Below are 42,369 nucleotides of genomic sequence, written 5' to 3' on the forward strand. Positions count from 1 at the left end.
CCTTGATACTCTCAGTCTACCACCGAACGCCCCGCCCTACGCAGCCCATCCCGATAAGCCGATCCGCGGCCCGTCTTCCCAAAAAGCCCTCACGGCCCGGGATGACCCGCCGGCCGCGGGCGTAGTAGAATAGAAGGAACGAGGAGGTACGGACGATATGGCTGAACGGATTTTGATCGTGGAAGATGAGGAGAATATTGCGCGGGTGCTGCAGCTCGAACTCGAGTTCGAGGGGTATGAGGCCGGCGTCGCGCATGCGGGGGATGAGGGGCTCATCCGGTTCCGCGAGGGCGGATGGGATCTCGTGCTGCTCGATCTCATGCTGCCGGGGCTGTCGGGGCTCGATGTGCTGCGGCGCATCCGGGCGACGGATCCGGCGGCGCCGGTCATTTTGCTGACGGCGAAGAACGATGTGGAGGATAAGGTGGCGGGGCTCGATCTCGGGGCGAATGATTATGTGACGAAGCCATTCGAGATCGAGGAGCTGCTCGCCCGGATCCGCGCGGTGCTGCGGACGGCGAAGGCGCTGTCCGGAAACGGCGCGGCGGCCGGCGGCAACGGGCAGCCGGATCACGTCCATTCGTTCGGCGGGGTGACGCTTGATGAGCATACCCGCGAGGTCATGCGCGATGGCCGGGAGATCGAGCTGACGCCGCGGGAGTTTGACTTGCTGCTGCATTTCCTCAAGTACCCGAACCAGGTGTTCGAGCGTGCGCAGTTGCTCGATGCGGTTTGGGGATTTGACTATTACGGCGACACGAACGTCGTCGATGTATACGTCCGGTACGTGCGCAAGAAAATCGGCGACGGGCTCATTCACACGGTGCGCGGCGTCGGCTACGTCATGAAGGAAAGCGCGAAATGAAGCTGAAGACCCGGATCCACGTGTTCACGACGCTGCTCATGTTCATCATCCTGGCGCTCGTGAGCACGGGTGTTTATTTCCTGTTTGCGCATATGACGTACGACCGGCAGGCGGAACAGCTGCTGGCGCGGGGGGAGGAGCTGGCGGTCGCGTTGCACAAGCTGGATCCGACAGATGACTCCAAGAGTGTCATCTTGGCGTATATGCCGCCGAGCGGGGCGGTCTGGGTGACCGGAGCCGACGAGAAAAAGGCTTCGGTCAGCCAGCTCAAGAAATTCAAGCCGGAGACAGATCCCGACAAGCCGTACACGATCACAAAAGTCGACGGAACAAAAGCGCTCACCGTATCGCTTCCTTATATTGACCGGGCGGGCGGCGTCGCGGCGATCCACGTCACGCAGCTGTCGGGAGACATCGTACACAATCTGTCGACGCTGCGCTGGATCCTGATCGGCATCACGGCAGCGGCGATGATCCCGGTGTTCGCCTCGAGCGTCGCGCTCGGCCGGATCGTCACCCAGCCGATCGGCCGGCTCACCCGGACGATGCGCGCCAATCGCGAAGGCGCGACATACGAAAAGATCGACGAGCCGGACGGCCGGGACGAACTGTACGAAATGACGCTCGCCTACAACGACATGATGGAGCGGCTCGGCCGCAACTACGAAAAGCAGGAACGCTTCGTCTCCGACGCCTCCCACGAATTAAAAACGCCGATCACCGTCCTCGAAAGCTACGCGCGCCTACTTAAGCGCCGCGGTTTCGGTGACGAGGCGGTGGCGAATGAAGCGGTTGAGACAATGCTCGGCGAAGCGGTCCGCATGAAAATGCTCACCCAGCAGCTGCTCGACCTTGCGCGATCGGACAAGCCGGACTTGTATAAATTCGAGCAGGCCGACGTGCGAGTGCTCGCCGAGGAAGCCGTCCGGCCGATGCGGCAGGCGTACGGCCGGGAGTTTGCCGTGGAAGGGCCGGAGCATGTGCTCGCCGAGACGGACCCCGAAAAGCTGAAGCAGCTGCTGTTCATCCTGCTGGACAACGCCCGCAAATACAGCGACGGACCGGTGAAAGTGACGCTCGACGACGGGGCCGGGCGCGCGTGCATCTCCGTCGCCGACTATGGCCCCGGCATCCCGGAAGAAGCACGGCCGCATCTGTTCGACCGGTTTTACCGCGTCGGCACCGACCGCAACCGGAAAACCGGCGGCACCGGCCTCGGCCTCGCCCTGGCGAAAGAAATTTCAATCGGACTCGGCGCGGACCTCACCGTCGAAAGCGTCGTCGGCATGGGCACCGTCTTCCGCGTGGACTTGCCGAAGGAGCGGGAAGGTGCGTGACGGGTGCAGCCTTCCGCGTGCGGGCCGAGTCGCTTTCTTAACATTCAGGCTCGCTTTCTTAACATTCAGCGCGGTTTGCTTAACATTCGGGAGCCCTTTCTTAACATTCAGTCCGGTTTGCTTAACATTCGGCGGCCCCGTCCTTCCCGGCACTCAGCAATTTCTAATCTTCCCCCTGTATCATGGATGGTAAGAAGGAGGAGATCGGCATGGCGAAACCGAAATGGTTGCTGCCGGCGGGGCTAGGAGCAGCCGCCGCCATCATTCTCATCATCGTGGCGCTCACCGCATTTCGCGGCGGGGAAGAAGCGCTCGCAGCGGAAGACGTTGAGCAGAAGATCATCAGCATGTACGGCGGCGAGGTGAAGGACATCCAGCAGGACGGCAATGTCTACCGGGTTCAGCTGTCGCGCATCGACGGCGAATTCCTCGCCATCGTCGACTCCGACGGCGGTGCCATCATTTCGCTGGAAAAAACCGGGGACACCGAATTGATCCCCGAAGGAGACATCAAAGCGAAGCTCGCGGAACGCTACGGCGCCGAACCGGCCGGGCTCACATTGAAAGACGGCATTTATTCCGGCAAAGTAGAGAAGGACACGCATATTACGGATGTGGAGATCGACGCATCCACCGGCGACATCATGAACGAAGAAGTCACCGACAAAGCGCCGGCCGAACAGGCGGAAGAACCGGCAGCCGCCGAAAAGCCGGCCGCGCCAAAACCGGACACGAACCAAAATCAAAGCAAGCAGAACCAGAATCAGAACGCCGGCAATCCAGGCGGCCAGACGGGCAACCGCGGCAATCAAAACAGCAACAGCCAGCCCGCCAAAACCGTCCGGCTCACCGAAAACGAAGCCGCTGTCATCGCACTCCGCGAAGTCCGCGGCGAACTCGATGACGTCGACTACGAAGAATCCGACGACGGCGGCTACTACATCGTCGAAATCGAAGCCGGCGACATGGACGCCGAAGTCCAAATCCACGCCATCACCGGCCGCGTGATGTCCGTGCTGTGGGATGACTGACTGAAGAAGGGGCGCGGGGGCGTCCCTCTTGATTAGGGGGAAATCAATCATGAACGTGGAACTGACGAGATTCCGGGTGAAGCCAGGCAAGTCGTCGGTCGTCGACGAATGGCTCCGATTCCTGAATGAGCATATGAGCGACGTGCTCATCACGCTTGAGGGGGAGAAAATGTGGGTGGAGACAATCTTCCGCGAAGAGCTGAATGGGGACGAATATTTGTACTGGTACTCCGTTCAAGGAGAAGGGGGCCAGGAAGTGGAACAATCCGACCACTGGATCGACAAGAAACACCTGGAGTACTGGGACGCCTGCATTGACCCCGACTTTAGGCCGGTCGACTTGAGAACCGAAGTCGTCATGATTCCGGAGAAGATCCGGGGAGCGATGAAGTAAGGAAGGGGCGCATCCGGCGCTCCTTTTTCGTCCCTCTCATCAATTTCTAACCTTCCCCTCACCACCGTCTCACCTCAGCCGGATATAGTAGAATCAACACCGATCAGGAGGAGATTCAAATGAGGAAGAGATGGATCGCGGTACCGGTTGCGGCGGGCGCGCTTGCCATCGGCGGCGTGGCGTTCGCGGCGAACAACGGGGAGCCGGGAGAACTGACGCTCGTCGATACGGCGCAGTCAAAAGTCATGCAGACAGCCGCCGACTGGATTTCCGCCGACGAAGCCAAGGACATCGCGATCGAGGCAGCGGGCGGCGGGGACATCCGCGAGCTCGAATTCGACCGCGGCGACCGGATGTACGAAATCGAACTGCTCATGGATCAAGGCGAAGCCGACATCGACATCGACGCCATCACCGGCGAAGTGCTGAAGCTGGAGTGGGATGACGACGGGGGCCAGGATGATTGGGACGATGACTACGACAGTCATGAGGAACACAACCATCATTTCAATGAAGGTGAAGCCCCGGTCGCCAACCTGATCACACAGGAAGAAGCGACCAACATCGCCCTCGGCAAAGCCAGCGAGAACGCACGCGTGATCGAAATCGAACTTGACGATGACGACCGCTACCCGGTCTACGAGATGGAACTCCACGACGGCATGTTCGAATACGACATCGACATCGATGCGCGCACCGGGAACATCGTGGAATTTGAAAAGGAAGAGGACGACTGAGTCTTTATGAAATAAGCTCCGCATCCGCGGAGCTTTTTCAATTCCGGCGGGTCGCATCCGGGCGAAGAATCCGCGGATTTTCTTCCCTGAAATCAAAAAGGGCCCTCGGCGAAATGCCGTGGGCCAAATACCTGCATTCTCTAAAAGGGGGAAATAGAGAAGTGGGGTTGCTGTTATGTTACCCGGCTGTCCGAAATCTAATCATCTTTCGGAGAATTTTTTTTGCCGGTCCGTTAAACTAAGGGGAAAAGGGGGCGGCGGATGTGGAGATGACGGTGTTTCTGGTGGAGGATGATGTGTCGATTTTCCGGTCGGTGGAGGAGAAGCTCGGACAGTGGGGGCTGCGGGTGGCCGGGCCTCCGGATTTCCGCGAGGTGATGGCGGCGTTCGCGGAGGCGCAGCCGCATCTCGTGATCCTCGATATCGGGCTGCCGGCATTCGACGGGTTTCACTGGTGCCGGGAGATCCGCGCGGTGTCGAACGTGCCGATCGTGTTCCTGTCGTCTCGCGACCACCCGATGGACCAGGTGATGGCGATGAACATGGGCGCGGACGATTTCATCCAGAAGCCGTTCAACGCCGACGTGCTGCTCGCCAAAATCCAGGCGATCCTCCGCCGGACGTACTCCTACGGGGAAGAAAAGCCGGATGTCGTGGAATGGAGCGGAGCCGTTCTGGACTTGAAACGCGGCGCCATCCGCTCCGGCGGCACCGAGATCGAGCTCACCAAAAATGAGTTTTTCATCCTCGCCGTCCTCGTGGAATCGAAGAACGAAATCGTCTCGCGCGACGAGCTCATCCGCCGCCTGTGGGACGACGAGCGGTTCGTGAACGACAATACGCTGACGGTGAACATCAACCGACTGCGTGCGAAACTCGGGGAAATCGGGCTTGGCGATGCGATTGTGACGAAGAAGGGCATGGGCTACATGGCGGTCTCGGAGTAGCCGCGGCGTGCGCGGCGGATTGCTACCGACTCGTGAGGGATTGCCACCCACTCGAGTTGAATTGCCATCCACTCGGCCCGGATTGCTACCGACTCGCAAGGAAAAGCTACCCACTCACGCCAAAAAGGTAACCACTCGTACAGACAGGCAGCTTGCCTGTACCCGAAAGCGGCTCACTCACGGTGAATTGCGGCTTGCTCGCACCCGAAAGCGGCTTACTCGCGACGAAATGCGGCTCACTCGCGGTGAGAAGCGGCTTACTCGCGTCCAAAAGCGGCTCACTCGCCCGACTCCACCCCGACGCCAACCCAAAACGCCCCACGGAAAGGAGGCCTTCCCATGCTGATTCCCTACCTGACATCCCGTTTCCCCTGGATCCTGTTCTTTCTCGCCGCGCTGCTGCTCGCGGATCTCGTCATTTTCCTCGACAGCGGCATTCCGGCGGAGCTGGCGTCGGTCGTTTATTTCAATATGCTGCTCGTCGCCCTGTTCGCGCTCTTTCTGATTTGGCGGTTCCTGCGGGAGACGCGGCTGCTGCGGGAGGTCCGCCGGCTTTCCGGGGAGCCGCTCGGGGATTGGGAGGATTTGCTGCCTTCCGGGGCGCCCGGCTTGGACGGGCTCCTGACCGATCAGCTCGTGGAGATATCCCGGGCGCATCGCCGCGAGCTCGCCGCCGTGAAGGAGGCGCAAATGCTGGAAGCGGATTACACGGCGTCGTGGGTGCATGAGGTGAAGACGCCGCTGACGGCGATGAAGCTGATTCTCGATGAGCACCGGAAAGAGCCGGCGATGCGGGCGCTCTCGGCGGAGTGGCTGCGGCTTCATTTGCTGATCGACCGGCAGCTGTACATGTCCCGGATGCCGTCGCTTGCGTCGGATTTCCTTCCGGAGACGGCGGGCGTCCGGTCGCTCGTCGCACCGGAAGTCCGGGAACTGGCGGCCTGGTGCATGGAGAAGGATCTCGCCGTGGAAATCGAAGGAGAGGACGCACAAATCCGGACCGACGTGAAGTGGGCGCGGTTTGTCGTCCGCCAGATTCTCACGAACGCGGTGAAGTACAGCCCTGCAGGCGGCCAGATCCGCATCGGGACCGGCCGTGATGAAGACGGCCATGCATTCATCCGGATCGAGGATGAGGGACCGGGCATCCCGGCCCATGACCTTCCCCGCATTTTCGAGAAAGGCTTCACGGGCGGCGCCGGCCGGATCCACAACGCGGCGACCGGTCTCGGCCTGTATCTCGCGGACACCGTCGGCAGCCGGATCGGCATCGCATTCGGCATCCTGTCAGAGGAGGGCGGGGGCACTGCGGTGTTCTTGAGATTTGCCCGGGAGAATGAATTCGATGAGATATTAAAAAGTTGAGGAAATTATCCATATAATCGTTTTAAAAAAGGGGCAGTCCCAGAAAATGCAGGATGCCCCTTGAAATATTTAAAAGCAAATGAATGAAAATGACTTCTCGGGAAAGCCGGGAGAGCGGTTCGCTGTTGTGTTTGCACGCAGCACCGGTCTCCGTATCGGCGTTAGCGCCAGCAGAAACCGGACGTCATTTTTTTCTTTTGGATGAATCGGCTATTCCAGCCTCTTTTCAAACAGGATCTGTCAGCCCTTGACTACTTCCTGCCCCCGGACGTTCCAGGTGAAGGCGAACAGGATGACTGCCAGCACACAGGAAATTGCAATAAGCATAAATCCGGCATTCCAGCCGCTGGCTTCCACAACGTAGCCCAAGACCGCATTTGCTGCCACGGAGCCGCCGAGATAACCGAACAAGCCGGTCAGACCGGCAGCAGTTCCAGCCGCTTTTTTCGGCACAAAGTCCAATGCCTGCAGTCCAACCAGCATCACTGGTCCGTAGATCAGAAAGCCGATTGCAATCAATGCAATGTTGTCAATCAACGGATTTCCTGCCGGGTTGAACCAATAAACGAGAACGGCGACGAGAACACCCAGCATGAAGACTACCCCCGCCGGTCCACGACGACCTTTAAAGACTTTATCGGAAATCCATCCGGCAAGAAGAGTGCCGGGTATTCCCGCCCATTCATATAAAAAGTATGCAATGCCGGTCTCGTTCATGTTGAAGCCTTTTTCTTCACTTAAATACACAGGAGCCCAGTCCAGTACACCGTAGCGTACAAAGTAAACGAAGATGTTGGCGATGGCAATTGCCCATACCCACTTGTTGTTCAACACGTACTTGAAGAGAATTTCTTTTGTCGTAAATTCTTTCTCATATGTCTTTTTCGATTTGTTCGGATAGTCATTCCGATACTCTTCAATAGGCGGCAGCCCGACAGACTGCGGAGTATCCCGGATGAGGACGTAAGCTCCGACCGCAACTAAAATGGCGACAAGCGCGGGAAGGATGAAGACGCCTTCGTATCCAATGAAACGAGATCCGAAATAGGTGCCGGCAATGGAAACACCGGCGATCGCCAATGGTGCCATGAGGCCTCCGCCGACGTTGTGGGCCACGTTCCAGATGGCTGTTTTACTTCCCCGCTCGCTCACGCTGAACCAGTGGACGAGAACGCGGCCGGACGGCGGCCAGCCCATTCCCTGGACCCATCCGTTCAGGAATAGCATCACAAACATAATTGCAACCGTAGATGTAAAGAAGGGTACAAACCCCATCAACAAGTTGATGATCGCTGATAAGATCAGTCCGACTGTAAGGAAAACCCTTGCATTACTTCGATCTGAAACGGTTCCCATGACAAACTTGCTGATACCATAAGCAATTGAAATGGCTGACAATGCGAGGCCCAGCTCGCCCTTTGAAAAACCTTGCTCCTGCAAGTATGGCATCGCTAGTGAAAAGTTCTTTCGGATCAGGTAGTAAGCTGCATAACCGATGAAGATTCCAATGAACACCTGCAGCCGTAACTTCTTGTATTCCGAGTCTACCTTTTCATCCGGCAGTCTTTCTACTGCGGGCGCAGGTTTAAATAACTTTAACATTTGATCCTCCCTATTTATGTCTTAGTTAAGTAAGAGGGAGTCCCATCCAAGCCGTTCTTTTATAGCTGCTATTGATCTTTTTAATGCTTATGCAGACGCATTGATGCTTTCTCGTTAGAGCGTTGGACAAAACAAAAAGATCCGGACTAAAGTCGCCATCCTGGATGCAACAGGGACAGCATTCATTAGTCGGATCTCCAAATCTCCACCATACTTAACTTGTTTCACTATTTTAAACGTTCATACCTGGGCTGTCAATCTCATCTGATAAAGAACCGGGGGAGTCGCCATTCGGGATTCGAAAGAGGGGGTATACCGACGAAGCACAGTCAATACAAACGTAAGCCATATGCCTCAGTTCTATTTGATCAGGGAGGAGCCTTGAAGGAGCTTCCTGACTCTTCCCCCTGACTTTCTCCCCGCGCCCAAATGCCCGGCGGACGCTCTGCAAATGATTACTTTGGAATATTTACATAATTCAATCAACCGGTATAGGCTTGGGGTAACGAGAGGCCGTTTTAGGGATAGTTAGTTAGTAAGGATTACTAACCAAACTGCCTCTTGAAATCAAATCCCGAAAGGAGAGAGTCGATTGAAGAGGTTTTGGTATGGGATTTTGTCCGTGCTCCTCATCCTGTCCGTCCTTCCGCATGCCATTTTTGCGGAAGGAGCCAAGGAGCTGGATAAGGAACTGTGGAATGTCGTGAAGCCGCTCGGCACGACGGTCACGTTTTTGAATACGGGGGCCCATCCGGATGATGAGCGGAGTGATTTTCTCGCTTATTTGTCGCGGGGTCTGGGCGTGAAGACTGCGAGCCTGATCGCCAATAGGGGAGAGGGCGGGCAGAACGCGATCGGCGGCGAGCTCGGGAACGGTCTTGGGATCATCCGTTCGAATGAAATGATCGAAGCCGCCAAAGTCAACGGCGTGAAGGCGTATCATCTCAGCGAAACGACATCGGATCCGATCTATGATTTCGGGTTCTCCAAATCTCCTGAAGAAACGCTCCAAAAGTGGGACGAGGACGTGACGTATTCGCGGATGATCGAGTTCATCCGGACGTACCGGCCGGATGTCGTCATGCCGTCGTTCCTCGACGTGGACAGCCAGCACGGCCACCACCGTGCGATCAACGTCCTCACGATGCGGGCGTTCGAAGATGCAGCGGATCCGTCGGTCTTCCCCGAACAGCTGAAGGAAGGCCTCGAGCCGTGGCAGATCAAGAAGCTCTATCTGCCGGTTTCGGCCGATGACGCCACGGTGTCCATCGAAATCGGGGACTATGATCCGATTTACAAGATGAGCTATCCGCAGCTCGGCGAAGCATCCCGTTACTTGCATAAAAGCCAGGGGATGGGACGCGACGTTCCGGTCGAGCCGCGGCAGACCCATCTCCAGCTCGCCAAATCCGCAGTGACATCGGAATCCGCGGATCTGTTCGCGGGAGTTCCGTACGACTTCAAAGGGTGGGCGAAGTCCGTTTCCGACAAAGGGCTCGGCAAGAAACTCGCAGACCTGCAGAACCGGCTGAACCGGATCATTGATCTGTACCCGGACCGGACCGCGATTCTGCCCGAATCCCAGAAAGCGCTCGGTGACGTGGAGAAGCTGCTGAAGCACGTTGGGAAGTCAAAACTGGACAGCGCGGTAAAAAACGACCTGCGCCACAAGCTCGAGCTGAAAGAAGAACAGCTGCGGGCGGTCAGCCTGACGTCTTCCGGTCTTGAGACGGATATCGAAATCGGTTCGTATGTGCTGACGCCGGGCGAGAAAACCGAAGTCACGGTGACCGTGACGAATAAAGGCGCGGAGAAAATCAACCACGTCGAAGCGGCGCTCCTGACCGACCCGGACTGGAAGCATGAAGGAACCGTCCGGCTCAAGCACCTGAAGCCGGGTGAATCGAAGACGGCCAAGTTCCGGGTGACCGTCCCGGACAATGCGGAATATTTCCGGCCCTACGGCGATCCCGCCATCCGGGCGGAGCTGATGTTCACGGAAAAAGGCGTGGAGACGGAGAGCGTCCTTGATCTGGACAATACGGTCAGCGTGCTGCCGGAGCTGAGCGTGACGCCGGACCCGGTGAACATCACCGTCAACGCGGCGGATGTCCAGGATGAGATTCCGGTCCGCGTGAACGTGAAAAACTACCGGGACGGGGCAGGCAGTGCTTCGGTCTCCCTGAACCTGCCGGACGGATGGACGAGCGATCCGGAAATGGCTGAACTCGGTTTCGGAGAACGGTTCGAAGAAAAGACGGCCGCCTTCACGTTGATCCCGCCTGCAGCCGTCGAGGAAGGCGACTTCACGGTCGAGGCGGTCGCCGAGATGGACGGCCACGCCTACAACACGACCGTCCAGGAGATCAAATATGAACATATCAACGATTCCTACTATCTGTATCCGTCCGAAATCAACGGAGTGGCGTTTGAGCTGCTGAAGCCGGACGGTCTGAAAGTCGGCTACATCGACAGCGGCTTCGACCAGATCGCCGACTCGTTCACAAATGCCGGGTTCAATATGACGAAGCTGACGGAAGAGGACCTCGCGTCCGCGGATCTCTCGCAATACGACACGATCGTGACGGGGATCCGCGCGACGCTCGGCAGGCCGGATCTTCTGGAGAACAACGACCGAATCAAGGAATACGTGAAAAACGGCGGCCACTTCGTCATGCAATACGTGACGGCCGCAGACCCGTGGGATGCAGACCTGACGCCGCCGTACCGGCTGAAGATCGGCACCCCGTCCATCCGCTGGCGCGTGACGGACGAAAATGCGGAAGTGACGATGACGAAGCCGGACCATCCGCTGTTCAATTATCCGAACAACATCACCGCCGGCGACTGGGCCGGCTGGGTGCAGGAGCGCGGCCTGTACTTCCCGATGGAATGGGACGACCGCTATGAGACATTCGTCTCGATGGCCGATCCGGGAGAGGATCCGTTCACGAGCGGCATCCTCATGGCCGAATACGGGGAAGGGACCTACCTTTATACGAACCTCGTGTTCTACAGGCAGATCGCCGCACAAGTTCCGGGTGGCTACCGCATCTTCGCCAACCTCATCAGCTACGGGGCGGAGCGGTAACTCTTCATGGAGACCATCGGGGCGAGTGTCAACTTTAGGGCGACGAGTGTCAATTTTGGCAGGTTAGGTGTCAACTTTCGCGAAGCGGGTATGAACGTTCAGCGGACGAGTGTCAACTTGCGTGAATGTGAGGGAGGAGCGCAGCCACATTCGCTCCGATGACACTCGAGGCCTCTCTGCTAACACTCACGTGCCCTGCGATGACACTCCCCATGCGCGAACACTCGCCGCCTCTCTAATTCATCGACCCGGCCGCAGAAAAATCCGCGGCCGGGTTTTATTCGGGCGGAATATTGAAAAATTAATCTGAAAGCGCTTTACATTATTATCTGAATCCTCTACACTATTCTCAGATAGTTGGTAAGTAAATCTAACAAACTAACACAAGAAGCACCCGCAAGATGGGAGGGGAAGCCGGAAACGGGAAACCCGGCAAGCACTGAACAAGGTCTGCGGATTGACCGGCAGAAGGTAGGGGCAATTTCATGCAGAGTCAGAATGAAGAACGGAACAGAAACCGCAATGCGCGGCAAGTGCTGCAGTGCGTAAAGGAGTCGGGATGCACGACGAGGACGGAGATCGCCCGGAAGCTGTCCCTCTCGAAGCCGACCGTTTCGGCGGCCGTCTCCGGTCTGATCGAGGAAGGCTGGATCGTCGAGACGGGAAGCGGCGAGGCATCGGCGAGCGGCGGGCGGAAGCCGGTCAACTTGAAGTTCAACCCGAAAAATGCGCATTGCATCGGCATCGATATCGGCGGGACGAAAGTGGCGGTCGGCATCACGGATCTCGACGGGGAACTGGAGTGTTACCGGACATTCCCAACGCAGGAGCACCTGGACCGCGACCTGTTCGAAACGATCCGCGGCAAAGTCGACGAGATGAAGAAAGAGCGAGCCATCCAGGACGACCGGATCATCGGAATCGGAGCGGGCGTGCCGGGCGTGACGAACGTCGAGACGGGGATCGTCGAAGAGGCGCCGGCACTGAAATGGCGCGACTTCCCGGTCCGCGATCGGCTCCGGGAAGTGTTCCCTTATCCGGTGTACGTGGACAATGACGTGAACATCGGCGTGCTTGGCGAACACTGGAAAGGCCGCGGCCGGGACAGGCGCAATCTGATCTACATCGCGATCGGCACGGGGATCGGCAGCGGGATCATCCTCAACGGGCAGTTGTTCCGCGGCAGCCATTACAGCGCCGGCGAGATCGGCTACACGGTGACGGACCGCGATCTCGCCGGCTCGTACGAACCTTCCTTTGAAGGATATGGATTCCTCGAGAGCATCGCCGGCGGCACGTCGGTCGGACGGTCGCTGTCAAAGCGGCTCGGCCGCCCGGTGTCCGCCGAGGAGGCATTCAGCCTGTACCGGTCGGGGGACCCCGAAGCGGCGGAAACGATCGGTGCGGCCATCGGTCACCTCGGCATTGCGGTCGCGAACTACGTGTCGCTCCTCGATCCCGAACTGATCATTTTAGGGGGTGGTCTGTCGCAGTCGTTCGATGTCATCCATCCGATCGTTTCGGATTACGTGGAGCAGTATGCGCCGAAAGAATGCGAGATCGTCCAAACTGCATTCGGCAAGGAAGCGGGCATCATCGGTGCGGTTGCACTGTTGCTCAAAGAGCATAAAGGATTGTACAACATTTAAAAGAGAGGGGTAATGATCTTGGGAAAACGGTTTAAGAAAAGCTGGCTGCTCGTTCTGACCGCGCTGTTCGCACTCGCACTGGCCGGCTGCATGGCCGGTTCGGGCGGAGACGGCGCCGCGGAAGAAGACAAAGGGAAAGACACGGGCGGGGACTCGGCGGACAAGCCGGCCGCCGATGAACTCGAAGACAAAGTCGTCATTTATTCGCCGCACGGCAGCGACATCCTCGGGGACTTCAAACAGCAGTTCGAGGACGAATACGGCATCAAGATGGAGTTCCTCGACATGGGCTCCCAGGAGATCCTGGACCGGGTCCGCTCCGAGAAAAACAACACCCAGGCGGACGTCTGGTGGGGCGCGCCGCAGGTGAACTTCGACCAGGCGAAGGATGAAGGCCTGCTTGCCGAATACAAGCCGTCCTATGCCGATGCGCTCGATGACATGTACCATGACGCAGACTGGATGTGGAGCGGCACGTCGATGACCCCTGAAGTCATCATGTACAACAACAAGGAAATTTCCGAAGAAGACGCACCGCAGGACTGGGACGACCTCATCGACCCGAAGTGGCAGGATGAGCTCATCATCCGCTACCCGCTCGCGTCCGGAACGATGCGCACGATTTATTCCGCGATGATCTACCGCACTTACAAAGACACGGAAGACACCGAGGAAGGCTACGAGTGGCTCAAGAAGCTCGACCAGAACACGAAGGAATACTCGGCCAACCCGGAGCTCATGTACAACCAGCTCGCGAAGGGCGTCGGCACGGTGACCGTCTGGAACATGCCGGACACCGTCATGCTGGCGGAAGAGAAGGGTTACCCGTTCGGCTACGTGCTTCCGAAGAGCGGCACGCCGGTCTTGACGGAAGGAATCGCCATCATCAAGGATGCCCCGCACCCGAAAGCGGCGGAAGCGTTCTACGAATTCGTCAACACGCCGGAAGCGGCCAAGCTCCTCGCTGAAAAATATTACCGCATCCCGACACGCGACGATGTGACGGATCTCCCGGAATGGATCACCGAAGCGGAAGAAGACATCAAGCCGATGGACATCGACTGGACGCTGTTCCAGGAGAAATCCGACGAGTGGATGGACTACTGGGACAACCACATCAAGAGCGGCGAAAAAGAAAAGGGAGAGTAACCTGCAGACCGCATGACCTCCGTATGAACGATCAATCTTTGACAACGGACTATCGCAGGCGCAGTGCCGGCGGTAGTCCACTGTTTTTATAGGAAAGGACGTGAACAGAAGTGTCCATCGTTCATTTATCAGCCATCACGAAGCAGTTCGGCACCGTCAAGGCAGTGGAAGACCTGGAGCTGCTCATCAAGGAAGGCGAATTCTTCACATTCCTCGGGCCGAGCGGCTGCGGGAAGACGACCACGCTCCGGATGGTCGCCGGGTTTTATTACCCGACGAAGGGAGTCGTGAAATTCAACGACCGGGACATGACGACCGTCCCGCCGGAAAAACGGAACACCGGCATGGTCTTCCAGAACTACGCACTGTTCCCGCATATGACCGTCTTCGAAAACGTCGCGTTCGGGCTCAAAGTCCGGAAAATGAACAAAGCGGAGACGAAGAAACGCGTGGAAGACGTGCTGAAGAAAGTCCGGCTCGATCAATACGCCGAGCGTCAGGTGAGCCAGTTGTCCGGCGGCCAGCAACAGCGGGTGGCGCTCGCACGCGCGATCGTCATCGAGCCGGACATCCTGTTGCTCGACGAACCGCTCAGCAACCTCGATGCCCGGCTGCGCGATGAAATGCGCGCCGAGATCCTCCGCCTCCAGCGGGAATATAAAATCACGACGATCTACGTCACGCACGACCAGGTCGAGGCGCTGACGATGAGCGACCGGATTGCGGTCTTCAATTTCGGGAAGTGCCAGCAGGTCGGGACGCCGACAGAGATCTACAACGAGCCGGTGAACGACTTTGTCGCCGAATTCATCGGCGAGACGAACCTGCTGCCGGTCACCGCGGTGCGGACGGAAGACGGGGTGCGGGTGTTCCGGCCCGATGCGCTGGAAGAGGAGATCCGCGTGAACGATGCGCCTCTGAACATCGCCCGGTACGGGGAGTCCGACGAGCTGCGCATGTCGATCCGCCCTGAAGCCGTCGAAGTCTCCGGCGTGCGGCCCGGCGGCCCGAATGTTTATCCGGGCACGGTGAAATTGGTCCAGTTCACGGGAGCGGCGGTACATACCTATGTAGAAATGAATGAACGCCTGACGCTCGTCGCGACCGCGCTCAACCAGGGCCCGAGCACGTATTTGAGGGAAGGGGCGGAAGTGTTCGTCCGCCTGCCCGAGGATCAGATCCGGATCGTGCCGAAAGCGGGGGTGTGACCCATGAGAAATCAAAATCAACGCCGCCTGTCCGCAACCGGGCCGAAAACCGAACGGGAAAGGCGGGATAAGCTGTGCTGAACGCGGAAAAACGCAAAACGTTCCTGCTCCTGATCCCGGTCGTCCTCATCCTCGTCGGCTACGTTCTCTATCCGACGCTGAGGACCGCGTACGAAAGTTTCCTCCATAACGGGGCATTCTCCTTCCAAAACTACGAAGACTTCTTCGGCACGAAGGCGAAGGCGAACCTGCAGGCGCTCTGGAATTCGGTCTGGATTTCCCTTCTGTCGGTCTTGTTCAGCGCTTTGATCGGCATTCCGCTCGCCTATATTTTCAACCGGTATGAATTCCCGGGGCGGCGGTTCTTCTCGAACATCGCGATCATGCCGATCGTCCTGCCTTCGCTCGTCGGCGTCATGGCGTTCATGTTCCTCTACGGAGAAGCGGGCCTCGTGCCGAACGCGATCAAGGACTTGCTGAACCTGTCGGACGTCCCGTTCAAGATCGGCGGGATTTCCGGAATCCTGATCGTCCATGCGTATACGATGTATCCGTACTTCTATATGACAACATCATCGGCGCTCGGCAATCTCGACCCATCGCTTGAGGAAGCGGGGTCCAACCTTGGCGCGAACCGGTTCAAGGTGTTCTGGCAAGTGACGTTCCCGCTGCTGACGCCGGGAATCGTCGCCGCCTCGCTGCTCGTCTTCATGGTGTCGATGGCGAGCTTCAGTGCGCCGTTCCTCCTTGCGGGCGGGTTCCGGGTGCTGAGCCTTCAGGTCTATTTCTCAAAGATCAACGGCGACCTGGAAATGGCGGCCACCCAGTCGGTCATTCTGTCGATCGTGTCGATCTCGTTCCTCTTGTTCATGCGCTGGTATGAGGCGCGAAAAGATTACCGGATGGCCTCCAAAGGGATCGGCGCCCACCGCAGTGAAGTGAGCAATCCGCTGCTGAAGTGGACGATGGTCACGCTCGGCATCGTGGCGATGATCATCCTGCTCCTGCCGCATGCGACGCTGCTGATCCTGTCGCTCGTCCCCGAAGGAACGTGGACATGGCAGACTTATCCGACCGCATTCAACTTCGAGAACTACACGCTGCTGTTCAACACCCCGTATATCTGGGAGCCGGTGCGCAACAGTCTCATCATGGCGTTCATCGCCTGTCTCGGCGTGTTCATCTTCGGGATCTTCACGTCGTACGCGCTCGTCAAGCGGAAGTTCATCGGGAAAAACCTGCTCGACATTCTCGTCATGATCCCGTGGGCGCTTCCGGCGACCGTCGTCGGGATGAACCTCATCCTGGCGTTCAACTCGCCGAACCCGTTCTCGTTCGGCAAGATCCTCGTCGGGACGTTCTGGATCCTGCCGCTCGCCTACTTCGTCCGCTTCCTGCCGCTCGTCGTCCGCTCGACGAACGCGGTGCTCGAGCAGCTGGATGACTCCATCGAAGAAGCGGCGCAGAACCTCGGCGCGAAGTGGTTCTACACATTCCGGAAGATCGTCATCCCGATCATCCTGCCGGGCGTCCTGAGCGGGACACTGCTTGCATTCGTCCAAGCGGTCGGGGAATTCCCGACGTCGGTCCTGCTGTACACGATCGGCAACCGGCCGATTTCCATCGAGATCATGAACCAGCTGCGCATGTTCAACATCGGGCAGGCCGCGGCCTACGGAATGATCCAGGTCGGGCTGATCGCAATCGTCATGTTCATCTCCAGCCGGTTCCTCGGCGTCAAGGCCGAGAAGTCACTCGGTTAACTACATTTAAAATGAGGTGCCTATCAATTGAGCGTTTGGAAGAAGGAATTCATTCTGACGGACGGGGATTCGTTCCCGGGGAAAACGTATGTGGACGTGCTGCTGCGTCCCGTGTTCGACGAGCAGCGGGATTATCTGTTCGACGCCATGTTCGAAGTGCACGCGGCGCATACCCGGATGCTGGCCGAGCAGGGCATCCTGGAAGATTCGGAGGCCGGTAAAATCCAGGAGGCCATCCGCCGGGTCGGGCAGATCGACCGTGCGCTGCTTTCCTACACGGCCGAGCACGAGGACCTGTTCTTCCTCGTCGAGTCGAAGATCGGCGAACTGATCGGCGACGAGCTCGCGGGGAAGATGCACATCGCAAAAAGCCGGAACGACATGGGCGAGGCGATGTACCGGATCGTCATCCGGCAATACTTGGCGGAAACGATCGACAACGCGGAACGTCTCGCCGGTGTGATCCTCGACCAGGCGGCGGAACATACGGAGACGGTCATGCCGGCACACACGCATACGCAGCCGGCCCAGCCGACGACGTTCGGCCATTACCTCGCCGCGATCTATGACAACCTGACGCGCGACATCGAGCGGCTGAAGCGCGCGCGCCATACGGTGAACCAATCCCCGATGGGCGCCGCGGCGATCACGACTACCGGCTTCCCGATCAGCCGGGAGCGGATGGTCGAGCTGCTCGGATTCGAAGGGATGATCGAGAACTCGTACGACGCGATCGGAACGGGCGATTACCTCATCGAATCGGCGCAGAGCCTGATCAGCCTCATGACGAATATGGGCCGCTGGATCCAGGAATTCCTCCGGATGGCGTCCAAGGAAGTCGGCCTGCTCCGGGTATCGGACGCCTACGTCCAGATCTCGAGCATCATGCCGCAAAAACGCAACCCGGTGTCGATGGAACACTCCCGCGCGCTCGCGTCCAGCGCCGCCTCGGAAGGGCTCGCCGTCATCCATATGATCCACAACACGCCGTACGGCGACATCAACGATACCGAAGATGACCTCCAGCCGCATCTGTACGCCGGATTCGAAAAGGCGAACCGGGTGCTCCGCCTCATGACGGCGGTCGTCACGACATTCACATTCAATGTCGGCCGCGCCCGTCAGCAGGCCCGCGAAAACATGATCACGATCACCGAACTCGCGGACGTCCTCGCAAGGGAATACGGCGTGTCGTTCCGAAAGGCGCACCACAAGGCGAGCATCATCGCACAGGAAGCGGACCGCCATGAACAAGAGCTGTACGAAATCCCGATCGAAACGATCAACGACTGGCTCGGCGATGTCAAGCTCTCGCCCGAAGACTGGAAGGCGATCGTCGACCCGATGGCATTCGTCGAGCGCAGAAGCGTCACCGGCGGACCGAACCCGGACGTCGTGCGGGAGATGATCCGCCGCAGGCAAGAGAAAAGTTCATGAGAGAAAGGGACCGGCGGCCGGATGGGGCTTTCGGTCCTTTCGGCATCTTGACGGCCGGGCTTCTCGGGGATATAATCAACGGTTGTATATGGAAGATGCGGATCTGAAGACCGTCTTCCAAAGGAGTCCTCGTTTCAATGAAATCATTATATACCCGGCTGTTCGGGCGCTACTGGAACCCGTACACCGCACTCATTGCGGCCGGCGTGCTCAGCGCGCTCTACTTCGGCCTGACCGGCACGGTCTGGGCGGTGACCGGCGAATTCACCCGGCTCGGCGGCCACATCCTGAACTTCTTCGGCGTCGACACGTCGGACTGGGCCTACTTCGGCCTCGTTCACATGCAGGGGTCGTCATTCTCCCGGTCGGACGGCTGGATTGTCTGGGGCATGTTCATCGGCGCGCTCATCACCGTGCTGCTCTCGAACAGCTTCAAAATCCGTGTGCCGAAGCAGAAACGCCGGCTCTTCCAAGGACTGATCGGCGGCATCATCGCCGGCTTTGGCGCCCGGCTCGCCATGGGCTGCAACCTCGCCGCCTTCTTCACCGGCGTGCCGCAGTTCTCGATCCACTCGTGGATCTTCATCGTCGCCACCGGATTCGGCACGTACCTCGGCGCCCAGATCACGAAAACGAAATGGTGGAAAGGGAAGCCGGCCCTCACGAAAGGGTCGGCCGTCACCAAAACGAGGGAAAAGCGGGTCATCCAGCCGTATGTCGGCGGCCTCGTGGCCCTCGCGTACAGCGTGCTCATCATTGTCTTCTTCGCCACCGGCAAGCCCCTGCTCGGCACGGCCGCCATATTCGGCGCCTTGTTCGGCATCTTGATCGAGCGCGGACAGATCTGTTTCACCTCGGCGTTCCGTGACCTGTGGCTCACCGGCCGCAGCCTCATGGGCAAGGCGATCATCCTCGCGATGGCCGTCTCGTCGGTGTTTACGATCTTCGTGATCGCCGTGTACGGCATGGAGCCGATCACCCAGATCGCTTCGCCGGGCACATTCGTCGGCGGCTTCCTGTTCGGGCTCGGCATCGTGCTTGCGAGCAGCTGCGAAACCGGCATGATGTACCGCCTCATGGAAGGCCAGGTTCTCTACCTCGTCGTCTTCGCCGGCAACATCATCGGCGTCACGCTGCTCGCCTACGCCTGGGACCACCTCGGCGTGTACGAACTGCTCGTGGCGAGCGGGGAGAAAGTCAACCTCGTGGCTACGATCGGTCCGGTCTGGGCGATCATCGCCACGCTCACGATGCTCGCCGCCTGCTGGGTGTTCGTCGACTACTGGGCCAAACACAAACGCTACCGCATGACGGTGAAAAGGGAGGAAAAGAAACTTGTCAGCTGACTTCACACTCGACCTGCGCGGCGAATCCTGCCCGTACCCGGTCATCTACACACTCGACGCCCTGAAGGACATGCAGCCCGGCCAGCTCCTGCAAGTCATCACCGACTGCCCCGGCTCGTTCCGCAACGTCCCGGAAGAAGTCGTCTCGCACGGCTACCGGCTTACGAAAGATCCGGAGAAAAATGGGCAGGAATACTTGTTTTATATTGAAGCCTGATGGAGAAAAGGGACGCCTTGGTGCGTCTCTTTTTTTATGGGCGGGGGAAGAAGTGCGGGGAATCGCCGGACGGGGTGAATGCACGTCCCGCGGCACAGCCGCCCGGTGTTTATCCACATGTGGATAAGGGTACGAACGGCGGATTCATCCACAAAACGGGGCTGTTCGTCCACAATCGGGGGATGAGCGGGCGGATTCCGCGAGCCGGCTGATTCCTCGATTGTGGACGAACCTTACGAAATCGTCACATTGGGCGACCGGTTTGTCACACCAATCAAACGACCGGGCCGGCCAGCCGCGGTATGATAAAGACAACAAATCGGGCGGTGCCGCACCGCGCACCCGCCGACCGGGAGGAAATCAACATGCCGCAAGACCGATATATTCTTGAAGCGCACCAAGTCCGAAAGTCGTTCGGCTCCAAGCAAAACGCCCAGGAAGTCCTCAAAAGGATCGACCTGCGGGTGAAGGAAGGGGAGTTTGTCGGCATCATGGGTCCGTCGGGTGCGGGGAAGACGACGCTCCTCAACGTGCTCGCCACGATCGACCGGCCGACATCCGGCGCGATTCGGATCGACGGACAGGAAACGTCCAAGATGAAGGACGCCCAGCTGTCCACATTCCGCCGCGACAAGCTCGGCTTCATCTTCCAGGACTACAATCTGCTCGACACGCTCACCGTGAAGGAGAACATCCTCTTGCCGGCTTCGCTCGGCGGCCTGTCGAAAAAGGCGGCCGAAGCGCAATTCCGGGACATCGCCGGCATTCTCGGCATCACGGATCACGCCGACAAATATCCGCATGAAATATCCGGCGGACAAAAGCAGCGGACATCCGCCGCGCGTGCGCTCATCAACGAGCCGTCGATGGTGTTCGCCGATGAACCGACCGGCGCCCTTGATTCCAAGTCGGCCGGCTCGCTGCTCGGCACGCTCGAAGACATCAACCAAAAGCGCGGCGTCACGATCATGATGGTCACGCACGATCCGGTCGCGTCCAGCTACTGCAGCCGGGTCGTCTTCCTGAAGGACGGTGCGCTTTACTCCGAGTTGTACCGCGGCGACAAGACACGCCAGGCGTTCTTCCAGGAAATCCTGAATGTCCAGGCCGTTCTCGGGGGTGACCGCGTTGACGCTCGTTGATCTCGTCATCCGCTCGATGCGCAAGAACATCAAGCACTACTACTTGTATTTCTTTGCGCTGATCTTCGGCGTGACGCTGTTCTTCATCTTTTCGACGCTGCAGTTTGACGGAGCGGTGTCCGGAGAAACGGATCTGTCAGCGAAAATGACATCCGGCTTCCAGGCGGCCACGGTGCTTTTATTCGCCATCCTGCTCATTTTTGTCACTTATGCCAATGACCTGTTCCTGACGAGACGCAGCCGCGAAATCGGGCTGTATCAGCTCGTCGGACTCACGAAACGCACGGTGTCCCGGATGCTGATCATCGAAAACGTGCTCCTCGGAGCCGGCGCGTTCATCATCGGCATCGGTGCGGGACTTCTCGTGTCGCGTCTGTTCCTGCTGCTGCTCATGAAGCTGATCGGGTACGAAGGGACGGTCAGCCTGTCGTTCAGCGGTGCCGCGTTCAGCCAGACGGCGATCCTGTTCGCCGTGCTGATCCTCGTGACTTCCGTCCGGATGTTCATCAAAGTCCGGCGTTCGAAGCTTATCGATCTGTTCAACGAAGATAAAAGGGACGAGCATCCGAAGCAGCCGAAGCCGGTCCGCTCGGCGATCCTGGGAATCCTGGGTCTTGGGATGATCGTATTCGGCTACTGGTTCGCCAATTCTGAGCATATGATGAACGCCTTTTTGCTTTTGAACATGCTGATGGTTCTGGCGCTTGTCATCGTCGGCACGTATCTCGTATTCCGCGTGACGATCGGCTGGATCCTCACGCTGTACCGGCGGAGCCGCAGAGGTCAGATCGGCCTGGAGGGCGCCTTGTCGGTTGCTCCGCTCATGCACCGCATGCGGGCGAATGCGAAGTCGCTCACCGTCATCACCACGCTTTCCGCGATGACGCTGGCCATGTCAGGATTTGCCTTTTCGATCTATTACTCGACCGGACAGGAGGTCCGTGTCGGGACACCGCATGATTTCATGTTCACGGAAAGGGAAGAGGCGAACGAGCCGATGCCGGAAGAACTGGCCGGCCAATTCGCACGGTCACTGGACGATGCCGGCATCTTGTACGATGAACAGGCGATTACCTACGTCCACACGATCGGCATGTTCAACGGCAAGCATTTTCCAGAAATCCTGAATCTCGAAGGCCGTACAGTGGATGTGCTCGTGTTCGACTGGGATCAGTTGAATGCATCCGGACTCGAGACCGAAGTTCCGGCCAAAGATGAAGCCGTCATGCATGATTCCGGCCTTTCCTGGATCCTGACGGACAAGTCCTTCCCGTTTGATGCGACGCTGGCTGCCGGCGACCTCAAAGAAACTTTCCGGGTGAGCGAGATGGGGGATCGCCAGGTGACGAGCGGCTATGAGGGCGTCACCACCGAGTTTGTCGTCGATCATGAACAGTATAGGCAATTGAAAGAGGCGGCTCTGCCCGAGTCTTTGCATACTGTCGTCGGATTTAATCTCAAAGACAAAGACGATCTCAAGGAAGCTTCCAAGCTGTATCAGGAGATAAATCCAAGCAATCCGAGGCTCGATTACTATCTGTCTTACCGGGACGCCCTGTCTTACAGCGGAATCCTGATTTTCATCACCGGGTTCCTCGGACTCGCCTTCCTTGCCTCGACCGGCAGCATTCTGTATTTCAAGCAGATGAGCGAAGCCGAACAGGAAAAGCGGAGCTACACGACCCTCCGCCAGCTCGGATTCCAAACGAGCGAAATCATGAAGGGCATCCGGCGCAAGCAGGCCTTCGTGTTCGGCATCCCGCTCGCCATGGGGATTGTCCATTCAATCTTCGCCATCAAGTCCGTCTCCATCTTCTTCACATCCGGCGACATCCGGATTCCGGTCGCCATCGCGATGATCGTCTACTCGCTCATCTACCTGGTGTTCGCCGTCCTCACCGTCGGCTATTACCGGAAAACGGTAAATGAAGCACTTTAAAAGAGCGCGCCTTTTCCGACAAGGGAAGGGCGCGTTCGACATTTCCCGGGAAATAAAACGAAAAAAGTTTCACATGAAACGACAAATTTCTCGTCAAGTGTCTTTACAGTTGTGTTGATTCGTGGCATATTGTCTGTATCAATCAATGGAGGCGGAAAAGATGAACAACGAGAAACGGCTTGTGCTCGGGACGATGATCCACGGGGCGGGGGAGCGCCGGACGGACTGGCGCCATCCGGGCATCCCGTCCGATGCCAGCGTCAACTTCAGGTTTTACAAGGAACAGGCGATCCTCTCGGAAAAAGGGAAGTTCGACTTCGTCTTCGTCGCCGATGCCCTTTATATCACGGAAGAATCGACGCCCCATTACCTTAACCGGTTCGAACCGCTCACCGTCCTCTCGGCACTCGCCGCGGTGACGGACCGGATCGGACTCGTCGCCACCCTGTCATCGACCTACAGCGAGCCGTATTCCGCAGCCCGCCAGCTGGCGTCGCTCGACATGATCAGCGGCGGCAGGGCCGGCTGGAACGCCGTCACGACCGGTCTTGGCGGAACAGCGCTCAATTTCGGGCATCGCCGCGGAGAACATCCCGAGCACCGGACCCGCTACCGGATGGCGGCGGAATTCACCGACGTGATTCAGAAACTTTGGGATACATGGGAGGACGACGCGTTTCCCCGCGACAAGGGGAGCGGACGGTTCGCGGATTTCGGAAAGATGCACGAGGCCCGGCACCACGGTGAATTCTTCTCCGTCGAAGGCGCCCTCAACATCGCCCGCTCACCGCAGGGCCAGCCGGTCATCTTCCAGGCAGGAAAATCGCCGGCAGGCCGTGCGTTCGCTTCAAAAACAGCCGATGTCGTGTTCGCCATCGACGGGAACGAGCGGCAAGCAAGGCAGTACTATGCCGACATGAAAGCCAGGGCAGCGAAAGAAGGAAGAGGCCCCGACCGGCTGCTCGTCATCCAAGGCATCAGCCCGATCGTCGCCACGACGGAAGCGGAAGCCCTGCGCATCCAGGATGAACTCGCCTCCGTCGTCACGCTCGAAGAAGCCCTCGCCGACCTCGGCCGCCACTTCGATCATCACGACTTCACCCAATACGACCCCGACGCCCCGTTCCCGGACCTCGGCGACCTCGGACTCAACGGCTTCCAGAGCGACACCGAACGGATCCGCCGCATGGCCGCCGCCGACCGGCTCACCCTCCGCGAAACCGCCATGCGGGAAGCCGCTCCGAAAACCCCGTTCATCGGGACGCCGGTGCAGGTCGCGGACCGGATCGAGCGCTGGGTGAGGAACGGGGCGTGCGACGGCTTCATGCTCATCGCCAATCTCCCGGGGTTGCTCAAAAACTTTGTTGATCTCGTCGTGCCGATTCTGGTGGAGCGGGGATTGTTCAGAGAAGAATACGAGGAAGAAACCTTGAGGGGGCATCTGGGACTCGCTTTTAAAGAAAACCGGCATGCGGAAAGAGAACAGGTCAAATGAGAGAGTTCCCGGGGAATTCCGGGAACTTTTATTTAGGCTTCCCGTTTTCGCCAAATCTCTGTCTCTTTCGACCTATTCATGTTTGGAACACTATATGTTAGGCTATATGAGCGTTAACAACACTATATCTAGTAGTACGATGGATCGGTACCGATCGCGGTTTAATAGGGAATCCGGAGAAGCCGGAGCTGTCCCCGCAACTGTGAACGCGGACGACCGCCGAAAAAGCCACTGTGGTGCAAGCCGCGGGAAGGTCGGCGGAAGGATGATGCGTGAGCCAGTAGACCTGCCGGCCGTCGTGAAGCGACACTTTCTTCGGGGGTTGAGGAGTGGAAGCGAACGGGTGCCGACCCATTCATTTCTTTTATTCTTCCATTTATTCCAGGCCCCGGTCTATTCCAATCCATCGTTCCATTGCAGTGGCAGAAGCCCCGCCGAAGAGTCTTTCTTCAGCGGGGCTTCTGTTTTTTGCGTCAGGAAAAAAGCGGCTTACTCGGGCCGGATTGCGGCTCACTCGGGAGTGAAAGCGGCTTACTCGTGAGGCAAAGCGGCTCACTCGAAAGTGAAAGCGGCTTACTCGAACACAAATGCGGCTCACTCGCGGCCCAAAGCGGCTCACTCGCCCCGCCGCATGCTCCCGTCGGCAAAAAGCCACCCACTCATTCCCGCACACAACCGTTCCACCCACCAAAAGGAGGAATCACCATGGTCTCAAAACCGACTGATCAGCTTACCATCATCCAATCTCTTGAAGAGGAATTCACGCCCGAGAAAATCGCGCCGCTCCGCCGCTCTGCGGAAACCTACACTGCCCGCCACGGGGAGGGTGATCCGAATTTCGCGGCGCATCTGATCCGCGAGGCGCTTGCGCAGGTGGATGAGAGCGAGACGTTCTGGACGGATGTGGCGGCGCGGATCCTGCTCGGCCGGCTGTACCGAGACCAGGCGGACCGCCGGGGCCTCGCCGATCCGTACGCGGATTTCCCGCGCCACGTTCAGGAGCTCGCCGCCGGGGGGCTTTATGCAAAAACACTCGCCTCGTCTTACTCTCGGGAAGAGCTCGCGGAGATCGGCCGATTCATCGATCCGTCGCGCGACCGGCTGTTCACGTATACCGGCCTGAAGACGCTCACCGACCGGTACGTCGCGACGGATTTCACGAAAAAGCCGGTCGAGCTGCCGCAGGAGCGCTGGCTCGTCATCGCGATGACGCTCATGCGCAACGAGACCGAAGATCGCCTCGGGAAAATAAAAGAAGCGTACTGGGCACTCTCGAATCTGTATATGACCGTGGCGACGCCCACGCTCGCGAATGCCGGAAAGCCGCACGGGCAGCTGTCGAGCTGCTTTATCGATACGGTCGATGATTCGCTTCAGGGGATCTATGATTCGAACACCGACATCGCGAACCTCTCGAAATACGGCGGCGGCATCGGCGTCTACATGGGGAAAGTCCGGGCTCGGGGCTCGGCGATCCGAGGGTTCAAGGGCGCGTCGAGCGGCGTGCTTCCGTGGATCAAGCAGCTGAACAATACGGCGGTTTCCGTCGATCAGCTCGGCCAGCGCCAGGGGGCGGTCGCGGTGTATCTCGATGTGTGGCACAAGGACATCCTGACATTCCTCGACCTGAAGCTCAACAACGGCGACGAGCGGCTGCGCGCGCATGATATCTTCACCGGGGTCTGCCTGCCGGACTTGTTCATGGAGCAGGTCGACGCGCGCGGCGACTGGCATTTGTTCGATCCGCATGAAGTCCGCTCCGTGATGGGCTGGTCGCTCGAGGATTTCTATGACGAGCGGCGCGGGGACGGATCGTTCCGCGAACGGTATTTCCAGTGCGTGGCGCACCCCGGCATTTCTTCCGAAAAAGTCCCGGCCATCGACATCATGAAGCGCATCATGCGCAGCCAGCTTGAAACCGGCGTGCCGTTCATGTTTTACCGCGACGAGGTGAACCGGATGAATCCGAACAAGCATGAGGGGATGATCTACTCGTCGAACTTGTGCTCGGAGATCGCGCAGAACATGAGCGCGACCGGGGCGTCGCAGGAGACGCTGGAGGACGGGGTGATCGTGAGCCGCCGGACGCCGGGGGATTTCGTCGTCTGCAATCTGTCGTCGATCAACCTCGGCAAGGCGGTGCCGGCGGGCGTGCTCGGTCGGCTGATTGAGATTCAGGTCCGGATGCTCGACAACGTCATCGATCTGAATCAGATCCCCGTGCTGCAGGCCGGGGTCACGAACGCGCGCTACCGCGGGATCGGCCTCGGCACGTTCGGCTGGCATCATCTGCTCGCAAAGGAAGGCGTGCACTGGGAGTCGGATGAGGCGGTCGAGCGGGCGGACGTATTATATGAAGAGATTGCGTACCACACGATCCGCGCGTCGATGGAACTGGCCCGGGAGAAGGGCGCGTATCCGCTCTGCGAAGGGTCGGACTGGCAGACCGGCGGGTATTTTGAGAGTCGCGGATACGGCGGTGAGCGCTGGACGGAACTGCAGGCGGCGGTCGCGGAATACGGCGTCCGCAACGGCTACATGATGGCCGTCGCGCCGAACTCGTCGACGTCCGTCATCGCCGGCTCCACCGCTTCGATCGACCCGGTGTTCAAGCCGTTTTACCATGAGGAAAAGAAAGACTATAAACTGCCCGTCGTCGCCCCGGACCTCGACCACCGCACATACGACATTTACCGCCGGTCGGCCTACATCGTCGACCAGCGCTGGAGCGTCCGGCAAAACGCCGCCCGCCAGCGCCACATCGACCAGTCGATTTCTTTCAATCTATACGTCCCGAATACAATCCGCGCGAGCGTGCTGCTCGACCTGCACTTGCAGGCGTGGAAATCCGGCATGAAGACGACGTATTATACGCGGTCGACCGCGAGTGACGTGGACGAGTGCGAGTGGTGCCAGTCGTGATTTTGGCGGCGGCCGGGGGGCAGGACGCGGCGAATGTTAAGCAAATCGGGTTGGATGTTAAGCAAACTGCTGCGAATGTTAAGCAAATAGTTCCGAATGTTAAGCAAACAGTCACGAATGTTAAGCAAATACTGTGCTGAGAGGTCTCGATAAGGAGGGGGTGCTTTCAGATGAATAACGTGCTCATCGCCTACGCCACGTACAGCGGCAACACGAAAGAAGCGGCGGAGCTGTTGGCGGACGCGCTCGGGGCGGCCGGCTGCCGGGCGGAACTGCACCGGATCGGCACGGAACGGGTGCCGGACGTGTCGCGCCATGACGCGCTCGTCGTCGGTTCATTCACATGGGCGGAAGGCGCCGTCCCGGAAGAAGTAAAGGACTTCATCCTCGACGTCGGCTACAAGCCGCCCCGCGTGTTCGTGTTCGGAACCGGCGACACCCAGTTCGGCGGAGACGACCTGTTCTGCCGTGCCGCCGTGAAACTCGCCCGCTTCTACGAATCCCCGATGCCCCCGCTGAAAATCGAACAGAGCCCGCGCGGAGAGCAGGAAGCGCGGGTGGCCAGGTGGGCGGGGGAGATTGCATCCGTCCTGCGGGAAGTGACGGCGTGAAGCGGCGGCGATCTTGGACAGGGCGGGCAAGCTGCGCCGCGCCCGAGTGAGCCGCAATTGCACGCGAGTAAGCCGCATTTCCGCGCTGCACCAACACCAACAAAGGAGTGACGCCATCATGAATACAACGACAGACACCCGTCTCACACGAGTGAAGGTCCTCGAACCGGTGAATCCGAACCGGGCGACGGCCATTTTCGGCGGAGAGGCGAGCGGCATCCTGAACTGGAATGACCTGAAATATCCTCATTTCTACAAGCTCCGCCAGCGCATCCGGTCCTTGTTCTGGACGGCCAACGAAGTCGATATGACACAGGATGTGAAGCAGTTCACGCAGCTCACGCCCCCAGAGCGGGACGCGTTCCTGAAGATCATCGGGCTGCTCGCGACGCTCGACGGGCCGCAGACCGACGTGGCTGCGAAGCTGTCTGCATACGTGACGGACCCGTCGGTGAAGTCACTGTTCGCCACGATCGCCGACCAGGAAAGCGAGCACAACCACAGCTACGCGTATGTGCTGAGCTCGGTCACGACGTTCGACAACCAGGTGAAGTCATTCGAAATGGGCCGCCGGGACGCGGTTCTTCTGAAACGGAATGAACGGATCGCCGAGGTGTACAACGACTTTGCGGAAAATCCGACCGTCGGGAACGCGCTCAAGTCGATGGTGTACACGACGCTGCTCGAAGGCCTCTTCTTTTATTCCGGGTTCGCGTTCTTCTATAACCTGGCGCGAAACGGAAAAATGGTCGGCACGTCGACGATGATCAGCTACATCAACCGCGACGAACTAGAGCACGGCAAGGCGATGAGCGACGTCTTCCGCGCGGCGATGGGGGAAAATCCGGAGCTCAACACGCCGGAATTCACCGAATGGATCTACGACGCCTACCGCCATTCCGTCGAGCAGGAGACCGAATGGAGCCGCTATGTGCTCGACGGCATCGACGGAATCGACCCGGACGAGATGGAAGGCTACATTAAATACCGCGCGAATAAAATGTTGCGGATGCTCGGCCTCAGCGAACTTTATGAAGAGCATACCGACAATCCGATGAAGTGGATCCGCGCGTACGTCGACTCATTCGACAACACGAAAACGGACTTCTTCGAGCAGACTTCGCGCCAATACACGAAAACGAGCGACCTGAACGGGTTTGACGACTTATAATTTAAAAACCCGCCAAAATTCCTATATAAAAAAATAAAATTCCTCCTTCAATCATGGACAAAGGTGATGAAATATTTGTTATAATTGCGTCAATGAATAATTTGTCCAAAGGAGAGAAGAGCATGGCGGGAACCGCAAATGAAGAGAAGGGCACCAAACCACAAAAAACATTTGAACAAAGGCTCCGGGCAGTCAAAGAAGTGACCGGGAAAAAACGGAAAAGGGGAGCCGTGGCACGTGAGCTCGGCATCCATCCGAACACTCTCAAAAACTGGATTGACGCCTTTGAAGCCGAGGGGGAGGAAGGCCTGATCCCGAAAAAACGCGGCCGCCAGCCGAAAACGCCGTCCGTCGACCCGAACCGCCGTATGCGTGAACTCGAGCGCGAAACCCGGCGTCTCCGCGAGGAAAACGAAATCCTCCAGAAATTCCTTTCGATGGTCAAGATCAAAAAAACCGACCGCTTCGACGCCATCACGGAGATGAAGGAAGAGCATAAAGTCCGCCGCCTGTGCATGACGCTCGACGTGTCCGAAAGCGGCTATTACAACTATATGAACCGGCCGGACAACAAGCTGTCCGACCGCGACAAGGAGGATATCCTCGTCATCCGCCGCCTCATGGAAACCGAGGGCGTCGACGACCCGGACTGGATCCTCCTCGAAATGCGGAAGGAAGGCCACAAGATCAACCGCCGCCGACTTCTCCGACTTCTCGACCAGCTGGACCTCGTCGAAGAAGAAGAGGAAATGAAGGAAAAAGAACCGGTCGCAGCGGAATAACGAGCCGGATCACCAAAGCCGCCGGAACATGAAATCCGGCGGCTTTTCCTTCGGTTCATTTAACTTCGAAAGGGGATGGGGGATTTGAAAAAGACGGTCTTCATCACGCGGCAGCTGCCCGACGAGGCGGTCGCGCCGCTCCGGGAGAGGTTTGACGTGGACATGTGGGGGAGCGAGGACGAGCCGGTTCCGCGGGACGTGCTGCTCGAAAAGGCCGAGACGGCCCACGCGCTCTGGACGGTGATTTCCGAGGAAGTCGACCGGGAACTGTTCGGGCGGGCGAAGAATCTGGAAATCGTCGCGAACATGGCCGTCGGCTACAACAACATCGACACCGAAGCGGCGAAAGAACACGGTGTCGCCGTCACGAACACGCCCGGCGTCCTCACCGAAACGACCGCCGACCTCGCGTTCACCCTCATGCTCGCCGCCGCACGCCGCACCGGCCAGGCGGAAAAGGCGCTCCGTGCGGGCGAGTGGAAATCATGGACACCAATGGGCTTCACCGGCCAGGACATCTTCGGCGCCACGCTCGGCATCATCGGCATGGGCCGCATCGGCGAAGGCGTCGCCCGGCGCGCCCGAGGCTTCGACATGGACGTCTTCTACCACAACCGCACCCGCAAACCCGAAGCCGAATCGATGCACGGCTTCCGGTACTCGGGGCTCGATGATTTGCTGCGCCGGTCCGACTTCATCGTCGTGCTCACCCCGCTGACCGACGAAACCCGCGGCCTCATCGGCGCACGCGAACTTGGACTCATGAAGGAGACGGCCGTGCTGGTGAACGCCGCCCGCGGAGGGATCATTGACGAAGAAGCCCTGTATGACGCGCTGCGGAGCGGGCAGATCTGGGCCGCCGGACTCGACGTCTTCGAAGAAGAACCGATCGGCCTGGAGCACCCGCTGCTCGAACTGCCGAATGTCACCGCGCTGCCCCACATCGGCAGCGCCAGCATCAAAACAAGGCTCGCCATGATGAAACTGAACGCGGAAACCATCACAGACTGCCTCGAAGGACGCCAGCCCGCGAACCGGGTGGTGTGAACATGAAGAAAATCATCGCCGCCACGGGGCTCATCTACCTCATCGGCGCCATCACGGCCCCCAAACGCACGAAATCAAGCTTGGCGGAAAGGAACCATCCATGAAAACCATGAGCACCAATCAGAAATTCATCCTCGCCGGCGGACTCATCTTATTGATCGCCGTCCTCACCATCGTATTGATGACCTACTTCAACACAAAAGAGATCAAAGCACTGATCGACGGATGCGAAGAAAACGGCGGACAATACGATTTGAATATCACCAAACCGCTCACCAGCGGCTATGAATTTGAGTGTAAGAAATGAAGGAAGGCCCCGTCCCCGTGTGGGGGATGGGGTCTTGTTGGTTGGGTGTCGGCTTTCGTAGGGTGAGTGTCATCGGAAGGCGTCCGAGTGTCATCGGAAGTGGGTCGAGTGTTATCGGAAGGCGTGTGCGGTCGGGAAAGTTATCGCATGTCCATGCACTTGAGAGAAGGGTGTGTTTGCAAGACGACGTGGTGAGTGTAATCGGAAGCAGGCCGAGTGTCATCGCAGGACGCGCGAGTGTGATCGCAAGGTCGCGGGAGGCGCATCGATATGGGGATCCATGGTCAATCAACCCGGTTGCCTTTTCTTTAGCCGAGTGGAATCAAGATGGTGACCGGGATAGAAGGCGAAGGCGGCGTTTGGTCCCCAGCCGACCGGGGACAGATGCCTGTTTAAACAGCGCCGAGCTGTAGCTTCCGGCACGATTTGGGCGAAGCGGGTGAATTCTTTCGTTGTGACCACGGGCCGGATCGTGAGGACATAATCGAGCAGGGCCCGGGCAATGGGTTCGTCCGGATCGGGCTGCCCGCAGGAAAGGCATGTGTAGCTCCTCTGAGTTCCGCGCTTTAGCCGGCCCCGGCAAGATTCGCAGATCAATCCATGGAGGAAGTCGCGGCTGGTCAATCCTTGGCGCTCGCTTGATGGGGTCTCATCCGGCCCCAACTGCGCAAATCGGATGCTGTCAAATGCCCTGACACCAGTTTCGACGGCAGAGAACCGGGAATTCCTGACCTGGGCGTTGAGAAAGGAGGGGAGCTCTTTCACGGATAAAATGGTAAAGTTATCCGGAAGGTTCACCCACGTATTCCGGGTCGCAAAGCCGACCACTCCATTCACCGGCATGTCCAGATTGCGCGACTGCAGCCAACCGCGGAGTACCACTTTCTGATTCTCCACCTGGATGATCGGACAGTCGAAAGTTAGAATCGAACCATCGTCCCTCACTCGTTCCATCCGTCTCGGAAACTCTTTCCACTCCAATGTTCCCCGAATCATCTTGGCCTCAATGATCCAAATACCCCGCTCTGTGAAAACCAACGTATCAAACTGCACGATGTAATCGTCGTTGATCCGCAGGCGGACGTCCCGCAAAACCCTCCACCAACAGGGCAAATTGGCATGAACCAAATACTGGTCAACAGAAAGTTCCCCTTTATACCCAGCCCGGATCCGGTCCGTCTGTTCATTAAAGAAATCCCTCTTCACATGGCCCGAAATAAGCCTGAACTCCGACCGTTCCGCCCGAAGCAGCTCAACCGGATAACCCCTCTCGCTCATCGAATCACCCCTTTGATGAGACGATAGCACACCAGCAGATGCAACTGAAGTCAACTCTCCAACTTTCAAAAATGAAGCAAAATCCGATGTCACTTTTGAAAATTGACATGAAAAAGTGCCCCAAAATTGGATTATGCGAAACTAAGCCCCTCCGATGACACTCGCAGCCCGCGCGATAACACTCGCCCTCTCTCCGTTAACACTGGCGGCTTCTCCGCTAACACTCACGTCCCGCGCGCTAACACTCGCGACTTTTCCGACAACACGCCCCCGTCGCCACAACCTTCCCTTATCGCTAATACTTACTGCCCTCAGATGGCACTCGTAGCCTCTCCGATGACACTCACGCCCGATGCGCTAACACTCGCCCCTCTCCGATAACACTCGCCCCCCGCGTGCCAACCCCCTCACCCCCAAATGTTATCCCACCCCGCCCCAACGGGTATGATAGGGACAAGAAGAGGAAAGCGGTGAGTGGGATGAAGAAATGTATGCCTTATTTGATGTTTTATGGACGGGCCGCGGAGGCGGCGGTGTTTTATGGGGATTTGTTCGGGTTGGAGACGGTGGATCGGCAACGGTATGGGGATGCGGAGTTTCCGACGCCTGAGGGGGCGGAGGAGTTTTTGATTCATTGCCATTTGAAGGGGCCTTGCCTGGAGTTGATGTTGGCGGATTCGACTGAACCGGAGCCGGAGATTCCGATTCGGAGTGTGTCGTTCATGATTGATTGTGAGTCGGAGGAGGAGATCCATCGTTTGTATGATGCGCTGCTGGAGGAGGGGCGCCGGCTGATGGAGCTGCAGGAGACGTTCTGGGGGGCGACCTTTGCGAAGGTGGAGGATCGGTTCGGGTTCACCTGGGATTTGAATTACCAGAAGGATCCCGCCGCCGCTCCGCCGCAGTCAGACTGAAAACCGATCAACACACCAGAGGCCATCCGCCGAGCAGACGGATGGCTTTTCTTCATTTTGAAATCTCCCGTTCATCTTCCGTTCAACTTCGCCCCGTACAATAGAAGCATCACTTAAGACAAAGTTCCAAGACGGCCGCGGAAGGGTAGAGTCCAACCAAAAGGCGCCCGTGTCGATACGGTTCGGTTGGAGGGGATTCCATGATTGTTTCGATTGTGCTGTTTATTTTGTTCAGCTTCATCAGCTACCGGCTGATCGGGAGTGAAAATGTCCGGGGGAAGGCGGTGATCGCCTCCCTCTTTTCCCTCGTCTTCTCGAGTGCGGCGTACTACGTGTTCCATCTGCGGAGTGCCGGCCCGCAGACGAGGATTTTCTATTTTGACCATTACACGTTCCTGTACTTCATCACGCTCGTCGTCGTGTCGATGGGGTTTTCGCTCATCCTGGAGATGATGTCGGGGCATGAGGAGGAACTGGAGGATGCGCCCGGTTTCTTCGGCCGGCTGAGGTATTTCTTTTCTTCCCGTCTCCGCTACTTGAATCTGCTGACGATCGTCTCAAAGAACGGCCTCTTGAAGAGCACGCTCCGGCCGGGCGGCGGGATCCGCAGCAGGGAGACGGCGGCCGCGTTCCGCAATACGCTTGAGAAGGCGGGCGGGATTTTCGTGAAGTTCGGCCAGTTCCTGTCGACGCTCGGACTTGTTCCCGGCGGAGTTCCGGGAAGAGATGTCGAAGCTGCAGGAACAGGTCGAGCCGGTCCCGGTCGATCAGATCCGCGAAGTTATCCGCGCGCAGCTCGGCCGTCCGGTGGATGAGGTCTTCCGCGAATTCGATGATGAGCCGCTCGCCGCGGCGTCGATCGCCCAGGTCCACCGGGCGACGCTGAAAAACGGCCGCCGGGTGATCGTGAAAGTGCTGCGGCCCGCGCTCCGCAAACAGCTGGCGGTCGACCTCAATATTTTAACGAGTTTCGCGGATCTTCTTGCCAGAAAAGCGGCGTGGGCCCGGCGGATCGGCATCAAGTCGCTGACGGAGGGGTTCATCCAGAATTTGCACGAGGAAATCGATTTCTCCCATGAGTTCAACAACATCCGGCAGATGAAGAAGGAGGAGAGCCCGGACGTTTATATTCCGGTCGCGTACAAGGAGTATTCGACGCCGGATGTGCTCGTGATGGAGTATCTCGACGGCGTGAGCCTCAGCAAGGCCGGCCGGGTGCTGCACCGCGATCCGGAAGCCCGTGCCCGGCTCGCGGACGACCTGTTCCGCGAAATGCTCACCCAGATTTTTGAAAAGGGGCTGTTCCACGGCGATCCGCATCCGGGCAATATCCTGCTCCTGCGCGACGGCCAGCCGGCGTTCATCGACTTCGGGTCGGTCGGCCGACTGTCGGACATCCAGCGGAACGGTTTCAAATGGCTGCTCATCGGCATCATCCGCAGCAACGCCGACTCGATGGTCACCGGCGTGAAAAGCCTCGTCGAGAATAGTGATGAAATCGACACGAGAAGCCTTGAGCAGGCGCTCAGCCAGTTTCTCGCGGAGCACTCATTCGAAGGCGACATCCTCGACGAGATGGGCAAGGACCTGTTCGACATCATGGGCCGGTTCAGCCTGCAGTTCTACCCGGACGTCGCGACGGCATTCCGGAGCCTCATCATCCTGCAGGGCAGCCTGCAGACGGTCGACCCGGAATTCAACCTGGCGGACGTCCTCGATTCTTACATGAAGAGCATCCTGAAAATCGGCAATCTCAAGAAAACCGCGCTGGATTCGGTGAAGACGATCTGCTGAACCTGATCCCGATGCTGAAAGCTCTGCCGAAGCGGATCGACGGGATCACCCGGCAAGTGGAAAACGGCAACTTCACTCTCGGGTTCTTCACCCTTCAGGAATCGAAGGAAGAAGTGCTGTCGAAGATCGACTTCCTCGGCATCCTGCTCCTGTCGTTCTCGATCTTGAGCATCATGTTCGCGATCAACAACCTCGGACAGGGCAGCCTGCTCAACGCGAGCGTACTCGGCCTGCTCCTCCTCGGAGTCGCCATCTTCGCGGCGCTCATCGTCGTTGAAAAACGCAGTGAACAAAAACAGCAGATCGACCCGATTCTCCCGTACAGCCTGCTGCGCAAGACAACGTACTCAGTCACGATGATCATGGCGCTCCTGTCCGGAACATTCATCGGCGCGATCATCTTCATCCCGTCGTTCGCCGAACAGATCCTCGGCATCCCGGCCGCCAAATCCGGCTACTGGATGACGCCGCTCGCCCTCGCATCTGGCATCGGCGCAGGCGGCGGAGGCTACTTCGTCGACAAGCAGGGCCCGGTCCGCACGCTCATCATGTCCGGGATCATCTCGATCATCGGCTTCGGCGGACTCAGCCTCTTCACCGACACGAAAGTCACATTCATCATCTTCTCGGTCATCGCCGGCATCGGCTTCGGCTTCGTCCTCGGGGCACCGCTCACGGTCCTCACCTCGAACGCCGCCGGCACCCAGAAAGGCTCCGCGCTCGGCACCCTGAGCGTTGCGCGCCAGATCGGCCTCACCATCTCGCCGACCGTCTTCGGTGCCATGATCCAGCGCGGCTTCAGCCAGATCGGCGACATCATCCCGGAAAAACTCCAGGAACACGGCGTCGACCCGGCCGCCATGCCGCCCGGTTCCATGGAAAGCATCGAAGGCACCAACTACAGCGACATCCAAAGCGCCATCGCCAAAATCCCGTCGACGGACGTCCAGGACGCCCTCCGCGAAGCCTTCAGCGTCGCCGCGCACCGGGCGTACGAACCGATCTACATGACGACCGCCATCGCCGCCGTCCTCCTCATCCTCCTCGCCGTTCTGTTCAGGAAGAAGTTCCGTGCAGACGCCGCCGAGGATGCGGCGCGTGAGGCGGAGGCGCAATCCGGCCGGTTTAACCCCATCCAATCCATCCAAAAGAAGCGTTCGCACAGGCGAACGCTTCTTTCAATTCAATCCATCAATCCATCCGCCGCTTCTTATACACGACGACCGTCACGGCGACGGCGGCGACTGCCCAGGCGGCGAGGATCAGCAGGTTCCCCCGCGATCCCCGTTCCACTTTCCAGTCCTTCCCACACGGCGAGCAACTGCTCGCCGGGGAGCCAGTCGATGAGGGCGAGGATGGTTTCATTGGTGATCAGCGATTTGAACATGCCGGCCATTCCGAAGATGAGCATGACGGGCATGCCGATGATGCTCGTTTCCATGACGGTGCGGGAGAGCAGGCCGAGCAGCGTGCCGATGGAGAGGAAAGTGATGAGACCGAGGAAGATGCTGACGGCCGCCATCGGCAAAGAAGGCACCGTGAATCCCGCGAGGAAGACGCAAGCGATGATGATCAGCACGGTCGCCGTGCCGCTCAGCAGGCTTTTGCCGACCAGAATCTCAACAGTGCTTGCCGGCGACAGGAGCAGCCCGCGCAAGGTGTTCTTTTCCTTTTCCTCCGCGACCATCGCGGCCTGGACGAACGCACCGGCGATGACGAGCGCGAAGTTGATCGTGAAGGCGGCGAGTGCGGCGTTGCTTTCACCCATCCGGCCGAACACGGCGGCAAGCACGAGCGGGAAGGAGAGCGTGATGAGCACGTAGCCGTTGCGCTGCATGTCTTTCCAGTCTTTCATAAAAATCGCATTCACGCGTTTCATTGAAAAAGTCATCCGAGTTTCCTCCCTGTGAGCTGGACGAACAAGTCGCCGAGCGTCGGTTCATTTGAGTGGATCGTGAGCAGTTCGCCGCTTTCCATGTAACCGGCAATTACGGCGGCCCCGTCGGCATTAGGCTCGACCGTCACCGTCTGCCGGTCCTTCAATAAAACCGAAATCGTCGGCCGGCCTTGGCCCGTCCTTAAGTTCTGCGGCGTATCGAAAAGCCGGATCTCCCCGTCGTGCAGGAACGCGACCCGGTCGCAGAGCGATTCGGCCTCATTCATGTCGTGCGTCGTCAGGAAGATCGTCGTCCCGGCGCGGTTGAGTTCTTTCAATCCTTCATGGATGTTCCGGGTGTTCACCGGGTCGAGCGCGGACGTCGGCTCGTCGAGGAACAGCAGATCCGGCTTGTGCAAAATCGCCCGCGCAAGCGTCACACGCTGTTTCATCCCTTTGGACAGCTTCTGGACGGGCGTCTTTTCCTCGCCCGTCAGGCTGACCATCTCGAGCGCTTCCGCGACCCGCCGGCGGTCCGTTCCATAGAGGTCTGCGTACAAGCCGAGGTTGTCGGCGATTGTCAGCCGGTCGTACAGACCGCTGTTGTCAGTGAGGATGCCGATGCGGCTCATACGCGCCGGGTCCTTCAATTGATCGACCGGCTCGCCGAACACCCGGACGTCGCCGGCTGTCGGCGCGAGCTGAGCGGTGAGGATCTTGATCGTCGTCGTCTTGCCCGATCCGCTCGGTCCGAGGAAGCCGATCGTCTCTCCTTTGCGCACATTAAAATCCACATTTTTAAGCGCCGTTTTGTTTCCGAATGATTTGACGAGGCTGCGCACCTCGATGATGTTCTCCATGTTTCCGCCCCTTTTCTCTGTTGTCCCTTGCTTGACTCCAATGTACCGCGGATTCGGCAGGAACGCAGTAACATCAAGGCGAAAGGAGCAGAGGGAAGGGTGAACGGAGCATAGGACGGCTGAACGGAGCACCATTTCAGGCCGATGGAGCGCCCTAGATGCCGAGAAACGTCTTCAATTCGGCGTACTTTCCCTTGGAGAGCGGAACCGAGCTTTTATTTGGGTCTTCGAGGATCAGGCTATAGCTGTTCCGCGTCCACGTGATCACCTCGCGCACACGCTGCAGGTTCACGAGATACGACCGGTGGCACCGGAAAAATCCGAACGGCTCGAGCCGTCCGGCCAGATCGCCGAGCGTGAGCGCACACGGGAAGGTCTCGCCGTTCACATGCAGCATCGACACCCCGTCGGTGCTCTCGACGAACACGATCTCCGTCGGGTCAAATAAAATCAGCTTGTCGTTCACCTTCGCCGGCACCTTGTCGAACCGGATCTGGAAGGAGGACGGCCCGTCTGCCGCATCCGGGGTTTCTGCCGCGTCCGGAGCGGGGGCCGGCGGCACTTCTTCCACCGGGTGCTCTTCCTCTTCGGCCGCCGGATCCTCTTCTGGCGCGAGGTCGATCCGCTTCAGCCCGTCCCGGTTCAGCCGGTAGACGGTGTCGGTCATTGCGACGGCGTTCTCGAGGTTGCTCGTCGTCAGCAGCACCGAGCCGCCCGCCGCGGTAAATTCTCCGAGTACGCGCTGCAGGATGACGCGGCTCTCGATGTCGAGGTTCTGCTCGGGCTCCTCGAGCAGCAGCAGTTCCGGCCCGTGCACGATCGCCCGCGCCAGCTGCAGCCGCCGCTTCTCGGAACGGGAAAGCTTCCCCGACCGGACGGCCGTCTTGTCGGCGAGCCCGACCCTCCGGAGCAGCTCATCAACCGGCGCCCCGCCCCCGTGCAGATCCCGGAACAGGCGCAAATACTCGGCCGGCGTCAGCCGCTCGTACAGCTCATCGTCGAGCAGGAGCACCCCGATCCGCCCGGAAAGCTCCCGGAACCGGCCCGCCACCGGCTCTCCGCCGAACCGGACCTCTCCGTGAAGCAGCGGCTCCATCCCCGTCACGAGCCCGATCAGCCGGCGCCCCGCCTCATGATCGCACTGCACCGCCGCAAAACTCCCCGCCTCCACGCTCAAATCAAACCGGGGAAACACCACCGCATTCCCCGCCGACTTCTCTACTTGCCGAAACTCCAGCCTCGTCATGATGCATCCCCCTGTTGTCGTCGTCTGAATTCTTTCCTTTAAGTGTAATGAAAGGAGGGGGGCGGGGCAATAGCTGGCGGGTGTCTGAGCGAAGTTGACACTCGCATCCCGGAAAGTGACACTCGGGCGGATGAAGTTGACATTCAGGCGGCTGAAGTTGACACTCGCCGCGCTGAAGTTGACACTCATTCATCGATCGCCTCCGGTTTTCATATCTTACAGGTGGAGGTGTGCGGATTGGCGAGGGTGAAGTACCGGAATGAGGACGTGGATTTGATGGCGCGGATGATGCGGGCGGAGGCGGAGGGCGAGGGGAAGCAGGGAATGCTGTATGTCGGCAATGTGATCGTCAACCGGGCGGTCGCGGATTGCCTGGATTTTGCCGATGTGCGGTCGATCGAAGATGTGATTTTCCAGATACAGGGCGGCAACTATTCATTCGAGGCCGTTCAGAAAGGGAATATGTTCTATCAGCGGGCGCGCGAGTCGGAGAAGCGGCTCGCCCGGCAGACGCTGGATTACTGGCGGGNCTCTTCCTCTTCGGCCGCCGGATCCTCTTCTGGCGCGAGGTCGATCCGCTTCAGCCCGTCCCGGTTCAGCCGGTAGACGGTGTCGGTCATTGCGACGGCGTTCTCGAGGTTGCTCGTCGTCAGCAGCACCGAGCCGCCCGCCGCGGTAAATTCTCCGAGTACGCGCTGCAGGATGACGCGGCTCTCGATGTCGAGGTTCTGCTCGGGCTCCTCGAGCAGCAGCAGTTCCGGCCCGTGCACGATCGCCCGCGCCAGCTGCAGCCGCCGCTTCTCGGAACGGGAAAGCTTCCCCGACCGGACGGCCGTCTTGTCGGCGAGCCCGACCCTCCGGAGCAGCTCATCAACCGGCGCCCCGCCCCCGTGCAGATCCCGGAACAGGCGCAAATACTCGGCCGGCGTCAGCCGCTCGTACAGCTCATCGTCGAGCAGGAGCACCCCGATCCGCCCGGAAAGCTCCCGGAACCGGCCCGCCACCGGCTCTCCGCCGAACCGGACCTCTCCGTGAAGCAGCGGCTCCATCCCCGTCACGAGCCCGATCAGCCGGCGCCCCGCCTCATGATCGCACTGCACCGCCGCAAAACTCCCCGCCTCCACGCTCAAATCAAACCGGGGAAACACCACCGCATTCCCCGCCGACTTCTCTACTTGCCGAAACTCCAGCCTCGTCATGATGCATCCCCCTGTTGTCGTCGTCTGAATTCTTTCCTTTAAGTGTAATGAAAGGAGGGGGGCGGGGCAATAGCTGGCGGGTGTCTGAGCGAAGTTGACACTCGCATCCCGGAAAGTGACACTCGGGCGGATGAAGTTGACATTCAGGCGGCTGAAGTTGACACTCGCCGCGCTGAAGTTGACACTCATTCATCGATCGCCTCCGGTTTTCATATCTTACAGGTGGAGGTGTGCGGATTGGCGAGGGTGAAGTACCGGAATGAGGACGTGGATTTGATGGCGCGGATGATGCGGGCGGAGGCGGAGGGCGAGGGGAAGCAGGGAATGCTGTATGTCGGCAATGTGATCGTCAACCGGGCGGTCGCGGATTGCCTGGATTTTGCCGATGTGCGGTCGATCGAAGATGTGATTTTCCAGATACAGGGCGGCAACTATTCATTCGAGGCCGTTCAGAAAGGGAATATGTTCTATCAGCGGGCGCGCGAGTCGGAGAAGCGGCTCGCCCGGCAGACGCTGGATTACTGGCGGGTCCACCCGGCGAAATATGCCCTCTGGTATTTCAATCCCTATGCGCCGTGCCCGCCGACCTGGTACGGGCAGCCGTTCACGGGCCAGTTCAAAAACCATTGCTTCTACGAACCGGCAGCCGGCACATGCGCCAGTGTTTATAGTTAATGAAAGGCAACAGCACGACCTGAGCAAGCGAGCCTGTCCAGAGGGATGAGGTTCGTTTGCTTTTTTGGATGGTTGCGGTTGCGCGTTGGCCCTCCGATGACACTCGAGGCGTTTCCGATGACACTCGCGGGCCCTCCGATGACACTCGCGCCGCCTCCAATGACACTCACCATAGAAATCACCCCCGACGCCCCGGGGGATTTATGCTATACTATTCCGAAAAGTGATATTTCGAGTGAGGAAGTATCAGGAGGGGGATCGGTATGCAGGAGGAAGAGCTGTTGCTGGAGTATTTGACGGTGAATTCGGCTGATGAGCCGCAGGCAATTCCGCAGCACGAGACGTTCACGTTCATTTCGAAGATCACGGGGATTCCGCAGGTTTGGACGCTTGGTGAAGAGGGGGAGCCGGTGCGTTTTGCGGAGACGCCGGACCGGGTGCTGAGTGTGTTCCATTCGCCGGACGGGCAGCGGACGGTGATCGGGATGGACCGTCACGGGGATGAGAAGCAACAATTATATGTGCTCGATCACAGCCCGGACCGGACGCTCGAAGAGGCCGGGGAGGAGCTGCTCGAGGAGGAGCACGGGGAAGCCGAACCGGAGCGTGAAACGCCGGTTCCCAAGCGGCTCGTCCATTCGCCGGAGCATTTCCATTACCCGGCGGGCTGGTCGCCGGACGGAAGCCGGCTCGTATATTCGAGCAACCGCCGCCATCCAGGCCAATTCGATGTGTTCACGGTCAACGTCGACACCGGCGAAACGGAAACGGTCTACGAGTCTGGCGCGAACTGCGTGCCGCTCGGCTGGATCGACGACCGGACGATCCTCGTCTCGCTGAAGGAAACGAACATCGACAGCGCGGTGTTCGCGGTCGATACCCGAACGAAAGAGGCGACCCGGATCGGCCCGGCCGACGTGCCCGCCCGCTATGCATCGCCCGCGGTCATTCCGGGCGGGCGCGGCGGGTTCAT

Annotated in this window: 34 protein-coding genes, 3 pseudogenes and 1 riboswitch; of the genes and pseudogenes, 31 read left to right on the top strand and 6 right to left on the bottom strand. The window is 58.9% G+C overall.

The window, feature by feature from the left end; translation table 11 throughout:
* The first annotated feature begins 157 nt into the window (after positions 1–157).
* The 7 genes from BN1189_RS06655 (at position 158) to BN1189_RS06685 (ending at position 6,676) form a co-directional block, all read left to right on the top strand.
* Positions 158–865, top strand: coding sequence for a response regulator transcription factor (locus BN1189_RS06655; RefSeq protein ID WP_040226727.1), 708 nt, complete (start codon positions 158–160; stop codon positions 863–865).
* Positions 862–2,202, top strand: a complete 1,341-nt coding sequence (locus BN1189_RS06660; RefSeq protein WP_040226740.1) for a sensor histidine kinase — start codon at positions 862–864, stop codon at positions 2,200–2,202. Before BN1189_RS06655 ends, BN1189_RS06660 begins: the two co-directional genes overlap by 4 nt.
* Positions 2,203–2,411: 209 nt before the next feature.
* Complete coding sequence (locus BN1189_RS06665; protein WP_052455691.1) at positions 2,412–3,233, top strand: PepSY domain-containing protein; 822 nt, start codon at positions 2,412–2,414, stop codon at positions 3,231–3,233.
* Positions 3,234–3,282: 49 nt separating this feature from the next.
* Complete coding sequence (locus BN1189_RS06670) at positions 3,283–3,627, top strand: DUF6176 family protein (RefSeq protein ID WP_040226742.1); 345 nt, start codon at positions 3,283–3,285, stop codon at positions 3,625–3,627.
* A 119-nt stretch (positions 3,628–3,746) separates the two neighbouring features.
* Positions 3,747–4,364, top strand: coding sequence for a PepSY domain-containing protein (locus BN1189_RS06675; protein WP_052455692.1), 618 nt, complete (start codon positions 3,747–3,749; stop codon positions 4,362–4,364).
* A gap of 269 nt (positions 4,365–4,633) precedes the next feature.
* Complete coding sequence (locus tag BN1189_RS06680) at positions 4,634–5,311, top strand: response regulator transcription factor (RefSeq protein WP_040226785.1); 678 nt, start codon at positions 4,634–4,636, stop codon at positions 5,309–5,311.
* Between the two features lie 339 nt (positions 5,312–5,650).
* Positions 5,651–6,676: a sensor histidine kinase gene (locus BN1189_RS06685; protein WP_040226744.1), complete on the top strand. Its 1,026-nt coding sequence runs from the start codon at positions 5,651–5,653 to the stop codon at positions 6,674–6,676.
* Between the two features lie 240 nt (positions 6,677–6,916).
* Here the strand turns inward: BN1189_RS06685 and glpT are convergent, their stop codons facing one another.
* Positions 6,917–8,278, bottom strand: coding sequence for a glycerol-3-phosphate transporter (gene glpT / locus BN1189_RS06690; RefSeq protein ID WP_040226746.1), 1,362 nt, complete (start codon positions 8,276–8,278; stop codon positions 6,917–6,919).
* 592 nt (positions 8,279–8,870) lie between these two features.
* On the opposite strand from glpT, the gene BN1189_RS06695 reads away from it, so the two are divergent.
* The 17 genes from BN1189_RS06695 (at position 8,871) to BN1189_RS06775 (ending at position 31,554) form a co-directional block, all read left to right on the top strand.
* Entirely contained in the window at positions 8,871–11,369 is a 2,499-nt protein-coding gene (locus BN1189_RS06695; RefSeq protein WP_040226747.1) for an NEW3 domain-containing protein, read from the top strand.
* A 485-nt stretch (positions 11,370–11,854) separates the two neighbouring features.
* Entirely contained in the window at positions 11,855–13,018 is a 1,164-nt protein-coding gene (locus BN1189_RS06700) for an ROK family transcriptional regulator (RefSeq protein ID WP_040226748.1), read from the top strand.
* Between the two features lie 18 nt (positions 13,019–13,036).
* The gene (locus tag BN1189_RS06705; protein WP_257125393.1) at positions 13,037–14,167 is read left to right on the top strand and encodes an extracellular solute-binding protein; all 1,131 of its coding nucleotides are present in this window, start codon (positions 13,037–13,039) and stop codon (positions 14,165–14,167) included.
* Positions 14,168–14,277: 110 nt separating this feature from the next.
* Positions 14,278–15,375 carry an ABC transporter ATP-binding protein gene (locus BN1189_RS06710; RefSeq protein WP_040226750.1) on the top strand — a complete coding sequence of 366 codons (1,098 nt, stop codon included), beginning with the start codon at positions 14,278–14,280 and terminating at the stop codon, positions 15,373–15,375.
* A 74-nt stretch (positions 15,376–15,449) separates the two neighbouring features.
* Positions 15,450–17,138 carry an ABC transporter permease gene (locus BN1189_RS06715; protein ID WP_040226751.1) on the top strand — a complete coding sequence of 563 codons (1,689 nt, stop codon included), beginning with the start codon at positions 15,450–15,452 and terminating at the stop codon, positions 17,136–17,138.
* A gap of 27 nt (positions 17,139–17,165) precedes the next feature.
* Positions 17,166–18,575: an argininosuccinate lyase gene (argH, locus tag BN1189_RS06720; RefSeq protein WP_040226752.1), complete on the top strand. Its 1,410-nt coding sequence runs from the start codon at positions 17,166–17,168 to the stop codon at positions 18,573–18,575.
* A 137-nt stretch (positions 18,576–18,712) separates the two neighbouring features.
* Positions 18,713–19,921, top strand: a complete 1,209-nt coding sequence (yedE, locus tag BN1189_RS06725) for a selenium metabolism membrane protein YedE/FdhT (protein WP_040226753.1) — start codon at positions 18,713–18,715, stop codon at positions 19,919–19,921.
* Positions 19,911–20,138, top strand: a complete 228-nt coding sequence (yedF, locus tag BN1189_RS06730) for a sulfurtransferase-like selenium metabolism protein YedF (RefSeq protein WP_040226755.1) — start codon at positions 19,911–19,913, stop codon at positions 20,136–20,138. Before yedE ends, yedF begins: the two co-directional genes overlap by 11 nt.
* Positions 20,139–20,503: 365 nt before the next feature.
* A complete protein-coding gene (locus BN1189_RS06735; protein WP_040226758.1) occupies positions 20,504–21,280 on the top strand; it encodes an ABC transporter ATP-binding protein in 777 nt (258 codons plus the stop codon).
* Entirely contained in the window at positions 21,267–23,219 is a 1,953-nt protein-coding gene (locus tag BN1189_RS06740) for an ABC transporter permease (protein ID WP_040226759.1), read from the top strand. Before BN1189_RS06735 ends, BN1189_RS06740 begins: the two co-directional genes overlap by 14 nt.
* Positions 23,220–23,379: 160 nt before the next feature.
* A complete protein-coding gene (locus tag BN1189_RS06745) occupies positions 23,380–24,714 on the top strand; it encodes an LLM class flavin-dependent oxidoreductase (protein WP_040226761.1) in 1,335 nt (444 codons plus the stop codon).
* 127 nt (positions 24,715–24,841) lie between these two features.
* Positions 24,842–25,022: riboswitch (cobalamin riboswitch) on the top strand.
* Positions 25,023–25,419: 397 nt separating this feature from the next.
* Positions 25,420–27,636: a ribonucleoside-diphosphate reductase subunit alpha gene (locus BN1189_RS06750; protein WP_040226762.1), complete on the top strand. Its 2,217-nt coding sequence runs from the start codon at positions 25,420–25,422 to the stop codon at positions 27,634–27,636.
* Between the two features lie 170 nt (positions 27,637–27,806).
* The gene (locus BN1189_RS06755; protein ID WP_040226763.1) at positions 27,807–28,247 is read left to right on the top strand and encodes a flavodoxin; all 441 of its coding nucleotides are present in this window, start codon (positions 27,807–27,809) and stop codon (positions 28,245–28,247) included.
* Positions 28,248–28,365: 118 nt separating this feature from the next.
* A complete protein-coding gene (locus tag BN1189_RS06760; protein WP_040226765.1) occupies positions 28,366–29,418 on the top strand; it encodes a ribonucleotide-diphosphate reductase subunit beta in 1,053 nt (350 codons plus the stop codon).
* Between the two features lie 122 nt (positions 29,419–29,540).
* Entirely contained in the window at positions 29,541–30,200 is a 660-nt protein-coding gene (locus tag BN1189_RS06765; RefSeq protein WP_052455693.1) for a transposase, read from the top strand.
* An 84-nt stretch (positions 30,201–30,284) separates the two neighbouring features.
* Positions 30,285–31,247, top strand: coding sequence for a 2-hydroxyacid dehydrogenase (locus BN1189_RS06770; protein WP_040226767.1), 963 nt, complete (start codon positions 30,285–30,287; stop codon positions 31,245–31,247).
* A gap of 100 nt (positions 31,248–31,347) precedes the next feature.
* A complete protein-coding gene (locus BN1189_RS06775) occupies positions 31,348–31,554 on the top strand; it encodes a hypothetical protein (RefSeq protein WP_040226769.1) in 207 nt (68 codons plus the stop codon).
* A 288-nt stretch (positions 31,555–31,842) separates the two neighbouring features.
* Here the strand turns inward: BN1189_RS06775 and BN1189_RS06780 are convergent, their stop codons facing one another.
* Entirely contained in the window at positions 31,843–32,832 is a 990-nt protein-coding gene (locus BN1189_RS06780; RefSeq protein ID WP_040226771.1) for a nuclease-related domain-containing protein, read from the bottom strand.
* Positions 32,833–33,323: 491 nt separating this feature from the next.
* Between BN1189_RS06780 and BN1189_RS06785 the strand changes: the two genes are divergently transcribed.
* From BN1189_RS06785 to BN1189_RS06800, 4 genes and pseudogenes are all read left to right on the top strand, one after another.
* On the top strand, positions 33,324–33,746 hold the full coding sequence (locus tag BN1189_RS06785; RefSeq protein WP_257125436.1) for a VOC family protein: 423 nt from the start codon (positions 33,324–33,326) through the stop codon (positions 33,744–33,746).
* Positions 33,747–33,946: 200 nt separating this feature from the next.
* Positions 33,947–34,561 (top strand): hypothetical protein, encoded by a 615-nt coding sequence (locus tag BN1189_RS06790; RefSeq protein WP_052455694.1) that lies wholly within the window; start codon positions 33,947–33,949, stop codon positions 34,559–34,561.
* Positions 34,473–35,540 (top strand): ABC1 kinase family protein, encoded by a 1,068-nt coding sequence (locus BN1189_RS06795; RefSeq protein ID WP_052455695.1) that lies wholly within the window; start codon positions 34,473–34,475, stop codon positions 35,538–35,540. The genes BN1189_RS06790 and BN1189_RS06795 overlap by 89 nt, the downstream gene beginning before the upstream one ends.
* Before the next feature lie 173 nt (positions 35,541–35,713).
* Positions 35,714–36,295: pseudogene (locus BN1189_RS06800) on the top strand (MFS transporter); the annotation flags it as partial.
* Positions 36,296–36,750: 455 nt separating this feature from the next.
* Here BN1189_RS06800 and BN1189_RS06805 read toward each other — a convergent pair.
* The 3 genes from BN1189_RS06805 to BN1189_RS06815 form a co-directional block, all read right to left on the bottom strand.
* Positions 36,751–37,431, bottom strand: coding sequence for an ABC transporter permease (locus tag BN1189_RS06805; RefSeq protein WP_306610718.1), 681 nt, complete (start codon positions 37,429–37,431; stop codon positions 36,751–36,753).
* Complete coding sequence (locus BN1189_RS06810) at positions 37,428–38,276, bottom strand: ABC transporter ATP-binding protein (protein WP_040226774.1); 849 nt, start codon at positions 38,274–38,276, stop codon at positions 37,428–37,430. Before BN1189_RS06810 ends, BN1189_RS06805 begins: the two co-directional genes overlap by 4 nt.
* A 154-nt stretch (positions 38,277–38,430) precedes the next feature.
* On the bottom strand, positions 38,431–39,522 hold the full coding sequence (locus BN1189_RS06815) for a LytTR family transcriptional regulator DNA-binding domain-containing protein (RefSeq protein WP_040226776.1): 1,092 nt from the start codon (positions 39,520–39,522) through the stop codon (positions 38,431–38,433).
* A 237-nt stretch (positions 39,523–39,759) separates the two neighbouring features.
* On the opposite strand from BN1189_RS06815, the pseudogene BN1189_RS06820 reads away from it, so the two are divergent.
* Positions 39,760–40,050 (top strand): annotated as a pseudogene (locus BN1189_RS06820) (cell wall hydrolase); the annotation flags it as partial.
* Here BN1189_RS06820 and BN1189_RS06825 read toward each other — a convergent pair.
* A complete protein-coding gene (locus BN1189_RS06825) occupies positions 40,041–40,910 on the bottom strand; it encodes an ABC transporter ATP-binding protein (RefSeq protein WP_441296252.1) in 870 nt (289 codons plus the stop codon). The pseudogene BN1189_RS06820 and the gene BN1189_RS06825 sit on opposite strands and share 10 nt — an antisense overlap.
* Before the next feature lie 48 nt (positions 40,911–40,958).
* Between BN1189_RS06825 and BN1189_RS06830 the strand changes: the two genes are divergently transcribed.
* Both BN1189_RS06830 and BN1189_RS06835 read left to right on the top strand, forming a co-directional pair.
* The gene (locus BN1189_RS06830) at positions 40,959–41,396 is read left to right on the top strand and encodes a cell wall hydrolase (RefSeq protein WP_040226780.1); all 438 of its coding nucleotides are present in this window, start codon (positions 40,959–40,961) and stop codon (positions 41,394–41,396) included.
* A gap of 263 nt (positions 41,397–41,659) precedes the next feature.
* Positions 41,660–42,369: pseudogene (locus tag BN1189_RS06835) on the top strand (PD40 domain-containing protein); the annotation flags it as partial.

The organism is Bhargavaea cecembensis (genome assembly GCF_000826125.2).
GTDB classification, from domain to species: domain Bacteria; phylum Bacillota; class Bacilli; order Bacillales_A; family Planococcaceae; genus Bhargavaea; species Bhargavaea cecembensis_B.

Bases quoted from the DNA above. Each gene is read 5' to 3' on its own strand.
- BN1189_RS06735 (WP_040226758.1), top strand. From the start codon at position 20,504: ATGCCGCAAGACCGATATATTCTTGAAGCGCACCAAGTCCGAAAGTCG.
- BN1189_RS06765 (WP_052455693.1), top strand. From the start codon at position 29,541: ATGGCGGGAACCGCAAATGAAGAGAAGGGCACCAAACCACAAAAAACA.
- BN1189_RS06745 (WP_040226761.1), top strand. From the start codon at position 23,380: ATGAACAACGAGAAACGGCTTGTGCTCGGGACGATGATCCACGGGGCG.
- BN1189_RS06780 (WP_040226771.1), bottom strand. From the start codon at position 32,832: ATGAGCGAGAGGGGTTATCCGGTTGAGCTGCTTCGGGCGGAACGGTCG.
- BN1189_RS06660 (WP_040226740.1), top strand. From the start codon at position 862: ATGAAGCTGAAGACCCGGATCCACGTGTTCACGACGCTGCTCATGTTC.
- BN1189_RS06805 (WP_306610718.1), bottom strand. From the start codon at position 37,431: ATGACTTTTTCAATGAAACGCGTGAATGCGATTTTTATGAAAGACTGG.
- BN1189_RS06760 (WP_040226765.1), top strand. From the start codon at position 28,366: ATGAATACAACGACAGACACCCGTCTCACACGAGTGAAGGTCCTCGAA.
- BN1189_RS06665 (WP_052455691.1), top strand. From the start codon at position 2,412: ATGGCGAAACCGAAATGGTTGCTGCCGGCGGGGCTAGGAGCAGCCGCC.
- BN1189_RS06795 (WP_052455695.1), top strand. From the start codon at position 34,473: ATGTCGAAGCTGCAGGAACAGGTCGAGCCGGTCCCGGTCGATCAGATC.
- BN1189_RS06655 (WP_040226727.1), top strand. From the start codon at position 158: ATGGCTGAACGGATTTTGATCGTGGAAGATGAGGAGAATATTGCGCGG.
- BN1189_RS06675 (WP_052455692.1), top strand. From the start codon at position 3,747: ATGAGGAAGAGATGGATCGCGGTACCGGTTGCGGCGGGCGCGCTTGCC.
- BN1189_RS06755 (WP_040226763.1), top strand. From the start codon at position 27,807: ATGAATAACGTGCTCATCGCCTACGCCACGTACAGCGGCAACACGAAA.
- BN1189_RS06670 (WP_040226742.1), top strand. From the start codon at position 3,283: ATGAACGTGGAACTGACGAGATTCCGGGTGAAGCCAGGCAAGTCGTCG.
- BN1189_RS06750 (WP_040226762.1), top strand. From the start codon at position 25,420: ATGGTCTCAAAACCGACTGATCAGCTTACCATCATCCAATCTCTTGAA.
- BN1189_RS06685 (WP_040226744.1), top strand. From the start codon at position 5,651: ATGCTGATTCCCTACCTGACATCCCGTTTCCCCTGGATCCTGTTCTTT.
- BN1189_RS06700 (WP_040226748.1), top strand. From the start codon at position 11,855: ATGCAGAGTCAGAATGAAGAACGGAACAGAAACCGCAATGCGCGGCAA.
- glpT (WP_040226746.1), bottom strand. From the start codon at position 8,278: ATGTTAAAGTTATTTAAACCTGCGCCCGCAGTAGAAAGACTGCCGGAT.
- BN1189_RS06680 (WP_040226785.1), top strand. From the start codon at position 4,634: ATGACGGTGTTTCTGGTGGAGGATGATGTGTCGATTTTCCGGTCGGTG.
- BN1189_RS06815 (WP_040226776.1), bottom strand. From the start codon at position 39,522: ATGACGAGGCTGGAGTTTCGGCAAGTAGAGAAGTCGGCGGGGAATGCG.
- BN1189_RS06790 (WP_052455694.1), top strand. From the start codon at position 33,947: ATGATTGTTTCGATTGTGCTGTTTATTTTGTTCAGCTTCATCAGCTAC.
- yedE (WP_040226753.1), top strand. From the start codon at position 18,713: ATGAAATCATTATATACCCGGCTGTTCGGGCGCTACTGGAACCCGTAC.
- BN1189_RS06775 (WP_040226769.1), top strand. From the start codon at position 31,348: ATGAAAACCATGAGCACCAATCAGAAATTCATCCTCGCCGGCGGACTC.
- BN1189_RS06785 (WP_257125436.1), top strand. From the start codon at position 33,324: ATGCCTTATTTGATGTTTTATGGACGGGCCGCGGAGGCGGCGGTGTTT.
- BN1189_RS06810 (WP_040226774.1), bottom strand. From the start codon at position 38,276: ATGGAGAACATCATCGAGGTGCGCAGCCTCGTCAAATCATTCGGAAAC.